Here is a 56,088-nt window from a genome sequence, read left to right as displayed (position 1 = left end):
AGGCCCATGGCGCGCGCGGTGCGCTCGTGCGTCAGCAGCGGCGGGCTGCCGCTGCTGGTGGCCTGCAGGAAGGTGCGCGAGGGCGACTGCACCTGGCAGTCCAGCGAATCGCCGAACACCAGGTGTCCGCCCGGGGCGATGCGGTCCACGGTCTCGTGCAGGGGCCGGCTCATGTCCACCGGCGGCTCCTGGGCCTGGTAGACGATCCGGCCCTGGGCGTCGTGGACCGTGTAGCAGGCCAGGGCCGGGGCGGCCGCCAGCAGCGTGCCGGCCGCGAACAGGGCGGACAGGACCTTCATCGCATCACCTCCCGCGGTGCCGCCACGGGCACCTTGCCGGGGCCATGGTCCAGCCAGCCAAGCGCTTAGCAAGCCGGCCAAGGCGACAACCCGCTGTCAGCCGGGGCTGGCAGCGGGTTGCCAAATGTGAGCCTTGTTGCGGGCTGCACGCGTTTCATGCCGGCGTCACCGGGCGGAAAACGCGCAACGCGCGTATCCAGGCAGCGGGAGATGGATCCCGGCTTGCGCCGGGATGACAAGTGCCGGGGATGCAGCGTCCGAGGGAGGAAGCCGCGGGTTTAGTGCAGCGGGTTCAGTGCAGCAGCTTCACGCCGGTCTTGGCCTGCACCTGCTCGAAGCTGACGCCGGGCGCGAGCTCGACCACCTTCAGGCCTTGCGGGGTGACGTCGATCACCGCCAGGTCGGTGATGATGCGGTCGACCACGCCCACCCCGGTCAGCGGCAGGGTGCAGCTCGGCAGGATCTTCAGGTCTTCGGTGCCGTCCTTCTTCTTCGCGACGTGCTCCATCAGCACGATCACGCGCTTGACGCCGGCCACCAGGTCCATCGCGCCGCCCATGCCCTTGACCATCTTGCCCGGGATCATCCAGTTGGCCAGGTCGCCCTTCTCGCTGACCTGCATGGCGCCCAGGATCGACAGGTTGATCTTGCCGCCGCGGATCATGGCAAAGCTGTCGTGGCTGCCGAAGATCGACGAGCCCTTGAGCGTGGTGACGGTCTGCTTGCCGGCGTTGATCAGGTCGGCGTCGACCTCGTCCTCGGTCGGGAACGGGCCGATGCCCAGCATGCCGTTCTCGGACTGCAGCCACACTTCCTTGTCGCCGGTGAAGTTGGCCACCAGGGTCGGGATGCCGATGCCGAGGTTGACGTAGAAGCCGTCCTCGAGTTCCTGCGCCGCACGCGCGGCCATCTGGTCTTGGGTCCAGGGCATTGAAATCTCCTAAGTTCCGTTGCCGGTGTCCTTGCCGGCCCGACCCGCGATCCATCTCCGGGAGATGGATCCCGGCTTTCGCCGGGACGACAGGGCGGGTGGGGCGCCGCGCCTCGACGTCAATTCGGGCGGGTGGTCCTCTTCTCGATGCGCTTCTCGGGATTCGGGTTGTGCACGATGCGGTGCACGTAGATGCCGGGCAGGTGCACGTCGTCGGGGGCCAGTTCGCCCGCCTCGACGACCTTTTCCACCTCCACGATGCAGACCTTGCCGGCCATGGCGGCGGCCGGGTTGAAGTTGCGCGCGGTCAGGCGGAAGCGCAGGTTGCCGCTCGTGTCGGCCACGTCGGCCTTGACCAGCGCGACATCGGGCACCAGCGAGCGCTCCATCACGTAGGTCTCGCCGTCGAACTCGCGCAGCTCCTTGCCTTCGGCCACGATGGTGCCGACGCCGGTCTTGGTGAAGAAGGCCGGGATGCCGGCGCCCCCGGCGCGCAGCTTCTCGGCCAGCGTGCCCTGCGGCGTGAACTCCAGCTCGAGCTCGCCGGCCAGGTACTGGCGCTCGAATTCCTTGTTCTCGCCCACGTAGCTGGAGATCATCTTGCGGATCTGCCGCGTCTCCAGCAGCTTGCCCAGGCCGAAGCCGTCGACGCCGGCGTTGTTGGAAATGACGGTGAGGTCCTTCACGCCGGTGTCGCGCAGCGCTTCGATCAGCGCTTCCGGGATGCCGCACAGGCCGAAGCCGCCAACGGCCAGCAGCTGGCCGCTGCGCACGACGCCGTCCAGGGCCGCGGCGGCGTTGGGGTAAAGCTTGTTCACGAGGTTCTCCTGCTGCAGGAATGGCCCGGCTGAGCTGCGGGCGAACCGGGTTACGATACTACTTAGCGTGCTACGTAGTATCTCGTAAAGGTTTGCCCCGGTATGGACGTCGATTATCGGCTTGCGTTCGACATGGCCCCGGTAGGGTTGTGCCTGTCGCGCAACCGTGCCATCGTCGACTGCAACCGCCACCTGTGCGAGATGTTCGGCTACTCGCGCGAGGTGCTGATCGGCCAGTCGTTCCTGACGCTGTACCCCAGCGCGGACGAATACGAGCGGCTGGGCGCGCGCATGACCCCGATCCTGAACGCCAAGGGGCACTACTCGGACGACCGCATCATGAAGCGCGCCAGCGGCGAGGTGTTCTGGTGCCACGTCACCGGCCGGGCGCTCAACCGCCAGGCGCCGCACGAAGCCGGCATCTGGTCGTTCGAGGACCTGAGCGCGCAGCGGCCGGTCAAGGCCGAGCTCACGGCACGCGAGCGCGAGGTGGCGGCCCGGCTGCTCGACGGAATGACGTCCAAGGAGATCGGCAAGGCCCTGGCCATCAGCCACCGCACGGTGGAGATCTACCGGGCGCGGCTGATGCGGAAGTACAAGGCCAACACGACGGCCGACCTGGTGTACAAGCTGACGGCGGGGCATTAGGGATTCACACGCAAGACGCTGCGCGTTTCGCGTGTGCTCTGGTCAGTTGAGCGGGGCCCGGCAAAGCCGGATCCTCGCTCAAAGGGTGTTCGCGCTGCATGCTATTCCGCGCGAACTGAACACCCCTGCGGGGTGCATCAAGGCGCTACGCCACCGCCGCCCGCTTCGCGCGCCAGGCCCCGGCGATGACGATCACGCCCGGGACCAGGATCATCGCCCAGATGATCTTGTCCAGGTGGGCCTTCACCCACGGCAAGCCGCCCAGGAAGTAGCCGGCGGTGACGATGCCGATCACCCAGAGCACCGCGCCGATCACGTTGTACGAGGTGAACTTGGTGCGCGTCATCGCCGCCACCCCCGCCACGAAGGGCGCGAAGGTGCGCAGGAAGGGCGCGAAGCGGGCCACGATGATGGTGATGCCGCCGTACTTCTCGTAGAAGGCGTGGGCCTGGTCGAACGCGGCCTTGTTGAACCAGCGCGAGTGCTCCCAGCGGAACACCTTGGGCCCGAAGTAGCGCCCGATGGTGTAGTTGGACTGGTCGCCCAGGATGGCCGCGGCCAGCATCACGGCGCAGGTCGCCGTGTAGTCCATGAAGCCCAGGCCGCACAGCGCGCCGGCCACGAACAGCAGCGAGTCGCCGGGCAGGAAGGGCATGACCACCACCCCGGTCTCGACGAAGATGATCAGGAACAGCAGCGCATAGACCCACAGGCCGTAGGCGCGCACGAAGGCTTCGAGGTGCACGTCGACGTGCAGGATGAAGTCGACCAGGAAGGCCACGTATTCCATGGGCGCGATTATCCGCCGCGCACCTAGAATGCCCGCCGTGAACGCCGTGCTCCATTCGGACCATCGCCGGCCCATTCGGGAGCTCCCCGACGAGCTGGTCAGCCAGATCGCCGCCGGCGAAGTGGTGGAGCGGCCCGCCTCGGTGGTGCGGGAACTGGTCGACAACGCACTGGACGCCGGCGCCACGCAGGTCACCGTGCGGCTGCTCGCCGGCGGCGTGCGCCTGGTGGGCGTGGAAGACGACGGCGGCGGCATTCCGAGGGAAGAATTGCCGGTCGCGTTGCGCCGGCACGCCACCAGCAAGATCGGCAGCCTGGCCGACCTGGAGTCGGTGGGCACCATGGGCTTTCGCGGCGAGGCCCTGGCGGCGATCGCCTCCGTTTCCGAATTGAGCCTGCTCTCGCGCTGCGCGGGGCAGGCCAGCGCCTGGCTGCTGGATGCGCGCAGCGGCGAACTGCGGCCGGCCGCGCGCGCCACCGGCACCACGGTGGAGGTCAAGGAGCTGTTCTTCAGCACGCCGGCGCGCCGCAAGTTCCTCAAGACCGACGCCACCGAGCTGGCGCACTGCGTCGAGGCCGTGCGACGGCATGCGCTGGCGCGGCCCGACGTCGGCTTCGCCGTGTGGCACGAAGGCCGCCTGGTCGAACAGTGGCGGCCGGGCACGCGCGAGCAGCGCCTGGCCGACGTGCTGGGCGAGGACTTCCTCGAGCGCAGCGTGGCGGTGGCCTACGCCGCCGGCCCCATCCGCATCGGCGGCCGCGCCGGCATTCCCGACGCCGCCCGTTCGCGTGCCGACCAGCAGTTCGCCTATGTCAACGGCCGCTTCGTGCGCGACAAGGTGCTCGCGCACGCGGCCCGCAGCGCCTACGAGGACGTGTTGCACGGCCAGCGGCAGCCGGTCTATGCGCTGTACGTGGAGATCGACCCGGCGCGCGTCGATGTCAACGTGCACCCGACCAAGATCGAGGTGCGCTTCCGCGACGGCCGCGAGGTGCACCAGGCGGTGCGGCGCGCGCTGGAAGCGGCACTGGCGGCGCCGCGGGCAGGCCAGGCTGCCGCCGGCGTCGTCGATGCAGCGCAGCCCGCCCGCGCGGCCGCCCTGCCGCGCGAGGGCCAGGGCGCCGACGGCGCGCCCGGGTGGGTCCAGCCGCGGTTCGATTTCAGTCCGGCCGCCGGCCACCGCGTCTCGGACCTGTCGGCGCTGTGGGGCCCAGCCGCCGCGCCTGGGCCCATCCCGCTGCAGCCGGCGGACCCGACTCCGGTCGCCACCACGGCCATGGCTGCAGACGCACCGACCGGCGCCGCCGCCGACTGGCCGCTGGGCCGCGCCCTCGCGCAGCTGCAGGGCGTCTACATCCTGGCCGAGAACCGCGACGGCCTGGTGATCGTCGACATGCACGCGGCCCACGAGCGCATCGTCTACGAGCGGCTCAAGGCGCAACTCGGCGAAGGCGACGGCCGCACGGCCCTGGCCAGCCAGCCGCTGCTGATCCCCGCCACCTTCGCGGCCACGCCGCAGGAGGTCGCCACCGCGGAGTCCGCGGCGCCGGCGCTGCAGGTCCTGGGGCTGGAGGTCACGCCCTTTTCCGCGAAGACGCTGGCCGTGCGCGCGGTGCCGACCACCCTCGCCCACGGCGACCCGGTCGAACTGGCCCGCAGCGTGCTCGCGGAGCTCGCCCAGCACGACTCCAGCACGGTGGTGCAGCGTGCGCGCAACGAGCTGCTGGCTACCATGGCGTGCCACGGTGCAGTGCGTGCCAACCGGAAGCTCACGCTGGAAGAAATGAACGCGCTGCTGCGACAGATGGAGGCCACCGAGCGCTCGGACCAGTGCAACCATGGCCGTCCGACCTGGCGCCAGCTGTCGCTGCGGGAGCTCGATTCGCTGTTCCTGCGCGGACGCTGAAGGGAACTTCCACTGCGCCGGCTGGGTCCTGTCCATTCCCGATGACGCGCCGACTCTCCGCCTTCTTCTCCGTCCTGATGGCCATCGTGCTGTCGGTGGGCTGCGCCACCCTGGATGAAAAGCAGCGCGAATGGATCTTCCAGCCCAGTGACCGCGCCTGGGGCGGCAGCGCCAGCTACGCCGAGGGCATGGACCACGTCTGGATCGAGTTCCCCTCCCATGTCACCGGGGAGAACGCGAAGCTCCACGCCCTGTGGATCGAGGCCGAGGACGCGCAGGCGGACACCCCCGTGCTGCTGTACCTGCACGGCGCGCGCTGGAACGTGGCGGGCTCGGCCGGCCGCATGCGGCGCATGCGCGACATGGGCTTCGCCGTGCTGGCCATCGACTACCGCGGCTTCGGCAAGAGCACCAGCGGCCTGCCCTCGGAGGAGAAGGCCTACGAGGACGCACGGGCCGCCTGGGAATGGCTGGCCACCCGCTACCCCGGCCGGCCACGCTACGTGTTCGGCCACTCGCTGGGCGGCGCCATCGCCATCGACCTCGCGGCGCGCGTGGGCGACGAGAAGGGCACCATCGTCGAGGGCACCTTCACCTCGATCCCGGACGTGGCCAGCACCTTCAAGTGGGGGTGGCTGCCGATCGGCCCGCTGATCACCCAGCGCTTCGAGTCGATCGACAAGGTCGGACGGATCGGCTCGCCCCTGCTGGTCGTGCACGGCGACCACGACACGCTGATCCGCACCGAGCTGGGCCAGCGGCTCTACGAAGCCGCCAAGGGCAGGAAGCACTTCCTGCTGGTCGAGGGCGGCTCGCACCACAGCTCCATGGTCGTGGGCCAGGCCCGCTACCGCGAGGCCATCCGCCAGCTGTTCGACTGGCACTGAGCGCGCGGCTGGCCAGGGGGGCGCCCGCTGGCAGGGCTTCCCATCTGCTAGTCTCGCCGCCGATGCCCACCGCCCCACGCCTGCTGGCCCTTGCCGGCCCCACCGCTGCGGGCAAGACGGATGCCGCCCTGGCGCTGGCCGCGGCCTTTCCCTGCGAGATCGTCAGCGTCGATTCCGCACTGGTGTACCGCGGCATGGACATCGGCACGGCCAAGCCCAGCCGCGAGCAGCGCGAGGCCGTGCCGCACCACCTGGTCGACATCCGCGATCCGGCACAGCCGTACAGCGCCGCGGAGTTCGCCGCCGACGCCAGGCGGCTGGTCGCCGACATCCACGCACGCGGCCGCGTCGCGCTGCTGGTGGGCGGCACCATGCTGTACTTCAAGGCGCTGTTCGAAGGCCTGGACGCGATGCCGCCGGCCGACGCGGCCGTGCGGGCCGCGATCGAAGCCGAAGCGGCCGAGCGCGGCTGGCCGGCCCTGCACGCGGAGCTGGCGCAGGTCGATCCACGCACCGCGGCGCGGCTGGCGCCCAACGATGCGCAGCGCATCCAGCGCGCCCTGGAGGTGTACCGCAGCTCGGGGCGGCCGCTGGGCGATTTCCACGGCGGCCGGCGCAGCGGCGGCCTGCAGCCGCTGGCGCTGGTCTCGCTCGAGCCGCGCGAGCGCGGCTGGCTGCACGAGCGCATCGCGCGGCGCTTCGACCAGATGCTGGCCCAGGGGTTCCTCGACGAGGTGCGCGCCTTGCGCGCCCGCGGCGACCTGCACGCCGGCCTGCCCAGCATGCGCGCGGTGGGCTACCGGCAAGCCTGGCAGGCGCTGGACGAGGGCTGGCCCCCGGCCGAATTGCGTGACCGCGGCATCTTTGCCACGCGCCAGCTGGCCAAGCGGCAACTCACCTGGCTGCGCGCGATGCAGCGCCGCGTCGTCGCCTGCGACGCACCCGACGCGCAAGCGCAGGTGCTGCAGGCGGCCCGGGAGGCCCTGGCTTGACCGCGCCCGGTCCGCTGGTGGCCGTTCACGACCTGGGCAAGCGCTACGGCAGCGTCGACGTGTTCCGGCACGTCTCGCTGCAGGTGGCGCGCGGCGAGTTCGTCGCCATCGTGGGCGAGTCGGGCGTGGGCAAGTCCACGCTGCTCAATTGCCTGGCGGGGCTGGACCACTGGGACGAGGGGCGCATCACGCTGGACGGCCGCGACCTGGGCACGCTGGACGAATCGCAGCGAGCGCTGCTGCGGCGCAGCCACGTGGGCTTCGTGTTCCAGGCCTTCCACGTGCTGCCGCACCTGGACGTCGCGCAGAACGTGGCGCTGCCGCTGATGCTGCTGGGCCGCCCGGACGCCGGGCGCGTGCAGGCCATGCTGCAGGCCGTGGGCCTGCACGGGCTGGGCGCGCGGCTGCCGCAACAACTCAGTGGCGGGCAGCTGCAGCGCGTGGCGATCGCGCGTGCCCTGGTGCATTCGCCGCCGCTGCTGCTGGCCGACGAGCCCACCGGCAACCTGGACCCGCGCACCGCCGAACAGGTGATGGACCTGCTGGTGGCGCAGACGCGCAGCGCGCATGCGGCGCTGGTGCTGGTGACGCATTCGGCCGCCGCCGCCGCGCGCGCCGACCGCGTGCTGCACCTGCGGGCGGACGGCGTGGGGTGAGCGGGATTCGCCGCCGGCGCGGCGGCGGGGGCCGTCTCAGCGCTTGCGCGCCGCGGACTTGCGAGTGGCCGCGGGGACCGCTGCCGGGGCGTGCTGCTCCATGAACTCCCGCACCAGCCGGCGCATGACCTGGGAGGGGGTCATGTCCTGCGAATAGCACAGCTTCTCGAACGCGGCCTTCCGGGCGGGATCGATGAGGACGGTGAGCCGGGCGGTCTTGTTCTCCAGGGGAGCACGGGACGGCATGGGCTGGAATTGTAAGCACGCGCCCGGTGTTCCCGGAGGCCGTTCCCGGAGGCGGCACCTTCGTCGCACGGGTCTTGTCGCGCCCAGGCATTCCGGATCCCTGCGGCTTCGGCTGGCCTGGCAGGCGCAGCCCGCGCGCGCGCGGCCGAGGTGCGCGCGCCGCCCGTCATGACGGGGCTGTCGCGCCGTTTTCCTACAGGCCGCTCCTTCGGTGGCTTCCAAGATCGTGCATCGCCCAACCAGGAGACCTCCCATGCCCAGCACCCGTGCCGGAAAAGACGCCTGCGACCTGCTCGATGCGGACCACCGGGCCGTCAAGAAGATGTTCAAGGAGTACGAAGAGCTCACCGGCTCGCGCGGCCGCGGCGCCGCCCAGAAGAAGCTCGAGCTGGCCCGGCACATCTGCATGGAGGTGACCGTGCACGCGCAGATCGAGGAAGAGATCTTCTACCCGGCCGTGCGCGCGGCGGTCAAGGAGACCGACATGCTGGACGAGGCCGAAGTCGAGCACCAGAGCGCCAAGGACCTGATCGAGCAGATCCAGCAGATGATGGACGCGGACGACAAGTTCGATGCCACCGTCAAGGTGCTGGGCGAGTACATCGACCACCACGTCAAGGAAGAGCGCAACCAGATCTTCCCGAAGGCCCGGTCGGCCCGCAAGCTGGACCTGGTGGCCATGCGCGACGAGCTCGAGGCGCGCAAGGAAGAACTGATGTCGGAGATGGCCGCGACGGCGTAGCAAGGACGCCATCCTGGCGAATGCCGGATCCGACGGCAAGCGTGTCATCCTGGCGAAAGCCAGGATCCATCTCCGGAAAGCCGCAATCCGCAGCGGATGTTCAGGCGCCCGGGTGATGGGTTGCGGGTCAAGCCCGCAATGACACTCCGGATGACAATCGGCCCATGTGGGCCCTGCTGCGCACCTACTCCTGGCAGGAACTGCGCCACCATCCCGGGCGCAGCCTCACCGCCGCCGGCGCCGTGATGCTGGGCGTGGCACTGGCGCTGTCGGTGCACCTGATCAACGCCTCCGCGCTGAGCGAGTTCTCGGCCGCGGTGCGTTCGGTCAACGGCCAGCCGGACCTGGAGCTGCGCGGGGCGCGCGGCAGCTTCGACGAATCCCTGTTCGCGCGGGTGGCCACCGACGCGCAGGTGGAGCTCGCCAGCCCGGTGCTGGAACTGGCCACCAATGCCATCGGAGCAGGCGGCCGGCGCGTGCCGCTGCGCATCGTCGGCGCCGACGCGCTGGTCGCGGCCACGCTCGCGCCCGCACTGGTGCCCAGGCCGGCGCCGGGCGCCGATCGCCTGGCACCGTTCGCGCCCGCCACCGTGTTCCTCAATCCCGCCGCGCGCGAACAGCTGGGCAGCGGCCCGCTGCAACTGCAGGCGGGGCTGCAACTGCGCGCGGTGCAGATCGCCGGCAGCGTCGGCGCCGCCGGCCCGCCCTTGGCCGTCATGGACATAGGCGCAGCGCAGGACCTGTTCGGCCGCACCGGCGAACTGTCGCGCATCGACGTGCAGTTGCGCCCCGGCGTGGATCGCTCCGCCTGGCTCCGGCGCATGGCCTTGCCGGCCGGGATGGTTGCCGCCGAGCCCGGCGACGCGACCCAGCGCGTGAGCAACCTGTCGCGCGCCTACCGCGTCAACCTGACGGTGCTGGCGCTGGTGGCGCTGTTCACCGGCGCCTTCCTGGTGTTCTCGGTGCTGTCGCTCAGCGTGGCGCGACGCTCGCCGCAGTTCGCGCTGCTCGGCGTGCTGGGACTGGATGCGGGCCAGCGGCAGCGGCTGGTGCTGGCCGAATCGGCCCTGCTGGGCATGGTCGGCAGCGCCGCCGGGGTCGCGCTCGGCGCCGCGCTCGCCGCACTGGCCTTGCGCGTGCTGGGCGGCGACCTGGGCGGCGGCTACTTCGAGGGCGTGGCGCCGCGCCTGCAATGGAGCGCAGCGGCGGCGATCGGCTACGGCCTGCTCGGCGTGCTGGCCGCCATGGCGGGGGGCTGGTTCCCGGCACGCAGCGCGCAGCGCCTGCCGCTCGCGCAGGCGCTCAAGGGCTTGCGGGCCGACGCGCACGGGGCCAGCCGCCGCTGGGTGGGCCCGGCGCTGCTCGCGGCCGCGCTGGCCCTGGCCTTGCTGCCGCCCGTGGGCGGCCTGCCGCTCGCGGCCTATTTCTCGGTCGGACTGCTGCTGGTGGGCGGGATCGCCGCCCTGCCCCCGCTGGTCGGCGTGCTGTACGACCGGCTGGCTCCGCGCGTGGCGCACCGCGTGCTGCCACTGCTCGCCGTCGAGCGCGCCCGCCGCGTGCGCGAGACCGCCGCCGTGGCCGTCAGCGGCGTGGTGGCGGCGCTCAGCCTGGCCGTGGCGCTGACGGTGATGGTGGCGAGCTTCCGCGACTCGGTCGCGCGCTGGCTGGACGTGCTGCTGCCGGCCGACCTGTACGTGCGCACCGCCGGCAGCCCTTCGGCCGGCGATACCGCCTTCATCGACCCCGCGCTGGTCGAAGCCGCCGTCCGCGTCCCCGGCGTGGAGCGCGTCGCCACGCAGCGGGTGCGCCCGCTGCTGCCGGATCCGGCGCGCCCGCCCATTGCCCTGCTGGCGCGGCCCATCGAAGACCCGGCCAGCGACCTTCCGCTGGTGGGCGCCCCGACCGCCGTGCCACCGGGCCAGCTGCCGGTGTACGTGAGCGAAGCCATGCTGGACCTGCATGGCGCCCGGGTGGGCCAGCCCCTGCCGCTGCTGGACCGCGCACTCGGCCTGTCGCCCGCCGGTGCGGCCAGCCGCTTCACCGTCGCCGGGGTCTGGCGCGACTACGTGCGCCAGAACGGCGCCGTGCTGCTGCACCAGCCCGACTACCGGCAGCTCACCGGCGACCGGCGCGTGAACGACCTGCAGGTCTGGCTCGCCCCCGGCGCCGATCCGGCCGCGGTGCAGCAGGCCCTGCGTGAACGGGCGGGCGCGGCGGGCACGCTGCTGGAGTTCGCGTCGGCGCGCGAGATCCGCGCCACGTCGCTGCGCATCTTCGACCGCAGCTTCGCCGTCACCTACTGGCTGCAGGCGGTGGCGATCGGCATCGGGCTGTTCGGCGTGGCGGCCAGCTTCAGCGCCCAGGTGCTGGCGCGCCGCAAGGAGTTCGGATTGCTCGCCCACCTGGGCCTGACGCGCCGCCAGGTGCTGGCGGTGGTGGCCGGCGAAGGCGCGGCCTGGACGCTGATCGGCTCCGCCGCCGGCCTCGCGCTGGGGCTTGCCGTCTCGGTCGTGCTGGTGCACGTGGTCAACCCGCAGAGCTTCCACTGGACCATGGACCTGCTCGTGCCCTGGATCCGGCTGATCGCGCTGTGCGCCGCGGTGGTCGCCGCCGGCACGCTGACGGCATGGGCAGCCGGGCGCGCCGCCGCCGGCCGCGACGCGGTGCTGGCCGTGAAGGAGGACTGGTGATGCGGCGGCGCGACCTGCTGGCCGCGGCGCCCGCGCTGCTGGCACGGCCCGCACAGGCGCTGCCCGAGCGCGCGCTGCACTTCCCGCGCGACCACGGCGCGCATCCCGACCTGCGCACCGAGTGGTGGTACATCACCGGCGCGGTCGACGCCGCCGGGCGCCCGTTCGGCTTCCAGCTAACCTTCTTCCGCACGCGCGTGGACGCGACCCAGGCGATGGCCTCGGACTTCGCGGCCAGGCAGCTGGTCTTCGCGCACGCGGCGGTCACGGACGTGCAGGGGCGCCGCCTGCACCACGACCAGAGGATCGCGCGCGCGGGCTTCGGCGTCGCCCTGGCCGATACCGGCGACACCCGGGTGCAACTGCGCGACTGGCAGCTGGCGCGCGCCGACGACGGCGCCTACGTGGCGCGGCTGCCGGCCCGCGACTTCGCGCTGGAGCTGCGCTGCACGCCCACGCAGCCGCTGCTGCTGCAGGGGATCGCCGGGCTGTCCCGCAAGGGTCCGGACCCCTCGCAGGCCAGCTACTACTACAGCGTGCCGCAGCTGGCCGCCGCCGGCACGATCACGCTGGAAGGCCGCCGCTTCGAGGTGCAGGGCAAGGCCTGGCTGGACCACGAGTGGAGCGAGGCGCTGATGCACCCGCAGGCGGTCGGCTGGGACTGGATCGGCATGAACCTGGACGACGGTAGTGCCCTCACCGCCTTCCAGTTGCGACGCGAGGACGGCTCGCCGTTGTGGGATGGCGGCTCTTTCCGCACGGCCGCCGGCTCCACGGCCATCACGGGCTCGGGCCAGACCCGCTTCAACCCGCAACGGCGCTGGACCAGCCCGCTGACCGGCGCCTCGTACCCGGTCGAGTGGAAGGTGCAGACGCCGGCCGGCACCCACACGGTGCGGGCCGTGCTGGACGACCAGGAACTGGACAGCCGCGCATCGACCGGCGCGGTGTACTGGGAAGGCCTCTCGGACCTGATCGACGGCCAGGGCCGCCGCGTGGGCCGCGGCTACCTGGAGATGACCGGGTACGCGCAGCGGCTGAAGATCTAGCCCGGATATTCCACGAGTCAGGGCCGGCTGCCCCCTGCCGCGGGACGCCTTGTCGCGCGGCCTCATATATCCAGTTCCCTATACCTAAATGGATTTATTTTCGTTTTGTATATGCCCAATGCTCTTTAGGATCGCCGCCAACATGACTTTAATCAAAGAGCAATGAGCCGGCTGACCATCCAAACCCTCGAAGGCGCCCCCGAGCAAGCCCGCGAACGTCTGCAAAGCGCACAAGCCGCCAACGGCTTCCTGCCCAATCTGCTGGGCGTGCTGGCCAACGCGCCGACCGCGCTGGAAACCTACCAGGTGGTCAGCGGCATCAACGCCCGCAACGGTCTTTCGGCGGCCGAGCGCGAAGTGATCCAGATCACCGCCGCGGCCCGCAACGGCTGCGGCTTCTGCCTGGCCGGCCACACCAAGCTCGCGCGCAAGAGGCTCCAGATGCCCGAGGAAGTGATCCAGGCCCTGCGCACGACGCAGGCGCTCACCGATCCGAAACTCAACGCACTGGCGCTGTTCACGCTGGCCGTGATCGACAAGAAGGGCCAGCTCGCCGACGCCGAATTGCAGGACTTTCTCGCGGCAGGCTACAGCCAGGCCAACGTGCTCGAAGTCGTGCTCGGCGTCAGCCTGGCGACCCTGTGCAACTACGCCAACAACGTGGCGCAGACCCCCATCAACCCGGAACTCCAGCCGTTCGCCTGAGCGCCGAACGCAAGCATCCGTTGCCGCGCCGGGCAGGCAGCCCGCTCGGCCAGCCGGCCCGGCGACGGGCCTCGCCGTACCCGGTACGGCGCACTCGGAAAGAAACGACGCCGTGAGCGAGCACCAAACAACCCATGTCCTGTCGCCAGCGATCAGCGCGCTGGCCCGGGCCGAGCTGGCGCCGCTGGCCGGCGCCATCGACCAGCAAGGGCTCTATCCGCAAGCGTTCCTGCGCAAGCTGGGCGAGCTCGGAGGCTTCGGCGCCAGCATCCCGCGCGAGTCGGGTGGCCTCGGCCTGGATCTGGCGGACCAGATCGACATCACGACCCGCATCGGCGCCGAATGCGGCTCGACGGCGTTCCTGGTCTGGTGCCAGTCGACCTGCGCCTGGTACCTGCAGCATGCGCCCAACGAAGCGCCCCGCACGCGCTATCTGCGCCGGGTGGCAAGAGGCGAACTGCTCGCGGGCACCGGCATGTCCAACCCGGTCAAGCATCTGGCCGGCATCGAGCGGATCCATCTGACGGCGGCTCGCGCCGGCGACGGCTACATCGTCAACGGCGCGCTTCCGTGGGTCTCCAACGTCGGCCCGGACCATCTGGCCATCGTGGCCGCCGCGGTGGGAAACGAGGGCTTCGTGATGTTCGCCGTGCACGGCAGCGCCGCCGGCCTGGAACTGCACCCTTGCCCCGAGTTTTGCGGCATGGAGGGCACGCGCACGCTCAATCTCCGGTTCAAGGACCTGCACCTGGACGCCCAGGACGTGCTCGCCCACCCGCACCAGTTCGCGCGGTTCATCGAGCGCATCAAGCCGGGATTCATCCTGGGGCAAGCCGGCATGGGCTTCGGCGTGGTCGAGGGCAGCCTCAAGACCATCCGCGAGAGCAACGCCAGCCACGCGCACGTCAACGTCTTTCTCGACGACCAGGGCAGCGAGCTGGCCGCGGAGCTCGCCGAGCTCAAGGCCGAGGCCGCTGGGCTGGCCAGGCAGGCGCAGGCCGGTCCGGCGCCCTTGCTGCCCGTGCTGAAGGTGCGCGCCCGCGCCTCGGAACTGGCGCTGAGGGCCGCCAATTCCGCCGTGCTGCACGCGGGCGCCAAGGGCTACCTGATGCGCCACCCGGCGCAACGCCGCCTGCGCGAGGCGGTGTTCGTCGCCATCGTGACGCCGGCGCTCAAGCACCTGCGCAAGGAAATCGACGATCTCGAACGCACCCAACGGCAGGCGGCCTGATGGCGCAGTGGATGTGCGGCCCGTGCGGCTTCATCTACGACGAGGCGGCCGGCCTGCCCGAGGAGGGCATCGCGCCCGGGACGCCGTTCGAGGCCATCCCGGATGGCTGGGTCTGCCCGGACTGTGGCGTGTCCAAGGCCGACTTCTATCTCGTCCCGGATTGACGCCATGACGCAAATCGCAAGCCGGCCGGCGGTGCTGAGCGCACACGACATCGAGCTGGGCTACCAGCGTCCGAAACAGTCGCCCAACATCGTCCTGCGCGATTTCTCGATGCAGGTGGCCGCGGGCGAAATCGTGGCCCTGCTCGGCCCCAGCGGGGTGGGCAAGTCGTCGCTGCTGCGGGTGCTGGCCGGCTTGCAGAGCCCTACCCGGGGCGAGGTCCGCATCAACGGCGAGCTGGTCAATGGACCGCATCCGCGCCTGGGCTTCGTTTTCCAGAGTCCCTGCCTGCTGCCGTGGCTGACGCTGGAGCAGAACGTCGCTTTCGGGCTGGACTTCAGGCACCAGCCGCAGATCACGCGGGCCGAGCAGCAGCAGCGCGTGCACGCGGCGATTGCCGAAGTGGACCTGCTGCGTGCCAGGGAGCGCTACCCCGCCGAATTGTCCGGGGGCATGGCGCAGCGCACCTCGCTGGCGCGCAGCCTGGCGCGCCAGCCCGAAATCCTGCTGCTGGACGAGCCGTTCAGCGCCCTGGACGAGATCACGCGCAGCGAAATGCAGGCGCTGCTGCAGCAGATCACGACGCGACGCCAGACGTCGGCGGTGCTGGTCACGCACGACATCGACGAAGCGCTGATCGTGGCCGATCGCATCCTGCTGATCGGCGGCGCGCCGGGCCGGCTGATCGGCCAATGGCGCATCGACCTGCCGCGTCCGCGCGACGAGGTGATTTCCGATCTCACCCAGATGCGGGTGGAAATCCTTCAAACCTTGCGCGACACGCGCCGAGCCACGCGCCAACCCGTCCAAATGGAGAATTGATCGATGAAAGAATACGAAGAAGCCACGGTTCCGCAGGCCACGCTGGAGGCCCGTCGCCAGTTCCTCAAGCTGTCGACGATGTTCACCGCCGCCGGTGCGCTGCCGCTGCTGCAACGTCACGGCAGCGCGATGGCCGCCGAGCCGGACGCGCCGCTGCGCATCGGCTACCTGCCGATCACCGACGCCACGGCGCTGCTGGTGGCGCATCACAACGAGCTGTTCCAGAAACAGGGCCTCGAAGTCGAGAAGCCGCGCCTGTTTCGCAGTTGGGCGCAGCTGGTCGAGGCCTTCCTCAGCGGCCAGGTGAACGCCGTGCACCTGCTCTCGCCCATGACCGTGTGGGCGCGCTACGGCAGCCAGTCGCGGGCCAAGGTCGTGGCGTGGAACCACATGGCCGGCTCCAGCCTCACGGTGCTGCCCGGGATCAACGGCCTGCGCGACCTGGGCGGCACGACGGTCGCCATTCCGTTCTGGTACTCCATCCACAACGTGGTGCTGCAGCACATCCTGAAAAGCGAAGGCATCGAAGGCATCGGCGAGGGCACGCCCGGCCCGAAGCAGGTCCGGCTGGTCGTCATGGCCCCCTCCGACATGCTGCCCGCCCTGGCGAGCAAGCAGATCAGCGGCTACATCGTGGCCGAGCCGTTCAACGCCGCGGCCGAAGTGCTCAAGGTCGGCAAGATCCTGCGTTTCACCGCCGACGTCTGGAAGGATCACGCGTGCTGCGTCGTGCTGATGCACGAAGACGACCTGAACAAGCGCCCGGAATGGTCGCAAAAAGTGGTGAACGGCGTCGTGCAGGCGCAAGCCTGGATCCAGGGTCACCGCCAGGAGACGGCCCGTATCCTGTCCAAGGAAAACGCGCACCACTACACGCCGCACACCTACGAGGCGCTGGCCCGCGTGCTGGCGCCCGCGCCCAAGCAGGATGCGGCGTACGTCGCCTCCGGCGCCATCAGGCACCCCGACTGGAAGGAAAAGCGCATCGACTTCCAGCCCTATCCGTTCCCGAGCTATACGGAATCGCTGATCAAGATGCTCCAGGCGACCCTGGTCTCCGGCCGCAACGACTTCCTGCAGAAGCTGGATCCGGCCTTCGTCGCGCGCGACCTGGTGGACGACCGCTTCGTCAGGAAAGCCATCGCCGCCATCGGCGGCATGTCGGCCTTCGGCCTGCCCGACACCTTCACCCGCAAGGAAATCATCACGACCTGACGCGCGGGCGCAACCCCGGCACCGCGCGGTGCCGCGGGGGCGCCTGCGCGGGCTGCTGGCATCTTCGATCGGCGCAACCATGATCAAAAGCCTTCTCCTCAACCGTTCGGACAGGCGGCTCGAACTGGGCCTCATCGGACTGGTCACGCTGGTCTTGCTATGGGCGCTCGGCACGTACTGGCTCAAGGCAACCGTGCCGATGGCCGATCTGCTCAGCCCCGGCGTCACCTTCGAAAGCCTGTACGAGCTGCTGGTGCAGAACCAGCTGACGGTTCACACGCTGACCAGCATGAAGCGCGTGCTGGTCGGCCTTTCGCTCGCGCTCGTCCTGGGCATCCCCATCGGCCTGGCGGTGGGCACTTCGCGCGCGCTGGAAAACAGCACGGGCAGCGCGTTCCAGTTCCTGCGCATGATTTCGCCGTTGTCGTGGATGCCGATCGCCGTCATGGTGTTCGGCATCGGCGATGCGCCGATCTATTTCCTGCTGACCTTCGCCGCCGTCTGGCCGATCATCCTGAACACCACCGCGGGCGTGCGCAGCCTCGATCCGAAATGGCTGCTGCTGGCCCGCAGCCTGAGCGCGACGCGGCGCGAAGTCCTGTTCAGGATCATCCTGCCGGGCATCCTCGGCCACATCCTGACCGGCGCCCGCGTGGCCATCGGCATCATCTGGATCGTGCTCGTTCCCTGCGAAATGCTCGGCGTCAGTTCCGGCCTGGGCTATTTCATCCTGGATACGCGCGATCGGCTCGCCTATTCCGAACTCATGGCCGTCATCGTGCTGATCGGCGCGCTCGGGTTCCTGCTGGACGGCATCGCGCAGCAGCTGCACCGGCGCTGGACCCACGCGGCCCGAAGGCCAACGGGCAGCCGCTAGGGTCCGGCCCGAACCAGCTCGTCGTCGTTCTGCGCCAGCACCGTCTCGCGCAGCGCCTGCGCCTTGGCGGGATCGAACGGCCCCTGCGCGCGCGCCAGCACATTGCCCTCCCGATCGAGCACCAGCACGCCGGCATGGTCGGGATCGGACAAGCCGGCCTCTCGCACGAAGGCCGCACGGTCGATGAACAAGGGCACCAGCCGGGAGCGCTCGGCCAGGCGCGGCCAGCGCTCGCGCAGGCGGCGCTCGATGTCGCGCCGCGACGCCTCGTCGCCAGGGTCCTGCACCACCGGCAGCTTGACCCAGGCAATGCGGTACTCGCGCTGCAGCTGCAGGCCGTCGATCCAGCCCTGGACTTCCTCGCGCGGGCTGCCCTCGAACGCGACCAGCGCGAGCACCCGGCGGGGAGGCAATTCGGGCGGCGACACTCGCTGCACCTCGGCCAGCCGCTGGCTGGCGGCACTGGGCAGCCTGCCGAGCACCAGCCGCTCGTAAGGCGAGAAGAACGCCAGCGCCACGGCTGCTCCGGCTGCAGCCATCCACCCGAGCAGCGGCGCCCATCGGGTCGAAGCCATGAGACGCACTCCCGTGAGTGGGGACCAGTTTGCCAGCCGCTGCGGCGCAGGTGTTCTCCAGCTTTGTAAAAGCCATGCCGGGAAGCGACCGGGCGGGCGCCGCTTCGCGCCGCGTGCAGCCCAGCCGCTGACTACACTGCGCGCCATGGCCGACGCCACCCCCGCCCGGGGCTCTCCCCGCTCGCTTTCGGGCCTGCTGCCCTACCTGCGGCCCTACCTCGGCCGCATGGCGCTGGCCGCGCTGTTCCTGGGGCTGGCCGCAGCGGCGACCCTGCTGTTCCCGATCGCGCTGCGCGGCCTGATCGACCAGGGGCTGGTCGACACCGGCCACGGCGAGCGGCTGGTCGCCCTGCGCGGGCATTTCCTGCTGCTGTTTGCCGTGGCGGTCGCCCTGGGCCTGTTCTCGGCGGCGCGCTTCTACATGGTCAGCTGGCTGGGCGAGCGCGTCACCGCCGACCTGCGCAATGCCGTCTACGCGCACGTGCTGCGCCAGAGCCCGGAGTTCTTCGAGCACACGCGCACCGGCGAGGTGCTCTCGCGCCTGACCACCGACACGACGCTGGTGCAGACGGTGGTCGGGTCCTCGTTCTCGCTCGGGCTGCGCAATGCGGTGATGGGACTGGGTGCGCTCGGCATGCTGGTCTACACCCATCCCTACGTGATGTCGCTGGTGTTCGTCGCCGTGCTGCTGGTGGTGCTGCCCGCCATGGCCTTCGGCCGGCGCGTGCGCCGGCTCTCGCGCGCCAGCCAGGACCGGGTGGCCGACTCCAGCGCGATTGCCGCCGAAGTGCTGAACGCGATTCCCGTGGTGCAGAGCTACACCGGCGAGGCGCGCGAATCGGCCCGCTTCACCGAGGCGACCGACAACGCCTTCCACACCGGCGTGCGGCGCACCCGGGCGCGCGCGGCCCTGGTGGCCTTCATCATCATCGCCAATGCGGCGCTGCTGCTGTGGGGGCTGTACCGCGGTGCACAAGCGGTGATGGCCGGCGAGCTCACCGCCGGCCAGCTCGGGCAGGCGGCGCTGTACGTGATCATCTTCGCCGGCGCCGTCGCCGTGCTGGGCGAGGTGTACGGCGACCTGCTGCGGGCTGCCGGCGCCACCGAGCGGCTGATGGAGCTGCTGGCCAGCCGCTCGCCGGTGGCCTCGCCCGAGCGCCCCACCCCGGCACCGCCCTCGTCCGGCGGAGGCCGCGTGTCCTTCGAAGGCGTGTCCTTCCACTACCCTTCGCGGCCGGCCACCGCGGCGCTGCAGGACTTCACGCTCCAGGTCGCGCCGGGCGAGACCGTCGCCCTGGTGGGTCCCAGCGGCGCCGGCAAGAGCACGGTGTTCTCGCTGCTGCTGCGCTTCTACGATCCGGCGCAGGGCCGCATCCTGGTGGATGGCACGGCCATCCGCGAGCTGGCCCTGGAGGACCTGCGCGGCCGCATCGGCCTGGTGGCGCAGGAGCCGGTGGTGTTCTCCACCAGTGCGCTGGAGAACATCCGCTACGGCCGGCCCGGCGCCAGCGACGAAGAGGTGATGGAAGCCGCGCGTGCCGCCTACGCGCACGACTTCATCGTGACGCTGCCCGATGGCTACGCCACCTACCTGGGCGAGCGCGGCGTGCGCCTGTCGGGCGGCCAGCGCCAGCGCATCGCGATCGCCCGCGCCATCCTGAAGAACCCGCCGCTGCTGCTGCTGGACGAGGCCACCAGCGCGCTGGACGCCGAGAGCGAGCGCATGGTGCAGGCCGCGCTCGCACGCGCCATGCGCGACCGCACCACGCTGGTCATCGCACACCGGCTGGCCACCGTGCAGCAGGCCGACCGGATCGTGGTACTGGACCACGGGCGGATCGTCGAGCAGGGGCGGCACGAGGAGCTGGTGGCGGCCGGCGGCGTGTATGCGCGGCTGGCGGCGTTGCAGTTGCTGGATTGAACGGCCGCCGTTGCCCCGGCTGGGCCATCCCGCACCGGCAGCGCAGGCGGGTTGACGTACTGGTGGCCCTTGCTCTGCCAGTGGACGAGTTCGGAGGGGCCTGCGCCAGCGCAAGCGCCGCAACGATCGCTATGTGCCCGATGCCTGGTAGATGGTGGCAACGGATGCGTCCAGCGCCCGGTTGAATTCCGGCTCGCTCTGCTGTGCCGTGAGACCCTCGGTCAACGCCCGCGAGAAGCTGGCGATCACGCCATGGTTGCGCGCCAGCAGGCGGCTCGCCTCCTCGCGCGAATAGCCGCCCGAGAGGGCTGCCACGCGCAGCACCTTCGGATGCCCGATGAGATCCGCATAGAAATCATCGACCGAGGGGAGCGTGAGCTTCAACATGACTTGCTGCTCCTGCCCGAGCGCGTCGAGCTGATCGAGGATGGCGGCCTTGAGCAGCCGCTCGGCGCCGGGCTTGTCCGGAGCGTGGATGTCGACTTCCGGCTCGAGGATGGGCATGAGGCCGGCCGCCAGGATCTGCTTGCCGATCGTGAACTGCTGGTTGACGACGGCCTCGATGCCGCCGGCGTCGGCGTGCTTCACGACCGAGCGCATCTTGGTCCCGAAGACGCCCTTGGCTCTGGCTCGCGCAAGCAAGGAGTCGAGGCCGGGCATCGCCTTCATCATCTGCACGCCGTGCGCCTCGTCGGCGAGGCCCTTGTCGACCTTGAGGAAGGGGACGATCTGCTTGACGGACCACAGGTAGTCGGCGCTCCCCCGTGCCCCGATCTCCCGGTCCATCGTCTGTTCGAACAGGATCACCCCCAAGATGCGGTCCCCATCGAACGCGGGGCTCGTAATGATGCGGGTGCGCATCGCATGCATCAACTCGAACATCTGCCGGTCGCCCGAATAGGCCCCGGGCTGGATCCCGTACAGGCTCAGCGCCTTCGGTGTGCTGCCCCCGCTCTGGTCGAGCGCGGCAATGAAGCCCCTGGCGGACCTGACCTTCTCATGCTGCTTCGGATTCATGGTCGTTCCCGGAGTGAGTGGAGAGCCACGGCCATTTTGCGCACGGGAAAGGTGAAATGCTCGCCATTTTTGTGTCCTGCCGAAGGACTCCGGAGGGTCACCGGCACCCACCATCAGTGGGATCGGCGCGCGCGCCGGGCGGCAAACATCGCCGTTCGTCGGAACGATTCGCGCGAAAGCCCTCAGGTCGCGGCCGGCGCCGCCATCAGCGTGAAACCCCTGCGCGGCAGCTGCAGCGCCACCACGCCTGCCGCAATCAGCAGCAGGCCGGCGGCGCCGAAGGCGATCCAGTGCGTGCCGTAGTGCTCGTAGCCCCACCCGCCCAGCCAGGCGCTGAGCATCCCGCCGACCTGGTGCCCGACGAAGGCCATCCCGTAGAGCACGCCGACCAGCCGCACGCCATAGACGTCGGCGAGGATGGCCGATGAGAGCGCGATGCTGCCCGCCCACACCAGCCCGCCGATGGTGGAGGTGAGGTACAGCTCCCAGTGCGTGCCCACCATGACCAGGGCGAAGAACCCGAGTCCCCGCACGAAGTAGATGGTGGCCAGGATGTGCCGCCGCGGCAGGCGGTCGGCCAGCCGGCCCAGCATCAGCGTGCCGCCGATCGCGACGAAGCCGATCAGTCCGACGCCCATCGAACTGGTGAAGGCGTCGAACCCGTGGTCCATCAGCATGGGCATGCCGTGGGTGCCCATCAGGTTCATGCTGAAGCCGCAGGCGAACAGGCCGAAGAAGATCTTCCAGAACGGCGCCGTGCGCATGGCCTCGCGCAGCTTCAGGCTTTGCATCTGCATGCCCGGACGCGCGCGCCGTGCGGCGAACTCCGCCGGGTCCAGGTCCGAGTGCTCGGGTGCGGCGTCGCGGACCACGAACAGCGCGGCGGGCAGGGTGAACAGCGTGAAGGCCGCCGCGAATCCCAGCAAGCTGGCGCGCCAGCCAACCTGCTCGATCGCCAGGCTGAACACCGGCGTCATCACGGCGATGCCCGCCATCGAGCCGGTCGAGAGGAAGAACAGCGCCATGCCGCGGCGGCGCGTGAACCATTGGCTGATCACCGGCGTCAGCGCCACCGGGCTGGTGAAGGCCAGCCCCACCGACAACAGCAGGCCGAACGCGAGCAGGAAAGCAAGGGTATTGGCGGTGGCCACCGTCCACAGCGCCGCGGCGATGACCAGTGCATTGCCCGTCAGCAGCACCGGGGGCGTGCCGAAGCGCGCGATCAGCAGGCCGGCCAGCGGCATCGCCAGGCCGTAGGCCAGCATGCCGACGGCGACGATGGTCGACAGCAGGCTGCGGCTGAAACCCAGGTCATGGGCCATCGGCAGGAAGAAGGGCCCGAAACTCAGGCGCATGCCCGAGGACAGGAGGGTCAGGAAAGCCGCCGCCGCGACGATGTTCCAGCCGAAGTACCAGCGTGCCGCCATCCGCCCATCATAGGCAGGCGGGGCCGGCAGCCGGGCGCCGCCTCAGCCCCGTCGCGCCGCCTCGACGGCAGCGATGTCGATCTTGCGCATCTGCATCATCGCTTCGAAGGCCCGCTTGGCCGCCGCGCGATCCGGGTCGGCGATCGCTGCGGTGAGCGCCCGCGGCGTGATCTGCCAGGACAGGCCCCACTTGTCCTTGCACCAGCCGCAGTCGCTCTCCTGGCCGCCGTTGCCCACGATCGCGTTCCACAGGCGATCGGTCTCGGCCTGGTCGTCGGTCGCGACCTGGAATGAAAAGGCCTCGCTGTGCCTGAACGCGGGGCCCCCGTTCAGGCCGAGGCAGGGGATGCCCAGGACGGTGAACTCGACGGTCAGCACGTCGCCCTGCCGGCCCTCCGGATAGTCGCCGGGCGCTCGCAGGATGGCACCGACGGCGCTGTCCGGGAAGGTGGCCGCGTAGAACTGCGCGGCCTCCAGCGCAGTGCCGTCGTACCAGAGGCAGATCGTGTTCCTGGCAGTCACTTTCGCTCTCCAACACATGCAGGTATGTGCACGCTAGCGAGGAACGCTGCCTCGCGTCAAGCGGCCGGCACCAACCTTGGCAATTCCTTCCAGCGCCTGGGCTCGGTGGGCGCCGATGCCAGGCTCACGACGGGACAGGCGAGCCTGCCAGCCTTCGGCCGGCCTCAGCCGGCCACGTAAGGCGTTTCGGGCACGGGCATGTGGAAGCTCGCGTTCAGCATGTTCCACGCCCGGATGGCGCCCACCGCGAAGGTCAGCTCGGCCACCTCGGCATCGCTGAAGTGGCGCCGGACGGCCTCGAAGTCCGCATCGCTGGGCGTCCGGTGCGGCACCGCATTCACCGCCTCGGCCCAGTTGAGCGCCGCACGCTCGCCCTCGCTGAAGAAGCGCGTCGCCTCGCGCCAGCCGGCCACCGCGTTGACGTGGCGCGGGTCCATGCCCTGCTTCACCAGGTCGGCCCAGTGCATGTCGATGCAGAAGGCACAACCGTTGATCTGGCTGATGCGCAGGTTCACCAGCTCCTTCAGTCGCTTGTCCAGCGTTGTGCCGGCGGCGAACGAGAGCTGCGCGAGCGCCTTGGCCGCCTTGGGGGCCAGAGCGTGGTAGTCGAGCCTTGGGGTTGTCATCGAGTGCTCCTTTGTTGAAATGGATGGATGCTGGACGGACTCGGGAGGCGATCGGGAGTGATCACCTCTGCAAGTCGCTGCCGTGATGAATGATGAGGCAGATGCGGCGCCCGACGCATTGACTTGATCTCGCGACCTGCCGTCCTATAGTGGATTGCGCCGGGCGGCGGGCTCGTGTTCGTCGTGCACCCGTCATGCAAGCCCGCGGGCAGCCGGCCCGGCAGCGCCGCCGCCAGCGACTGGCGGGATTCCTGCCCACAGGAGGCACACCATGGCCAACCCGGTTTCCATCAGCAAGTTCGAAGTCAAGTCCCACAGCTCGCCCGACGAGGTGCGCTCGCCGCCGAAGACGCGCGTCGAGGTGGTCCAGCTCGGCGGCTACACCATCGGCCGCTTCAACTTCCAGCCCGGCTGGCGCTGGTCCGAATGCGTGAAACCGGTGGTGAAGACCGACCTGTGCCAGCTTTCGCACGTAGGGCACGCCGTGGCCGGGCGCATCCGCGTGCGCATGGGCGACGGCACCGAGAAGACGATCAGCGCGGGCGAGTCGTACACCATTCCGCCGGGTCACGACGCCTGGGTGGAAGGCAATGAAGCCTTCGTCGGCGTCGAGGTGCTGAGCGCCGATACCTACGCGAAGCCTGCCTGAGCTCCGCCATCGCAGCGGGTTCGACTTCGGTTTTCACGGCGCCCCGAGGCGGACCCACGCAGGCCTTGGATCACGCTTTCAAGCCGGCGCTTCAGGACCTGTGTCGGCTCCGACGAGTCGGGGTCGGCAAGGTTCTCCCGTCCAACCCTCCGATTCAGCGCGCTCATGCAAAGCTGCCGTGCAGGGCATGCCCGGACTCCAAAATCGATCGGGTGTACGTCGAGCCGCTACTACTGCCGGGATGCCTCGAGGTTCAACCGCCTGCGGCCTTCCCCAGGCCCTGTGTCATTCGATGCACCGCCTCGACGAAATAGTGGTCGCCCCACATCACGCTTTCATCCACGCCCAGGTTGTTGTTCCGGTGATAGATCGCGTGCTTCAGTATCCCCTCGTAGCCCTGCTCCCAACTGCCCAAGAACTCCGGCGTGCACAGCCGCTCCAGGATACCGGCCGCGTATTCGCGGTAACGGCTGCCCTGGGGCCCCGCCAGGCTGGACAGCTGCAGCATCGCGGCGGCCGCGATGCTGGCCGCCGATGCCTCGTAGGGGAATTCGGGCGCCGGGTCGTTCCAGTCATTGGCCGGGATGCGGCGGCGGCCGGTCTGCTCGATGTAGAAATCGGCGCAGCGGCGCGCCGTATCAAGAAAGCGCTCGTCACGCGTTCGGGCATACACCGACCCAAAACCGTAGATCGCCCACGCCTGTCCCCGCGCCCAGCACGAATCCGAACGAAAGCCCTGGTGCGTGGCGGTCCTGAGGAACTCGCCGCTGTCGGGATCGAACCAGCCCTCATGCGCCGTGCTGCCGTCTCCGCGCACGAGGAAGCGCCGCGTCGTCATGGCGTGTTGTCGCGCGATGTCGGCCAACGCCGCGTCGCCCGACAGTTCGGCCGCCTGGAAGACGATGTCGACGTTCATCATGACATCGATGAAGGTGCTGCCCGGATCGACCCACGTCGGCAGATATTTGCCCGCGCCGTTGAACCGCCTGGCCATCGTCCTGCCGGCCTGAATGATCACGTCGCGGGTGTGGTCGCTGGGATGGAGCCGGTGCCACCTTCCCCAGCTCGGCGTGAAGAGGAAGCCGATGTCGTGGGTCCCCTCGTCCAGCTTGCGGGGCTCGAGCAACTCGCTGTATTTTTGCGCCTGGAGAGTCCACCACGGGTCGTTCGTCCGCTCGGCGAAGATCCAAACCATGCCGGCCAGGAATCCACCGGTCCATGGCGGCGCCCAAGCATCCTCGTCGAAGTGCCAACGTCCTGCGGCCGTGAAGATCGGGATTTGTGCGGGGTGGTCGCAGATCAGGCGCCGGACCTGTTCCTGCGCGGTCTCCAGTGCCCTTTCCAGTTTGTTCTCGGCGCGAGAAAGCGGCCCAGGAGCGTCGGTCGTCATGCTTTTCGTCTCAGGGGTTCAGTCAGAGCGCCCGTTTGCGCAGTCGAAGCTCGGCTCGGGTCGCCCATGACCTCAGGCCTTCGCGAAGCGCCTGCATCCTCGACTCGCCCCTTGGCATCCTTGATGAGGGCGTAAATGCGGCCGCGCAACTGGCCGAATCGCGGGTCCGTGCGGGTATCCAGCTGATTGCGATCGGCGCCAAGATCGATCCGGACGTCTTCCATGACGACCGTCGGAGACGCGGAAAGGACGATGACACGCTCCCCGAGGTAGACCGACTCGTCAATGTCGTGGGTGACGAACACGATGGTCACTCCGAGCCTGGCCCACAGGGACCGGACCAGGTCTTCCAGTTCCGCGCGCGTCTGGGCATCGACGGACGCAAAGGGCTCGTCCATCAGCAGGACTTCGGGCTCATACGCAATCGCACGCGCGATCGCAACCCGCTGTTGCATGCCGCCGGACAGCTGCCAGGGGTATGCGTCGCGTGCATCCTGGAGACCCACGGCCTCGAGGCTCTCGTCGACAAGCTTCCGGCGCTGTGATGCCGGCAGCCCCTTCTCCTTCAGCGGCAGCTCGACGTTCTGCCGAACCCTCATCCAGGGAAAGAGGCTTCTTCCGTACTCCTGGAACACCACGGCCATTCCCGGCGGGGGGCCGGAAACAGTCCTTCCTGCCAGCGTGATGTCTCCACTGGTCGGCTGCAGCAAGCCCGCGATGCAGCGCAACAGCGTGGTCTTGCCCGCGCCCGACGGTCCGACGATGCAAACCAGCTCGCGCTCATCGAGGCTGAAGGTGACGTCCCGAACGGCCTCGACCATCCGCCCCTTCCCTTCGTAGACCTTACGCAGGCGGCTGATCGCGAGCCTGGGGGCGCGCAAACTTTGCCCGTCGACCAGCGGCTCGTTCATCATCATGCCGATGTTCTCCTTGAAGTCGGGCTCAGCTTTGCCGCCGCATGCCCTCATACCAGTGCAACACGATCACCTCGAAGGCGCGCATCAGAAGCGACAGTGCGACGCCCACGATGCCGAGCAGGAGGATGCCGCTCCACATCTCGGGAATCGCGAACGTCCGCTGGAACTGGATGATCGTGAAGCCGATGCCGTTTTCGGAGGCGAACATCTCGCTGATGACCATGAGGATCACGCCGATGGACAGGCCGGTGCGCATTCCGGTGACGATTTGCGGGCTCGCTGCGGGCAGCGTCAGCGTCAGGAGGCGGCGCACGCCGTGGATCCCGTAGACGCTGCACGTGTCCTTCAGCACCGAATCGACCGAGCGAACCCCTTCGATCGTGTTGAGCAGCATGGGCCACAGGCAACCCAGGCCGATGACGATGATCTTGGAGGTGTCGCCAATTCCCGAGATCACCAGCAAGACCGGGATCATGACCGTTGGAGGAATCGCCCGGAAGAACTCGAAAACGGGCTCGGTGTAGTCGCGCGTGACCTTCGAGTAGCCCAGGAGCACGCCGGCTGCCAGCGCAAATGCGAACGCCGCCAGGAAGCCGGCTGCCAGCCTGGACAGGCTTCGGACGATGTCCGTCGCTCCCCTCCCGGACAGCCAAGTGTCCTGGAAGGCAACCAGGCTCTTGAGCAACGGGGGAAAGAAGAAGTTGTCACTGTCCGCGGACAAGTGGAACCACAGCGCGAGCAGCACCACCGGCACCAGCAGTGTGGCGAGGATCCGAGCCAGGATGACTTTCACGGCCGCCCCTATACCTCGGTGCGGGTCGACTGGTGCCAGGCGAGTGCGCGGCGCTCGATGAATCTCGCGAGGATGTTCACCAGCACGCCCATGACCCCGGCGGTAATGACCAGCGAATACATTTCCGGCAGCGCCAGCGCGGATTGGGCGAGTGCGACCTGGTGGCCGATGCCGGGATTTCCGATGACCAGCTCCGCAGTCACGGCGAGCACCAGCGCAACCGACGCTCCCAACCGGAATCCCGTGATCGCGTACGGCAAGGCCGTCGGCCAGGCAACGTAGCGGATCCGGCTCCATCGGCGCAGCCCGTACACGCGCGCCGTGTCCATGGCGACGGGATCGACGGCTTTCACACCATACAGGATCTGGATCAGGACCTGCCAGAAGGTTGCATAAACGATCAGCAGCAGGGCCGACTTGACGTCGATGCCGAACATCAGGACCGCAAGCGGGATCAGTGCCACCGAAGGGATCGGTCGCAGGAATTCGATCGTCGATTCCGTGTACCGCCACAGGATCGGGATCGATCCGAGGATCAAGCCTACGAGCGCTGCAGCGACGAACGCGATGGCGAGACCGACGAACCACGCCTGCAGGGTGCTGAAAACCGCCAGCCAGAATTCATTGCTGACGAGATTGCGCGCCATCGCCATGAAGACCTCGTGGAACGGCGGGAAGTAGCGCGCTGGAAGCACCCCCGACGCCGGCAGGACCTCCCAGACCCCCAGGAACGCGAGGAATCCCGCAATGCCGCGGGACCGCGGATTCCAGGGCCGTCGCTTCGACGGCGGCTCGACGCTGTGCATCGGTCGGTCTGCGAAAGGGAAGAAGCTCAGCGATGGATGACGCTCTCGACCTTGAAGTCTTTCGAGATCATGTTCTGCTTCACCATCTGGGGCAGCATCGCCTTCAGCGAGGCGACATTGACTTCCGCGTCGTAGCGGGGAATGACGAACTCGTTGGCGATCGCGCTGGTGATCTTGGTGAACGTCGGGATGAGGGCCCGGACTTCCTGCGGATGTTCATTGGCGTACGTGCCGGCCTGGACGATCGCCGCCTTCAGCTTCTTCATGAGTTCCGGCTTCTGCTTGATGATCTTGTCGGTGGAGACGAACGAAGCGGCCGTGAGCCCCGGAGCGGTGTCGACATAGTTCGATGCCAGGTCCCTCAGCCCGTGCTTCAGGGCCGTCGTGTGGAAGGGCTCGACCATCCACGCCGCATCGATCTGGCGCTCTTCCAGGGCCTGCTCCATGTTCGAGAACGGCATCTCGACGAACTTGACGCTGGCTGAATCCCCACCGGCCTTCTGGACCGACAGCCGGGCCGTGACCTCACCGATGTTCTTGACGGTATTGACCGCGATGGTTTTTCCGACGAGGTCCTTGGCGGACTTCATCTCGTTGCGCGAGCCCACGACGAGCGCGGAGAAATCCTTGCCTTGCACGCCGGTCGACGTCGAAGCTGCCGCCAGGATCACCAGCGGCAAGCCCTTGTCGCGCCCTTGCATCACCGATACCGTGTTCGAGAACACCACGTCGAACTGTCCGGCGATCAACGCGGTCAGGGAAGCGGCGCCGCTGCTGGTGTCGACGATCTGCAGGTCGATGCCCTTGGCGGCAAAGAATCCCTTGTCCTTGCCAAGGCGCATGGCGGCTGTCTCGGCGTTCGGCAGCAGGCCCGCACGCACGACCTCCAGCTTGGCCGGGGCTGCCGCCTTGGCCGTGTTATCGGCTGCGGCGGCCTGTCCGGTGAACCAGCAACCCAGCGCCACAGCCAGTGAACTGACGACGATTCGCGATCTCATGTCCGTCTCCTCGTTGATGAAAGTCCGAACTCGCGGCGCTACCGGCGCAGCGGGTCGCGGGGCCACGAGCGGCCTCCGCCGCGATCCCCGCTTCGGCAACCCCAGTTGACAAGGGCAGCCGGTGTACGAGGACGATCCCCGCTGACTTGAGCATATGGAGGCGACTTCGGCATGACAATAGCGAGAGGCAAATAAGGTTTAGCGATTCGCTAACAACCATCTTGGGCCGCGGGTCTCGCCTTTTTGGCGGAATGCCGATCGCAATGCAAAAGCAAGCCCGCCGACGGCGAGCAAGGCTGCTGGTGTCCGGCGGGGCACCGGGCACCCGTGGGATGAACGCGTAGAGGCGTACGACCTCTGCGCCCCCGGAGCTATCCGACCACTCTCGTGAACACCGCAGGGGCGCCGAGTTCGGCCGAGATGGCAGCGGCGGTCGGCAGCAGCTGCTTGAGCACCCCGGGCAAGGACGCCGGCGTGATGCGTTCCGAGGAGCCGGCGATCGCAAGTGCGGCGATGGCGGAACCGGTGTAGTCGATGACCGGTGCAGCAACGCTCGACAGCGCGTTGTCGAACTCCTGCCAGCAGGTGGCGTATCCGTTCGCGCGGATCCGCGCCAGTTCCGTCTTCAGCGTCTCGCCATCGCAGATGGTTGCACGGGTGCGGCCCGGCAACCCGGCCTCGATGGTCGCCTGGACAAAGCGCTCCCGCTGATGCGCCAGCAGCAGCTTGCCCGAAGCCGTGGCATGCAAGGCCGTTCGACGGCCTGCACTTGCCAGCATGTCGGTCGCCCCGGCAGACGCTACCCTGTCCACATAAAGGACGGAACCCTCGTCGACGATGCCGAGGAGGACCACTTCCCCGATGTCGGTGGCCAGCTTGTCCACGTACACCCTGGCCACGCGGGTCAGTTCGACCGGTCGTATGACCGAACTTCCCAGCTCGTACACGCCCCAGCTGAGCCGGTACCGGGCTGCAGAGTCTTTCGCGACGAACTTCTCCAGCTCCAGGGTCTTGAGAAGATGGTAGGTGGCCGTCTTGCTCAGATTGACGCGCCGCGCCACGTCGCTCATCGACATGGGATCGATGGCGCCACCGAGGATTCGCAGGATGCGCGCGGCGTGCCGCACCGAGCTGACGACCCGAAGTGACTTGGGGGAGGGTTCGGCCACGGCAACTCCCGGATCAGATCAGCGGCCTGCGTGTCCTGGGGCCTCTCGCAGGAAGAGCGGCCGGGTTCCTGACCACAGACCGGCCGCGTCCATTTCGGCCGCGGTCGGCAGGCCTTCGGTGTCGCCGAGCACCTGGACCGCCCGCGCGCCGATCCACGTGCCCGCGCGCACTGCATCTGCCACGCTGCGGCCTTGCAGCAAGGCGATGATGACACCAACGGCGAAGCCATCGCCCGCACCGACCGTATCCATCACTTCCTTCACCGGAAACGGGGGCACGCGGCCGGTGCCCTGGTCCGAGTCGAAGTAGGCGCCTTCGGGGCCGAGCTTCACCGCGACGATGCTCGCGCCACGGTCCCGATAGAAGCGCGCGATGGCCTCGGGTGAGTCCGCTCCGGTGAGGAAGCGGCCCTCCTCCAACCCGGGCAGCACCCAGTCGGCCTGGAATGCCAGCGCATTGATCTCGCGCCGCATGTCCTCGGGGGTGGCCCAGAGCGTCGGACGAAGGTTGGGATCGAACGAAATGGTCCGCCCGGCTGCGCGCATCACTTCCAGCGCCCGCCAGGCGACGGCGCGCGCTGTGGTGGAGATTGCGGCGAACACGCCGGTGGCATGCAGGTGGCGCGCCGACCGCAGCCAGCCGTCGTCGACGTCGGCAGGCGTCATCCGGCTCGCCGCCGAATCCTTGCGGTGGTATTCGGTGGGAGGATCGCTGCCGTCCGTGGTGCGTCCCTTGAACATGAAGCCGGTACGCTGGTCGGGGTCGACGACGACCCTGCTGCAGTCCACGTTCTCGCGCTGCATCTCGGCCAGCAGGTACCGGCCCATGGAGTCGCCCCCAAGGCGGCTGGCCCAGCCCACACGCAGCCCCAACCGGGCAAGCCCGATGGCCACGTTGGTTTCGGCCCCGGCGGTCCGCTTGTGGAAGGCACGGACATCCTCCAGCGGGCCGGGCCCCTCGGCGACGAACAACTGCAGCATCTCGCCGAACGTGACGACGTCGTAGCGGGAACTCATGCGAATTCATCTCCGGAACGGGCAGGCGCTATTTGCGCATCTGGCGACGACCTGTCCCTGGTCGCGGCAAGACCTGCGCTAGCATGCCCTGTCACGCGCTGCCATCCGGAGCCTTTCCTCGCATTCAGAGTAGCACACCGACTGCATCGACCGGGTGCAGCTGTCGCTCTGGTCTAGACGATGCCTCTGCTCGCTCAAACCGCTTCATGGGCGCCCAAGACGCCGGTCAGCGCGCTGAAGAAATGCTCGGCGATTTCGGATGCGGGCGAGTACCGGCCATAGGCGACATACGTCGCCACCGGGATCGTGGGCGTGAACTTCCGAATGCAGACCTTGTCGTTGAAAACAGAAGCCATATAAGGGTTGATGATCCCCACACCAAGCCCCCGCGCCGCCAGGGTACAGATCGTCGACGAGTAGATCGTCTCGATGGCTCGCGAAGGCGACAGCTTCCTGCTCGCGAAGATCCGCTGGAGCTCGATTTCGATCTCATCGTTGCTCGGAAGGCTGATGAGCACTTCGCCCCGGAGGTCCGTCGCCTTGACCTCCCGCATCCTCGAGAAACGGTGACCCGGGGCGCTGACGCACACAGCACCGGTGTGATGGATCGCCTCGACGCGGAATGCCGCCCCTTCGAACCTCCTCTGGGCGATCGCGATGTCGTATTGGCCGTGGCGCAGGCCTTCGTCGATCTGGCGGCTGCCCAGCGTCTGCACATTGAAGTGGACGTGCGGGTACGACTTCACGAACGCCTCGATGGCTGGTGGAAGGATGCTCAACCCCAGCGAAGGCGTGCATGCGATGCGGAAGACACCCGCACCCGATTCTTTCAGGGCGGCAACGGCCTGTTCGATCCGCTCGAAACCCTGGAAGTTGAGCTGCACGGTCTCGAACAGGTGGCGGCCCTCGCGCGTCAACTGAAGGCGTCCCCGGTCGTTCACGAACAACCTGAGTCCGGTCGCACTCTGCGCCTGCCCGATCAAGCGGCTGATGGTCGGCTGCGTCGTGTGCAGCATGTCGGCGGCAGCAACGGTCGTACCCGCCAGGACGACCGCCCGAAACGCCTCGATCTGCTGGAACGTCAAGGGGCGCGACATGCGGTCAAGTATATCAACACTGCATAGGTCTCCCAAGAAATAGCATTTGTCCAAATAGCCGGCCATTCCTAGACTGCGCTGATCTCAACCCGTTCAGGAACGTGCCATGCCCATCACCCGTCGCGCCGTGTGCGCCTCCATCCTTCCCGTCGGCGCTGCGCTCGCGGCACCTTCCCTGTTTGCGGCGCCCAACATTCCCGTGGGCACGATCAAGATCGAAGCACCGTTCACTGCGGGAGGCACGGCGGACGTGCTGGCGCGCACCATCGCCCAGCGACTGAACACGATGTACGGGCAGTCGGTGATCGTCGAGAACCACCCGGGGATGGGTGGCAACCTGGGTGCAAGCCTGGTCGCCAAGGGCCCGGCGGACGGCTCCTTGCTGCTCCTGGGCACCATCGGGATCCACTCGGCCTACGCGGTCTACCAGCAACTGCCGTACAAGCCGAGCCGGGACATCCAGCCCATCGTCATCCTGGGCGGCGTGCCGTGCGTGGTCGCCGTGAACAACGACCGCCCCTTCCGCACGCTTCAGGAACTGCTCACGTATGCAAAGGCGAACCCCGGCAAGCTGAACTTCGGCTCGGCGGGCACCGGTTCGTCCACGCACATGGTGGGCGAGCTGTTCCAGCAGGCCACTGGCGTGAAGCTCACGCACGTGCCGTATCGCGGCAGCTCCGCCGCGATGAACGACCTGATGGGCGGACAGATCGACATGATGTTCGAACTGCTCACGACGGCCGGGCCGATCATTCAGGCGGGCCGCATCCGCCCCCTCGCCGTCACCAGCGAGAAACGCAGCCCCGTAGTGCCCGAGGTGCCGACCGTCTCCGAACTCGTCGTGCCGGGCTTCGATGGCACGGGCTGGTTCACGGTCGCAGCCGCGGCCGGCGTTCCGAAGGCGACGGTCGCCCAGTTCAACAAGGACATCAACGAAATCCTGCGCTCCGCGGACCTGCAGGAGACCTGGAGGAAGCTCGCGCTGAACATCATGGGCGGCTCGCCCGAGGAAGCCCGCTCCTTCGTCTCCTCCGAGACGGCGAAATGGAACAAGGTGATCCAGGCGGCTGGCATCAAGGCAGGCTGACCCCATGCTCAACGGAATCACCCTCGAGCTGCTCTGGCGGCGGCTCATCTCCATGGTCGACGAGGCAGCGGCCTCACTGGTGCGGACCTCGTTCTCGTCGATCGTGCGCGAGTCCAATGACTTCGCCTGCGTGGTCACGGACGCACGCGGCCACTCGATTGCCCAGGCTTCCAACAGCATCCCCTCGTTCATCGGTACCGCACCGCGGACGATCCGCGCTTTCCTGGAGGCCTATCCGGAGTCGCAGCTGCAGGAAGGCGACGTCCTGATCACCAACGACGTCTGGCTGGGCACCGGCCACCTGCCGGACATCACCGTGGGCAAGCCCATCTTCAAGGACGGAAAGCTGGTTGCCTGGGCAGGCTCCGTGGCACACGCGCCGGACATCGGTGGGCGAGTTCGCTCGGCGGACGCGACGTCCGTGTTCGAAGAGGGGCTGCAGATTCCGGTCATGAAGGTGCTGCGCGCCGGCGTCATGGACGAAACGCTCGAGCGCATCATCCGCAAGAACGTGCGCGTTCCCGACCAAGTGATGGGAGACCTCTACGCCCAGTTCACCGGCCTGGCGCTGATGGAGCGACAGACCCTCTCGCTGATGCAGGAATACGGACTCGAGGACCTGCAGGAACTCTCGCTGGAACTGCGAAGCCGCAGCGAGACGGCCATGCGCAACGCCATCAGGGCCCTGCCCGACGGCACCTACCATGCCGAAGCCATCAGCGACGGCATCGACGCGCCGATCCGCCTGAAAATGGCCTTGACCGTCAAGGGCGACGAGATCCTGATCGACTACGCGGGTTCGGACGCGCAGGTCCAGAAGTCGATCAACGTCTGTCTCGCCTACACGACCGCGTATACCTCGTACGGCGTCAAGGCGGTGCTCTGCCCGGACGTGCCCAACAACGACGGCGCGCTCGCACCGCTGACCGTCGCCGCGCCGCTCGGCTCCATCCTGAACTCGATGCCGCCGGCCGCCGGCGGCGCGCGAGCATTGATCGGCCACTTCCTGCCCGCGATGGTGGTCAACGCACTCGCGCAAGTCGTGCCGGACAAGGTCATCGCCGGTGTCGGTTCGCCCCTGTGGTGCATCAACATGGCGGGCACCCGCGCCGATGGTCGCGGCTTCGCCAACCTGTTCTTCCTGAACGGCGGCTATGGGGCGAGCGCCAAGGCCGACGGCATCGACGTCCTGTCGTGGCCCAGCAACATTTCGTCCACCCCCGTGGAGATCATCGAGCAGGTCGCTCCCCTGAAGGTGCACTACCGCCGTTTCCGCGACATCGGGAAGCCGAACGGTTTGCATCGAGGTGGCACCGGCCAGGAGCTGATGCTGGAGAGCCTGTCCGAGAACCCCGCCACGATGTCCTTCATGGCGGAGCGGACCCGGCCGGAATCGGCCAGCCCCGGACTGGCCGGCGGCGAGTCCGGGGCGCCCGGCGAGATCCTCATCGATGGCAAGAAGATCAGCCCCAAGGCCCAGCAGCTCGTCAAGCTCGGGACCCGGGTGCTGCTTCGCACCCCCGGTGGGGGCGGCTATGGCGCCCCCGGTGCGCGCTCCAGGGAGCTGCTTGAACAGGACCGCGTGCGCGGCTACTCGAAATGACAACGGACAGTTATTCCCTCGGAATCGACATCGGCGGCACCTTCACGGACATCGTGCTCTACAACCATGCCGATGCGCGCGTGTTCAGCCACAAGGAGCTGACGACGCCCGAAGAGCCGACCGTCGGCGCGATCCGCGGTGTGAAGACCCTGCTCGAGCGCGAGCAGGTGAAAGGCGCCCAGGTTTCCCGCATCGTGCATGCGACGACGCTGTTTACGAACGCGTTGATCGAGCGCCGGGGCGTCAAGGCGGGCCTCATCACCACCCAGGGATTCCGCGACACACTGGAGATGCGGCGCGAGTTCAAGTTCGACCTGTACGACCTGTTCATCGAGATGCCGGCCACGCTGGTGCCGCGCGAAGCACGGATGGAAGCCGTCGAGCGCGTGCGCGCCGATGGAGCCGTGGACACGCCGCTCGACGAAGCCAGCGTGGTCGAGGCGGGCCGCCGGCTGGTCGCGCAAGGTGTCGAATCGGTCGCCATCACCTTCCTGCACGCCTACGCCAACCCTCGGCACGAGCGCCGTGCGCGCGAGGTGCTCAAGGCCGAGTTCCCGCAGCTGTACGTGTGCATCTCCAGCGAGGTCGCACCGCAGATCCGCGAGTACGAGCGCACCTCGACGACGACGGCAAACGCCTATGTGCTGCCGATCGCCGACAAGTACCTGCAGCGGCTGGAGCAGCAGCTCAAGGAGCTGGGCATCGGATGCCCGCTCCTGATGATGCTGTCCAACGGTGGCCTGACCCACGTGGACGAAGCGCGCCGGTTCCCGGTGCAGCTGCTCGAATCCGGGCCGGCCGCGGGCGCCATCGCGGCGGCGTACTTCAGCAAGCGCTCAGGCATCGGCGACGTCCTTGCGTTCGACATGGGCGGCACGACCGCGAAGCTCGCCATCGTCGAGGACAACAAGCCGCTTCTCGCGCACAGCTTCGAAGCCGCGCGCGAAAAGCGCTTCGCCACCGGCAGCGGCCTGCCGATCAACATCGCCACCGTCGAACTCATCGAGATCGGCGCGGGTGGCGGCAGCATCGCCCATCTCGACAGCATGAACCTGTTGAAGGTCGGGCCGAAGAGCGCCAGTTCGCGGCCGGGGCCCGCCTGCTTCGGCCGGGGCGGCACCCAGCCCACGGTGACCGACGCCAACTTGCTGCTGGGCCACCTCAACGCCGACACGTTCGCCGGCGGCACCATGAAGCTGTCGATCGAGGCGGCGAGCGAGGCCGTGTCCCCGATCGCGCAAAGCCTGGAGACCGACACGCAGGAAACGGCCGACGGCGTCCTGGCGATCGTCAATGAGAACATGGCTGCGGCTGCGCGAGTGCACGTGGCCGAACGCGGGTTCGATGCCCCCAAGTTCACGCTGCTCCTGACCGGCGGCGGTGGCCCGCTCCATGGCTGCGACGTCGCGCGCCGCCTGGGCATCAAGCGCGTGCTGTGCCCTCCGGGCGCAGGGGTCGCATCGGCATTGGGACTGCTCATTGCCCCCGCCCGGGTCGATCGATCGACGACGCTGGCGCGGCGCTTGTCCGACCTGACACCCCAGGCCCTGGAAACCCTGTTCGCCAAGCTCGAGGCGGACGCCGCCACGGTGATGAAGGACACGCTGGTCGAAGGCGCGGTCTATCGGTGCGAACGCAGTGCCGACATCCGCTTCGCCGGCCAGGGCTTCGAATTGACCACGCGCCTGCCCGAGGGTTCATTCGGCCCGGAGACACCCGCGAAGATCATGGAGTCGTTCCGCCAAGCCTACGCGCGCGTCTTTGGCCAGGTCCCGCCCGTGCAGGAAATCGAACTGATGAATCTTCGCGTCGCGGCGATCGAAACCGGTGTCGACCGCCCGTTGAACCTGGCGGCGAGCGGCCGCGAGCAGTGGAAGCACGGCGCAGCAAGCCGTAGTGTCTGGCTCGCCACCCACAAGGATTGGAAGACGGCGCGCGCCGTTGCCCGGGAGAGCCTGGGCCAAGGCGACCGCCTCGACGGCCCTGCCATCGTGGAGGACGCTTCCTCGACCCTGGTCATCCCCCCGGGCGCAAGCGCGGCCGTCGACGCGGCCGGCAACCTGATCGTGGAGTTCGCATGACGCGCAAGGCAGTGTTCCCGTGCAAGCGCGTAGGCCGCAACGGGGCGCACCATTTCTTCGGCTACTACAACAAGTCCAACTGGGATCCGAGCGGACGCTACCTGCTCGCGCAGGAGGTGCCATGGCGCGACCAGCGCCTGACAGCGGATCTGGTGGCGAAGGTCGGCTACTTCGACACGCACGAGGACGACGGGCGGTTCCACGCGGTCGGCGAAACGCGCACCTGGAACTGGCAGATGGGCTCGCAGCTCCAGTGGCTGGGTGGCAGCGACGGTCAGGAGGTGCTCTACAACACCCGCACGACCAACGGCATGTCGCGCTATCCGTACTTCGGCGCCGAGATCTGCGACGTTCGCACGCTTGAAAAACGCTCGCTCCCGATGCCCGTCTATGTCGCGGCCCCCAACGGACGATGGGCACTGAGCGTCGATTACCGGCGCCTGTACGTCACCCACGAAACCATCGGCTACCCCAGCGACACCGTGCAACCGGAACTGCCGCTGTGTCCGGTGGACGATGGCATCTGGGCGCTCGACCTTGCCAGCGGGGATGCGCGCCTCGCGGTGAGCTATGCGCAGCTGGCGGCATTCCATCCTCGCGACTCGATGAAGCGGGCGATCCACTGGGTCAGCCACATCGAAGTCAACCCTTCCTCCAGCCGTGTGCTCTTCCTGCATCGCTGGACGGAACGCGTCAAGGACGAGACCTGTTTCCTGCACCGCCTGATCACGATGGCGCCCGACGGGTCGGACCTGCGCCTGCTGGAGTGCTCCGACCATCCGCTGCCGCAACTCGCCGAGGACTTCGACCCGACCGCGGTCGGCACGTTCGACTACGAGAAGTCGGAGTGGCAGATCTCGCACCCCCTCTGGCGCCAGGATGGCGAGATCATCGTCTGGGGACCGCACGACGGCAGCATCCATTACCACCTCTACGAAGACCGGGAGGGCGGTGCAGTGACCGTGGTGGGCGCCGGCGTCTTGACCGAGAACGGACACATGACGTTCTCGCCGCTGAACCCACGCTGGCTGCTGAGCGACACCTACCCGGACAAGGAGACGAACGAGCGGCTCCTGTTCCTGTACGACATGGAAACGGGCCTGCGTCACGAACTGGGCCGCTTCTACGCAGATCCCAAGCTGTCCAAGGAGAACCGCTGCGACCTGCACCCCCGGTGGTCCCCGGATAGCCGAAGCGTGTGCATCGACTCCGTGCACGAGCACGACCGGGAGATGTACGTGATCGACGTGTCTGCGTTGGTGGGCGGCTAGGTGTTGAGTTGCAATAGGTTCTTACCGCCGAGGCGGGAAGCTGGAGGCTTGTGGCCCAAGGCGGAGTGAGGCCGGCGGGCGTTGTAGTAGGCCAGGAACGCGGGCAGCCAATCAGCGCGCTCGGCGCTGTTGTTCCAGATGCGGCCGTAGGCCCATTCGCGCAGGCAGGTCTGGATGAACCGTTCGGCCTTGCCGTTGGTTTGCGGCCGGTACGGCTTGGTGAACGTGTGCTTGATGCCCAACGCCTGGCAGGTCTTGGCGAACAGCCTGGATCGGTACGCACTGCCGTTGTTGGTCAGCAGCCTCTTCACCGTCACACCCAGCGCCCTGTAGTGCGCCACCGTGGCTTTCAGGAAGTCGACGGCGGACTCCTTGCGCTCGTCGCTGTGCATCTGGACGAATCCAGCCCGGGAATGGTCGTCGATGGCCACGTGCGCGAACTCCCAGCCAGCGCCTTCGACGGAGTCACGCCGGTTGCCGGTGACGCGGTGGCTCGGGCGCACGATGCGGCCGAGCTTCTTGGTGTCCATGTGCAGCAGTTCGCCAGGCGCCTGACGCTCGTAGCGCACTATGGGCTCCAAGGGATCCAGTGCCTTTAGGCTGGACAGCCCCAGGCCGGCCAGGAAGCGGCTGACCGTGGCGACGCTGCGCCCGACCACCGCGGCGATCCTGCGCATGGGCATGCGGGCACGCCGCAGTTGCTCGATGCGCTGGGCAAGAGCAGCATCGACCGTGCTGCGCGTTTCGATCGGGCCGGGAGCTGCGATCGCGCAAAGCATCCTGCCCACCCTCTTCGAAGCGCCGCTGCCACTTGCGCACCGTCTGGCGGCTGATTCCTGCGGCCGAGGCCGCAGGAATCAGCCCCATGAGAGCCATGCGTTCAATGAGCAACTCGCGCCTTTCGAAGGTCAATCTGGCATTCTTGTGGCTGTTCATCCGGGGGAATTCCTCTGAGAGTTCTGAAGCGTCGTAACTCCAGTCTCCCAGACTCTTCCGGGTGAACAACCTATTGAAACGCCACAGCTAGGCCGATCGCCGGTGCACGCGGTCTGCGGCCTCAGCGCCCAGCGGGTGCGCTACTGCACCGGCCCCTTCAGCGCCTTCGGGATCGGCAGCGGCAGGACCCCGATGCCCTCCTCCAGCAGCGCCTGGGTTTCCTCGCGCGAAGCCTGGCCGCGGATGCCACGCTCCTCGGTCTCGCCGTAGTGGATGCGGCGGGCCTCCTCGGCGAAGCGCTCGCCGACGTCCTCGGTGTTGGCCATGACGTGGCGAACCATCTTCAGCCACGCTTTCTGCAGGTCGGCGTCGGGGACGGTGGCCACGTCCCTGCGGGCCGACGGTTCCGGCGGCGCGCCCAGGTTCAGGCGAGGCGCGCTGAGCATCTTGGTGATGGCCGTGTCGCCGCACATTGGGCATTCGACCAGGCCGCGCTCGAGCTGGCCCCGGAAATCATCTTCCGAGCCGAACCAGCCCTCGAAGGCGTGCTGGTGCGAGCACTGGAGGTTCAGGACCTTCACGGCGTCGACGGGCCGCCCCTAGGCGCCGAGCCCCCTCCGGGGGCAGCGGAACCACGGAGTGGTGAAGCGTGGGGGTTCATGATTTCTCAATTATGGGCGCCAGTCGAGTTGCCAAGCCCCCGCCAGGACGTTCTGCAGCCAGAGGACGCCGACCAGGGTCTTGGCGTCCGTCACGCTGCCGTCGCGGCTCCACGCCAGCAGTTGCTGCGGCGTGGCGGTGAACACGTCGAGGAACTCCTCCTCGTCCAGCCGGCGCTCGCCGGCGGCGAGGCCGCGCGCGAACCAGACGTCGATGAACTCGGTGGAATACGAGATCACCGGGTGCAGCTGGCCGGCGAAGGCCCACTCGCGCGCGGTGTAGCCGGTCTCCTCCTGCAGCTCGCGCCGGGCGCAGGCCAGCCGGTCCTCGCCGGCGTCGAGCTTGCCGGCCGGGAACTCGACCATCACCCGCCCGACCGGATGCCGGTACTGGCGCTCCAGCACCAGCCGGCCGTCGTCCAGCATCGGGATCACCATCACGGCCCCGGGATGGATGACGAACTCGCGGGTGGCCGGCGCACCGCTGGGCAGCACCACCCGCTCGCGCACCACGTGCAGGAAGTTCCCGCGCAGCAACTCCTCGCGCGAGAGGGTCTTTTCGACCAGGTGCGGGTCGGCTCCGTCAGCCACGGCGCCTCTTGCCGAGGTAGCGCCAGACGAAGCCGGGGAAGGAAAAGGTCAGGAACAGCGCGCCGGTGACGGCGTAGAACTCCCAGCCCTGCGGCGCGACCTGGCCGGCGCGGCTCTCCAGCGCCAGGCCGAGCGCACCGACCAGCAGGTAGAACACCAGCAGCTCGGCCAGGCGGACCGCGAAGGGCTTGGGCGCCTTCAGCGGCCACACGCCCAGCAGGTGGCGATCGACCAGGAACGGCAGGTTGGCGGCGACGAACGCCACTCCGATCACCAGCCAGACAGAGGCCGTCAGCGACACGATGGGGGCGCGGGGCTCAGGACGCCAGCGTCTTGAGCACGGCGTCGGTGCACAGCGCCATCAGCCCGCCCGGCACGATGCCCAGCACCAGCACCAGCGCGCCGTTGACCGCCAGCACCGCGCGCACTTCGCCCGGAGCCGACACGGTGCTGGCCGTGACCGGCGAGTCGAAGTACATGACCTTGACCACGCGGATGTAGTAGAAGGCCGCCACCAGCGAGGTCATGACGGCGAACACCGCCAGGCCGATGTGCAGCGCGGTGCCGCCGGCCACCAGCGCCTGCAGCACCGCCAGCTTGGCGTAGAAGCCCACCAGGGGCGGAATGCCCGCCAGCGAGAACATGCACAGCGCCATCACGCCGGCGTACAGCGGGCTGCGCTGGTTCAGGCCGGCCAGGTCGACGATCTCCTCGCTCTCGAAGCCCTCGCGCGCCAGCAGCAGGATGATGCCGAAGGCGCCCAGGAAGGTCAGCACGTAGGTGACGATGTAGAACATCGCCGAGCTGTAGGCGGCCTGCGCGTTGGCGGTGTTGCCGTTGACCACGCCGGCGGCCAGGCCCAGCAGCACGAAGCCCATCTGGCCGATGGTGGAGTAGGCCAGCATGCGCTTGAGGTTGCTCTGCGCGATGGCCGCCAGGTTGCCCACCAGCAGCGAGGCCACGGCCAGCACCATCAGCATCTGCTGCCAGTCGATGGCCAGCGGGATCAGCCCCTCCACCAGCAGGCGCATGGCGATGCCGAACGCGGCCAGTTCCGGCGCCGAGCCGATCAGCAGCGTGATCGCCGTCGGCGCGCCGTGGTACACGTCGGGGATCCACATGTGGAACGGCGCGGCGCCCAGCTTGAAGCCCAGCCCGGCGACGATGAACACCAGCCCGAACACCAGCACCTGGTGGTTGATGCGGCCGCTGGCGATGCTGCGGAACACCTCGTTGATGTCCAGCGAGCCGGTGGCGCCGTACAGCATGGACATGCCGTACAGCAGGAAGCCGCTGGCCATGGCGCCCAGCACGAAGTACTTCATGGCGGCCTCGGTGGCGTCCCCGTGGTCGCGCCGCAGCGCCACCAGCGCGTAGCTGGACAGGGTCAGCACCTCCAGGCCCAGGTACAGCACCAGGAAGTTGCTGCCGGAGATCATGACGAACATGCCCAGCAGGGCGAACAGCGACAGCGTGAACAGCTCGCCGCCGCGCATCATGCCGCGGTCGGCCGCGTACGGCCGGCTGTAGACCAGGGTCACCATCAGGGCGATGGCCGAGAAGCACTTCAGCCAGTTGCCCATGGGGTCGCTCACGGTCATCTTGCCGAAGGCGTAGAAGGTGCGGCCGTCGAGCGCGAAATCGGCCGTCATCCAGGCCACGGCGGCAAGCGTCGCCAGGGTCAGCCAGTGCGTCAGCCCGCGCAGGCGCGAGGTGACGCCCAGGTCCACGATGGCGATCACGCAGGCCATCACCAGCAGCAGCAGCTCCGGCAGGACGACGATGAAGCTCAGGGAGTCGATCATGGCGGCGGTCGATCAGTTCAGTTTGGAGGCCGCCACGTGCTGAAGGAAGCTGGCGACCGACGCGTCCATCACGTCGGTGAAGGGCTTGGGATGGATGCCCATGTAGAGCACCGCGACGGCGAGCAGGCCCAGCATCAGGAACTCGCGGCTGTTGATGTCGGCCATCTGGCGGACCTTGTCGTTGGCCACCTGGCCGAGGTACACGCGCTTGTACATCCACAGGGTGTAGGCGGCGCCCCAGATCAGCGCGCTGGCCGCCGCCAGGCCGAGCCAGAAGTTGGCCTTCACGGTGCCCAGGATCACCATCCACTCGCCGACGAAGCCTGCGGTGGCCGGCAGGCCGCAGTTGGCCATGGCGAACAGCAGCGCGAAGGCGGCGAAGTTGGGCATGGTGTTGACCACCCCGCCGTAGCTGGCGATCTCGCGCGAGTGCAGCCGGTCGTACAGCACGCCGATGCACAGGAACATGGCGGCCGACACGAAGCCGTGCGCGATCATCTGGACCAGCCCGCCGGCCACGCCGAGCGGGTTGAAGATGAAGAAGCCCAGCGTGACGAAACCCATGTGGGCCACCGACGAATAGGCCACCAGCTTCTTCATGTCCTGCTGCACCAGCGCCACCAGGCCGACGTAGATCACCGCGATCAGGGACAGCGCGATCATGAACCAGTCCCACTCGCGCGAGGCGTCGGGCGCGATCGGCATCGAGAAGCGCAGGAAGCCGTAGGCGCCCAGCTTCAGCATGATGGCCGCCAGCACCGCCGAGCCGCCGGTGGGCGCCTCCACGTGCACGTCGGGCAGCCAGGTGTGCACCGGCCACATCGGCACCTTGACCGCGAAGGCCGCGAAGAAGGCGAAGAACAGCAGGGTCTGCGCCGTCATCGGCAGCGGCAGCTTGTGCCAGGTGGCGATGTCGAAGCTGCCGCCGGATGCGCCATACAGGTAGATCAGCGCGATCAGCATCAGCAGCGAGCCGAGCAGCGTGTACAGGAAGAACTTGAAGGCCGCGTAGATCTTCCGGGGCCCGCCCCACACGCCGATGATCAGGTACATCGGGATCAGGGTGGCCTCGAAGAACACGTAGAACAGCATCGCGTCCATCGCGCAGAACACGCCGATCATCAGCCCCGACAGGATCAGGAACGCACCCATGTACTGGTTGACGCGCTCGGTGATCGCCTCCCAGGCCGAGATCACCACGATGACGGTGATGAACGCCGTCAGCAGCACGAACCAGAAGGAAAGCCCGTCCAGCCCCAGGTGGTAGTTGATGTTGAAGGTTTCGATCCAGGGCGCCTTCTCGACGAACTGCATCTCCGCGGTGCCGAGCCGGAAGCCGCCGTACAGCGGCAGCGTGACCAGGAAGCTGACGATGGCGCCGACCAGGGCGATCCAGCGCACCGCGCGCGCCTGCTCGTCCCTGCCCAGGGCCAGCAGCACGGCGCCGAACACGATCGGCGTCCAGATGGCGAGGCTCAAAAGACCCACTTTCTCGTTCTCCTTAGCGGCCCAGCCAGACGAACCAGGTCATGAGGACGAAGATCCCCAGGAGCATGGCGAGCGCGTAGTGATACAGGTAGCCGGACTGCGCGCGCCGCACCACGCCGGCGAACCAGCCCACCAGTTGCGCGCTGCCGTTGACCACCGCCCCGTCGATCACGGCCTGGTCGCCGCCCTTCCACAGCCCGATGCCGATGCCGCGCGTCAGGCGCGCGATCACGTTCTCGTTGAACCAGTCCATGTAGTACTTGTTGTCCAGGATCGTGTACAGCGGCCGGAACGCCCGGGCGATCTTCGCCGGCAGCGCGGTATTGACCATGTACAGGTAGTACGCCAGTGCGACGCCGGCAGCCGCCAGCCAGAACACCGGCGTGCTCAGGCCATGCAGGGCCATCTGCACCGGGCCGTGCCAGGCCTTGGCCAACTCGGCCATCGCCGGGTGGCGCGCGGCGTCGACCAGGATCGAGTCCTTGAAGAAGTCGCCGAACAGCATCGGGCCGATGGTGAGGAAGCCGATCACCACCGACGGGAAGGCCAGCATCAGCAGCGGCACCGTCACCACCCAGGGCGATTCGTGCGGCTTGCCGTGGTGGCTGTGGTCGTCGTGGTGCGAGGCGTCCGCCTCCTCGTCACCGTGGTGCGCGTGGTGTGCATCCGGGTTCTGGTCGTAGCGCTCCGGCCCGTGGAACACCAGGAAGTACATCCGGAACGAGTAGAAGGCGGTGACGAACACGCCCGCCATGACGGCGAAGTACGCGAAGCCGGCGCCCGGCAGCGTGCTGTGGTGCACCGCCTCGATGATGCTGTCCTTGGAATAGAAGCCGGCGAACAGCGGCGTGCCGATCAGGGCCAGCGAGCCCAGCAGCGCCGTGATCCAGGTGATCGGCATGTACTTGCGCAGCCCGCCCATCCAGCGGATGTCCTGGTTGTGGTGCACGCCGATGATCACCGAGCCGGCCGCCAGGAACAGCAGCGCCTTGAAGAAGGCGTGCGTCATCAGGTGGAACACCGCCACCGAGTAGGCCGAGGCGCCCAGGGCCACCGTCATGTAGCCCAGCTGCGACAGCGTGGAGTACGCCACCACCCGCTTGATGTCGTTCTGGATCACGCCCAGGAAACCCATGAACAGCGCGGTGATGGCGCCGATCACCAGGATGATGGACAACGCCGTGTCCGACAGCTCGAACAGCGGCGACATGCGCGCCACCATGAAGATGCCGGCGGTCACCATGGTGGCCGCGTGGATCAGCGCCGAGATCGGGGTCGGGCCTTCCATCGAGTCGGGCAGCCACACGTGCAGCGGGAACTGCGCGCTCTTGCCCATCGCCCCGATGAACAGGCAGATGCAGATCACCGTCATCAGCATCCACTCGGTGCCGGGGAACGTCAGCGCCGCCAGCTCGCCGGCCTTGGCGAAGGCCTCGGCGTAGCCCAGGGTGCCGGCGAAGGCGGCGATCAGCGCGATGCCCAGGATGAAGCCGAAGTCGCCGACCCGGTTGACCAGGAAGGCCTTCAGGTTGGCGAAGATGGCGGTCGGCCTGTTGTACCAGAAGCCGATCAGCAGGTAGGACACCAGGCCCACCGCCTCCCAGCCGAAGAACAGCTGCAGGAAGTTGTTGCTCATGACCAGCATGAGCATGGAGAAGGTGAACAGCGAGATGTAGGCGAAGAAGCGGTTGTAGCCCTCGTCTTCCTCCATGTAGCCGATGGTGTAGATGTGGACCATCAGCGACACGAAGGTCACCACGCACATCATCATGGCCGACAGGCCGTCGACCAGGAAGCCAACCTCCATCTTCAGGCCGCCCACCACCATCCACTCGTAGATGGTCTCGTTGAAGCGTGCGCCGTCCAGGGCCACGCTCTTGAGCGTCAGGGCCGACAGGACGAAGGACACCAGCACGCCCAGGATGGTGGCGGTGTGCGACAGGCGCCGCCCGATCCGGTTGCCGCCGAAGGTGGTGCCGAAGATGCCGGCGATCGCGGAGCCGGCCAGCGGCGCCAGCGCGACCGCGAGCAGTGTCGATGCGTGGAGGGTTGTAGCCATCGTTTCTTTTTTCGGGCGGCGCTGGCGCTCAGCCCTTCAGCTCGTTGAGCTCTTCGACCGAGATGTTCGACTTGTTGCGGAACAGCAGCACCAGGATGGCCAGGCCGATCGCGGACTCGGCCGCCGCCACCGTGAGGATGAAGAACACGAACACCTGGCCGTGCATGTCGCCCAGGTAGTAGGAGAACGCCACGAAGTTCATGTTGACGGCCAGCAGCATCAGCTCGATGGCCATCAGCAGCACGATCAGGTTGCGGCGGTTCAGGAAGATGCCGACGACCGACAGCGCGAACAGGATCGCGCCCAGCGACAGGTAGTGGCCCAGCGTGACGCTCATGGCTGGCCCCCTTCGCCGCCGGCCGCGGCCGCGGGCTGCGGCGGCGGCGCCACCACCGGCGGCATCTTGATCACCTGCAGGCGGTCGCTGGCGCGCACGCGCACCTGCAGCGACGGGTCGACCTTGCGGCTGTCCTTGCGCTGCCGCAGCGTCAGCGCGATGGCCGCCACGATGGCCACCAGCAGCAGCACCGCCGCCAGCTCCAGCGGGTACAGGTACTGCGTGTAGACCAGCTTGCCCAGCTCCCGGGTGTTGGACACCTCCAGCGGCGCCTGGGCGCCGGCCTGGGCGGCGGCCTGCACGGCGGCGGCGCCGGCGCGCGGCTCTTCGGCCAGCCGGAAGCCTCCCATCAGCACCGCGGCCATCTCCAGCGCGATGACCACGCCGACCACGGCGGCCACCGGGAAGTGCTTCCAGAAGCCGGCCCGCAGGCTGTCGGTGTTGATGTCCAGCATCATCACGACGAACAGGAACAGCACCATCACGGCGCCGACGTAGACCAGCACCAGCGCGATGGCCAGGAATTCGGCCTTGAGCAGCAGCCAGATGGCGGCGGCCTGGGCGAAGGCGAGCACCAGGTACAGCGCGGCATACACCGGGTTGCGCGCGGTGATCACCCGGAAGGCCGCGAACAGCAGCACCGCCGAGAACAGGTAGAAGAAGCCGGTCGTGAAGTCCATTTCAGTTGCCCACGCCTTCCAACAGGCGATACGCCGCTCCCAAGCACGGCCATTCGAGCGGCCACCGCGGAACCGGCTTTGCCGGGCCGCTGGTGGCGCCCCTTGAGGGGAGGCGCCGAAGGCGCTTCGGGGTGGTCATATTCAGCGGTACTTGGCGTCCGCTGCGCGCCGGGCGGCGATCTCGGCCTCGTAGCGGTCGCCCACGGCCAGCAGCATCTCCTTGGTGTAGTACAGGTCGCCGCGCTTCTCGCCGTGGTATTCGAGGATGTGGGTCTCGACGATCGAGTCGGTCGGGCAGCTCTCCTCGCAGAAGCCGCAGAAGATGCACTTGGTCAGGTCGATGTCGTAGCGCGTGGTGCGGCGGGTGCCGTCGGCCCGCTGGTCGCTCTCGATGGTGATCGCCAGGGCCGGGCACACCGCCTCGCACAGCTTGCACGCGATGCAGCGCTCCTCGCCGTTCTCGTAGCGGCGCAGCGCGTGCAGGCCGCGGAAGCGCGGCGACAGCGGCGTCTTCTCCTCCGGGAACTGCACCGTGATCTTGCGCGCCCAGAAGTACTTGCCCGTGATGCGCAGGCCCTTGAACAACTCCACCAGCATGAAGCTGGAGAGGAAGTCCTTGAGCGAGAACGCCGAAGGTTGTCGTTGCAGGGTATCGGTGGACATCCGTCTTACTTCCAGATGTTGTAGGGTGTCTGCATCCACAGCCCGACCACCACCAGCCAGACCAGCGTGACCGGAATGAAGATCTTCCAGCCCAGGCGCATGATCTGGTCGTAGCGGTAGCGCGGGAACGTGGAGCGCACCCACAGGAACATGGTCACGACCACGAAGGTCTTCAGGCCCAGCCAGATCCAGCCGGGAATCCAGGACAGCACGGCCGAGTCGATCGGGGGCAGCCAGCCGCCCAGGAACATGGTCACCGCCAGGATGGAGACCAGCCACATGTTGGCGTACTCGGCCAGGAAGAACATGGCGAAGCTCATGCCCGAGTACTCGATCATGTGGCCGGCCACGATCTCCGACTCGCCCTCCACCACGTCGAACGGGTGGCGGTTGGTCTCGGCCAGGCCGGAGATGAAGTACACGAGGAAGATCGGCAGCAGCGGCAGCCAGTTCCAGGACAGGAAGTTCAGGCCCAGGCCGGCGAAGTAGCCGCGGTCCTGGCTGAGCACGATCTCGGTCATGTTCAGGCTGCCCGTGACCATCAGCACCACCACGAAGGCGAAGCCCATCGCGATCTCGTAGCTGACCATCTGGGCCGACGCGCGCAGCGCGCCCAGGAAGGCGTACTTGGAGTTGGACGCCCAGCCCGCGATGATGACCCCGTACACCTCCATCGAGGTGATCGCCATCAGGAACAGCAGGCCGGCGTTGATGTTGGACAGCGCCATCTCGGGCCCGAACGGGATCACCGCCCAGGCCGCCAGCGCCGGCATGATGGTCATGATCGGGCCGAGCAGGAACAGGCCCTTGTTGGCGGCCGACGGCAGGATGATTTCCTTGGTCAGCAGCTTCAGGGCGTCGGCGATCGGGGTCAGCAGCCCCAGCGGCCCGATGCGGTTGGGACCGGGGCGCAGCTGGGTGAAGCCGATGCCCTTGCGCTCCCACAGCGTCAGGTAGGCCACGGCGCCCATCAGCGGCGCGACCACCAGCACGATCTTGATCAGGTTCCAGACCACCGGCCAGCCGGCGGCGGACCACCAGGGGGCGGCGATCAGGCCGTTGCCGTAGCCGTAGAGGGCGTCGATCATGCGACGGCCTCCTCGCCACGGTCGAGCACGACGCGATGCGAAGCCGCCTGCGCCGCCTGGCCATCGGCCGTGAGCTGCAACGCCTCGGCGCGGCGCACGATGCCGTCGAGCTGGTAGATGGCGGCGCTGGCCGGCGTTTGCGCCGGCAGCGACACGTCGATCGCGGCGCTCGTGCGGTTGGACAGCACGCCGCCCTGCACCATGGCCTGGCCGGCATCGGCCTCGCCGCGGGCCGCCGCCAGCACTTCCAGTGCCGAGTCGAACTCGAAGCCTTCCAGCCCCATCAGGTTGCCCAGCACGCGCAGCACCTTCCAGCCCGGGCGCGTTTCGCCCAGCGGCTTGACCACCGCAGTGAAGGACTGCACCCGGCCTTCGGCGTTGACGAAGGTGCCCGGCGTCTCGGTCCAGGGCGCGATCGGCAGCAGGACGTCGCTGAAGGCCATGTTGGCCATGAAGGGGCTGAGCGTGACTACCATCTCGGCCTGGCCCAGCGCCTCGGCGGCACGCTCGCCGGCGGCGGAATCGGACACCGGTTCGGTGTTCAGCAGCAGGGCCGCCTTCAGGCCGCCGGGAGCCAGCATCTGGCCGGCATTCAGGCCGCCCGCGCCCGGCAGCGCGCCCGCGAGCTGCGCGCCGACGGTGTTGGCCGCCTCGGTCAGGTAGCCGACGGCGGCACCGGTCGCTTCGCCGAGCCACTGCGCCAGCGCCAGCAGCGTGGATGCATTGGCGTGGTGCGCGGCGGCATTGCCCAGCAGGATGGCCTTGCGCTCGCCCGACAGCAGCGAGGCGGCGATGGCCCTGGCGGCATCGGTGGCGCTGCCCTTCGCGGGCGCGGACACGCCCTTTTCGGCAGCGACCGCCGCGGCCACGTCGGCCAACGCCTGGGCCCATTGGCCCGCCGGCGCCGTGACCGTGGTGGCCATCGCCATCGCCCAGTCGTGCGCCACGTCGTTGATGCGCGAGACCTGCGCGCCCTGGCGCGCGGCGAAACGCACGCGCATGGCGAACAGCGGGTGGTCCTTGCGCAGGTTGGAGCCGACCACCAGCACGCGCTGCAGTTCGGACAGCGAAGCGATGGAGGTGCCCAGCCAGCGCGCGCCCTCGGCCGGCGCGAACTGCGCGTTGCGCAGGCGGTAGTCGATGTTCTCGCTGCCCAGCGCGCGCACCAGCCGGCCGGCGAGGAAGAGCTCCTCCACCGTGCTGTGCGGGCTGGCCAGCAGGCCGATGGCCCCGGCGCCATGGTCGGCGGCGACGTGCTTCAGGCCGTTGGCCACGTACTCCAGCGCGGTCTGCCAGTCGACCTGCTGCCACTCGCCGCCCTGCTTAATCATGGGCGAAGTCAGCCGGTCTTCGCCGTTGAGCGCTTCGTAGGAGAAGCGGTCGCGATCGGCCAGCCAGCACTCGTTGACCGCCTCGTTCTCCAGCGGCAGCACGCGCATCACGCGGTTGTTCTTCACCTGCACGATCAGGTTGGCGCCAGTGGAGTCGTGCGGACTGACCGACTTGCGGCGCGACAGCTCCCAGTTGCGCGCGGTGTAGCGGAACGGCTTGCTGGTGAGCGCGCCGACCGGACACAGGTCGATCATGTTGCCCGACACCTCGGAGTCGACGGTGTCGCCCAGCACGGTGGTGATCTCCGAGTACTCGCCCCGGTTGACCATCCCCAGCTCCATCACGCCGCCCAGCTCCTGGCCGAAGCGCACGCAGCGGGTGCAGTGGATGCAGCGGGTCATCTCCTCCATGGAGATCAGCGGGCCCACATCCTTGTGCAGCACCACGCGCTTTTCTTCCTCGTAGCGCGAAGCGGAGGCGCCATAGCCGACGGCCAGGTCCTGCAACTGGCACTCGCCGCCCTGGTCGCAGATCGGGCAGTCGAGCGGATGGTTGATCAGCAGGAACTCCATCACCCCCTGCTGGGCCTTGATCGCCTTCTCGCTGCGGGTGTGCACCACCATGCCGTTGGTCACCGGGGTGGCGCAGGCCGGCATCGGCTTGGGCGCCTTCTCCACCTCGACCAGGCACATGCGGCAGTTGGCCGCGATGGAAAGCTTCTTGTGGTAGCAGAAGTGCGGGATGTAGGTGCCCGCCTTTTCGGCCGCATGCATCACCATGCTGCCGTCGGGCACCTCGACCTTCTGTCCGTCCAGTGTGATTTCAGCCATGTTTGCTGGGCGCGCCGTGCGCGCCTTTCTCGACGCCCGTGCCCGTCATGCGGGCCTCGAACTCATGCCGGAAGTGCTTGATCATGGCGCGCACCGGCATCGCGGCGGCGTCGCCGAGCGCGCAGATGGTGCGGCCCTGGATGTTGTCGGCCACCGAATTGAGCAGGTCCAGGTCGGCCGGCTTGCCGTGGCCGTTGAGGATGCGGTCCTCCACGCGCCACATCCAGCCCGTGCCTTCGCGGCAGGGCGTGCACTGGCCGCAGGACTCGTGCATGTAGAAGTACGACAGGCGCAGCAGGCTCTCGACCATGTCGCGCGTCTCGTCCATCACGATGACGGCGCCCGAGCCCAGCATGGATCCGGCCTTGGCGATGGAGTCGTAGTCCATCGTGCACTGCATCATGATGTCGGCCGGCAGCACCGGCGCCGAGGAGCCGCCGGGGATCACCGCCTTGAGCTTCTTGCCGCCGCGCATGCCGCCGGCCAGCTCGAGCAGCTTGGTGAACGGCGTGCCGAGCGGGACCTCGTAGTTGCCGGGCAGCTCCACGTCGCCCGAGACCGAGAAGATCTTGGTGCCGCCGTTGTTCGGCTTGCCGCATTCCAGGTAGGCCTGGCCGCCGTTGCGGATGATCCAGGGCACCGCGGCGAAGGTCTCGGTGTTGTTGATCGTGGTGGGCTTGCCGTACAGGCCGAAGCTGGCCGGGAACGGCGGCTTGAAGCGCGGCTGGCCCTTCTTGCCTTCCAGCGATTCGAGCAGCGCGGTCTCCTCGCCGCAGATGTAGGCGCCGAAGCCGTGGTGCGCCTGCAGCTGGAAGCTGAAGCCGCTGCCCAGGATGTTGTCGCCCAGGTAGCCGGCAGCCCGGGCCTCTTCCAGCGCTTCCTCGAAGCGCTCGTAGATCTGGAAGATCTCGCCGTGGATGTAGTTGTAGCCCGCCGAGATGCCCATGGCGTAGGCCGCGATGGCCATGCCCTCGATCACGATGTGCGGGTTGTAGGCCAGGATGTCGCGGTCCTTGCAGGTGCCCGGCTCGCCCTCGTCGGAGTTGCACACCAGGTACTTCTGGCCCGGGAACTGGCGCGGCATGAAGCTCCACTTCAGGCCGGTGGGGAAACCGGCGCCGCCGCGGCCGCGCAGCGCCGACTCCTTCACGGTGGCGATCACCTGGTCGGGCGTCAGGCCCTCCTTGAGGATCTTGCGCAGCGCCTGGTACCCGTCGCGCGCCTCGTAGTCCTTCAGGCGCCAGTTGGTGCCGTCCAGGCCGGCGTAGATCTGCGGGTCGATGTGGCGGCCATGGAAGCAGGTCTGCACGCCGGTGGCCTGGAACTGTGCCAGCACTTGCTGGGGAGTCATGCAACGCCCTCCGCCTTGCGCAGCCCGTCGATCAGTTCGTCGAGCTTGTCCGCGCTCATGAAGCTGCACATGGTGCGGTCGTTGACCAGCATCACGGGCGAGTCGGCGCAGGCGCCCAGGCACTCGCTCTGCTGCAGCGTGAACAGGCCGTCGGGCGTGGTCTCGCCCATCTTGATGCCCAGCCGCTGCTCCAGGTGGCGCAGCGCATTGGCGCCGTCGCGCAGCTGGCACGGCAGGTTGGTGCAGACGTTGAGCTTGTACTTGCCCACCGGCCGCTGGTTGTACATGTTGTAGAAGGTCGTGACCTCGTGCACCGCGATCGGCGGCATGCCCAGGTAGGCCGCGATCTCGTTCTCGGCCTGCTGGGTGATGTGCCCCTGCTCCTGCTGCACGATGGCCAGGCAGGCCATCACCGCCGACTGCTTCTGGTCGGCCGGGTACTTGGCCACTTCGCGCTCGAAGCGGCCCTTCATGCTGTCCGTGATCATCTGTCGATTTCTCCGAACACGATGTCCATGGTGCCGATGATCGCGACGGCGTCGGCGATCATGTGGCCCCGGCTCATCTCGTCCATCGCGGCCAGGTGCGGGAAACCCGGCGGGCGGATCTTCATGCGGTACGGCTTGTTGGCGCCGTCGCTGAGGATGTAGATGCCGAACTCGCCCTTGGGATGCTCCACCGCCGCGTAGGCCTCGCCCTCGGGCACGCGCATGCCCTCGGAGAAGAGCTTGAAGTGGTGGATCAGCTCCTCCATGTTGGTCTTCATGCTCTCGCGGTTGGGCGGCGCGACCTTGTAGTTGTCGACGATCACCGGGCCCGGGTTGGCGCGCAGCCAGTCGACGCACTGCCCGATGATGCGGTTGGCCTCGCGCATCTCCCGCATGCGCACCAGGTAGCGGTCGTAGCAGTCGCCGGTGCGGCCCAGCGGGATGTCGAAATCCATCCGGTCGTAGACCTCGTAGGGCTGGGTCTTGCGCAGGTCCCAGGCGACGCCGGAGCCCCGCAGCATCGGGCCGGTGAAGCCGAGGTTCAGGGCCCGCTCGGGCGTGACCACGCCGATGCCCACCGTGCGCTGCTTCCAGATCCGGTTGTCGGTCAGCAGCGTCTCGTATTCGTCGACGTAGCCCGGGAAGCGGCGGGTGAAGGCTTCGATGAAGTCCAGCAGCGTGCCCTGCCGGTCCTCGTTCATGCGGTCGATCTCGCGCTGGTTGCGGATCTTGCTGGCCTTGTACTGCGGCATGCTGTCGGGCAGGTCGCGATAGACCCCGCCCGGGCGGAAGTAGGCCGCGTGCATGCGCGCGCCCGAGACCGCCTCGTACATGTCGAAGATGTCTTCCCGCTCGCGGAAGCAGTAGATCAGCATGTTCATCGCGCCGCAGTCCAGCCCGTGCGCGCCCAGCCACAGCAGGTGGTTGAGCAGCCGGGTGAGCTCGGAGAACATGACGCGGATGTACTTCGCGCGGATCGGCACCTCGATGCCCAGCAGCTTCTCCACCGCCAGGCAGTAGGCGTGCTCGTTGCACATCATCGAGACGTAGTCGAGCCGGTCCATGTACGGCAGCGTCTGGATGTAGGTGCGCGTCTCGGCCAGCTTCTCGGTGGCGCGGTGCAGCAGCCCGATGTGCGGGTCGGCGCGCTGGATCACCTCGCCATCGAGTTCCAGCACCAGGCGCAGCACGCCGTGCGCGGCCGGGTGCTGCGGGCCGAAGTTGAGCGTGTAGTTCTTGATCTCAGCCATGGTGGTCCAGGCCCCGGGGCTGCAGCCCCGCGTAGTTCTCTTCCCGGATGATGCGCGGCGTGATCTCGCGCGGCTCGATGCTCACCGGCTGGTAGATCACGCGTTGGCGCTCGGGGTCGTAGCGCATCTCGACGTGGCCGGAGATCGGGAAGTCCTTGCGGAACGGATGGCCGATGAAGCCGTAGTCGGTGAGGATGCGGCGCAGGTCGACGTGGCCCTCGAAGACGATCCCGTACAGGTCGAAGGCCTCGCGCTCGAACCAGTTGGCCGACGCCCACAGCCCGGTCACCGAGTCGACCACCGGCAGCTCGTCGTCGGCGCAGAACACGCGCAGGCGCACGCGCTGGTTGAGGCTGACCGACAGCAGGTGCGACACCACCGCGTAGCGCGCGCCGTCCCAGGCGCCGTTGCCGTAGTCGGAGTAGTCGACGCCGCACAGGTCCAGCAGCTGCTCGAAGCGGCAGCGCGGATCGTCGCGCAGCACCTGCGCGGCCGCCAGGTAGTTGTCCGGCGCGACGGTGGCCGTCACCTCGCCGAGCTTGAGCACCACCCGCTTGGCGAGCGGGCCCAGGGCTTCGGTGATCGTGGCTTGCAGCGCGGCGGGGTCGACCGCGAAAGGCGTGTTGACGGTCATCGGTTCAGGCCCGCGCAATCGTCTGGGTGCGGCGGATCTTCTGCTGCAGCTGGATGATCCCGTACAGCAGCGCCTCGGCGGTGGGCGGGCAGCCGGGCACGTACACGTCGACCGGCACGATGCGGTCGCAGCCGCGCACCACCGAGTAGCTGTAGTGGTAGTAGCCGCCGCCGTTGGCGCAGGTGCCCATGGACAGCACCCAGCGCGGCTCGGGCATCTGGTCGTACACCTTGCGCAGCGCCGGCGCCATCTTGTTGCACAGCGTGCCGGCCACGATCATCAGGTCGGACTGGCGCGGGCTGGGGCGGAACAGCATGCCGAAGCGGTCGATGTCGTAGCGGGCCGCGCCCGCGTGCATCATCTCCACCGCGCAGCAGGCCAGCCCGAACGTCATCGGCCACAGCGAGCCGGTCTTGGCCCAGTTGATGACGCTGTCCACGGTCGTCGTGACGACGCCCTTGTCGAGGATGCCTTCTTTAGCCATTGCTTGAGAGTCCGTTGCGGGCGCGGTGGGGCGTTCACTCCCAGTCGAGCGCGCCCTTCTTCCACTCGTAGATGAAGCCGACCACCAGGATCGCCAGGAAAACCATCATGGCCCAGAAGCCGGCGGGCCCGATCTCCTTGAGTGCCACGGCCCACGGGAAGAGGAACGCGATCTCCAGGTCGAACAGGATGAACAGGATGGCCACGAGGTAGTAGCGCACGTCGAACTTCATGCGCGCGTCCTCGAAGGCCTCGAAGCCGCATTCGTAGGGGGAGTTCTTGGCCGCGTCGGGCTTGTTGAAGCCGGCGGCGCCGGCAAAGGCCCAGCCCAGCACCTGCGGCAGCACCCCTACCGCAATGCCCACCAGGATGAACAGGAGGACAGGCAGGTACTGGTCAAGATTCATCGCGGACTCTGGTCGGCTGCCGGGCCGCGGTGCGGCAGGCAGCCCTTGGTTCTGGTGCCGTCGGCGAGACTCGAACTCGCACAGCTTTCGCCACTACCCCCTCAAGATAGCGTGTCTACCAATTTCACCACGACGGCGTGTGTGGTTGCCCGGGCGCGTGAGGCTTTGTTGTCGGCTTCCGGGCAGCCTTGGAGTTTACCCTGAATCCCTCGCCCTTCCCGCCGGGACAAGGGTGATTCGGCAGAGCTTCTTGCGCAGGATCAGGCCGGCCTACCGGCCGGGAATCTGGGCGGCGCCGCCGGCCCCGCTTTGCGGCCCGGGGGCAGCCGGCGCCGCGGGCACCACCGGGGCGGGCGCCGCGGGAGCGGCCGTGCC

55 protein-coding genes, 1 tRNA gene and 1 pseudogene (1 of these 57 only partly in view) are annotated in these 56,088 nt (G+C 68.2%); 20 read left to right on the top strand and 37 right to left on the bottom strand.

From position 1 onward, the window contains the following. The 3 genes from V6M57_RS14385 to V6M57_RS14375 all read right to left on the bottom strand — a co-directional run. Positions 1-299: the 5' portion of a hypothetical protein gene (locus V6M57_RS14385; RefSeq protein ID WP_332815683.1), read on the bottom strand. It extends 256 nt beyond the left edge of the window; the window shows 299 of its 555 coding nt (coding positions 1-299); the start codon lies at positions 297-299; its stop codon lies off the left edge, out of view. 292 nt (positions 300-591) lie between these two features. Then, on the bottom strand, positions 592-1,230 hold the full coding sequence (locus V6M57_RS14380) for a 3-oxoacid CoA-transferase subunit B (protein WP_332815682.1): 639 nt from the start codon (positions 1,228-1,230) through the stop codon (positions 592-594). 119 nt (positions 1,231-1,349) lie between these two features. Further along, positions 1,350-2,048, bottom strand: a complete 699-nt coding sequence (locus V6M57_RS14375; RefSeq protein WP_332815681.1) for a CoA transferase subunit A — start codon at positions 2,046-2,048, stop codon at positions 1,350-1,352. Positions 2,049-2,150: 102 nt separating this feature from the next. Between V6M57_RS14375 and V6M57_RS14370 the strand changes: the two genes are divergently transcribed. Further along, positions 2,151-2,696, top strand: a complete 546-nt coding sequence (locus tag V6M57_RS14370; RefSeq protein ID WP_332815680.1) for a PAS and helix-turn-helix domain-containing protein — start codon at positions 2,151-2,153, stop codon at positions 2,694-2,696. 145 nt (positions 2,697-2,841) lie between these two features. Here the strand turns inward: V6M57_RS14370 and V6M57_RS14365 are convergent, their stop codons facing one another. Further along, positions 2,842-3,486: a DedA family protein gene (locus V6M57_RS14365; RefSeq protein WP_332815679.1), complete on the bottom strand. Its 645-nt coding sequence runs from the start codon at positions 3,484-3,486 to the stop codon at positions 2,842-2,844. Positions 3,487-3,514: 28 nt separating this feature from the next. On the opposite strand from V6M57_RS14365, the gene mutL reads away from it, so the two are divergent. From mutL to V6M57_RS14345, 4 genes are all read left to right on the top strand, one after another. Next, positions 3,515-5,392: a DNA mismatch repair endonuclease MutL gene (mutL, locus tag V6M57_RS14360; RefSeq protein ID WP_332815678.1), complete on the top strand. Its 1,878-nt coding sequence runs from the start codon at positions 3,515-3,517 to the stop codon at positions 5,390-5,392. A gap of 41 nt (positions 5,393-5,433) precedes the next feature. Further along, a complete protein-coding gene (locus tag V6M57_RS14355; RefSeq protein ID WP_332815677.1) occupies positions 5,434-6,279 on the top strand; it encodes an alpha/beta hydrolase in 846 nt (281 codons plus the stop codon). 62 nt (positions 6,280-6,341) lie between these two features. Next, positions 6,342-7,271: a tRNA (adenosine(37)-N6)-dimethylallyltransferase MiaA gene (miaA, locus tag V6M57_RS14350; RefSeq protein WP_332815676.1), complete on the top strand. Its 930-nt coding sequence runs from the start codon at positions 6,342-6,344 to the stop codon at positions 7,269-7,271. After that, positions 7,268-7,927 (top strand): ABC transporter ATP-binding protein, encoded by a 660-nt coding sequence (locus V6M57_RS14345; RefSeq protein WP_332815675.1) that lies wholly within the window; start codon positions 7,268-7,270, stop codon positions 7,925-7,927. Before miaA ends, V6M57_RS14345 begins: the two co-directional genes overlap by 4 nt. Positions 7,928-7,963: 36 nt before the next feature. Here V6M57_RS14345 and V6M57_RS14340 read toward each other — a convergent pair whose 3' ends face one another. Then, positions 7,964-8,155, bottom strand: coding sequence for a CopG family transcriptional regulator (locus tag V6M57_RS14340; protein WP_332815707.1), 192 nt, complete (start codon positions 8,153-8,155; stop codon positions 7,964-7,966). Between the two features lie 271 nt (positions 8,156-8,426). Here V6M57_RS14340 and V6M57_RS14335 point away from each other — a divergent pair, with 271 nt between their 5' ends. The 9 genes from V6M57_RS14335 (at position 8,427) to V6M57_RS14295 (ending at position 17,666) form a co-directional block, all read left to right on the top strand. Beyond that, positions 8,427-8,915: a hemerythrin domain-containing protein gene (locus tag V6M57_RS14335; protein ID WP_332815674.1), complete on the top strand. Its 489-nt coding sequence runs from the start codon at positions 8,427-8,429 to the stop codon at positions 8,913-8,915. A gap of 164 nt (positions 8,916-9,079) precedes the next feature. Beyond that, positions 9,080-11,605: an ABC transporter permease gene (locus V6M57_RS14330; protein WP_332815673.1), complete on the top strand. Its 2,526-nt coding sequence runs from the start codon at positions 9,080-9,082 to the stop codon at positions 11,603-11,605. Beyond that, positions 11,605-12,654, top strand: a complete 1,050-nt coding sequence (locus tag V6M57_RS14325; protein ID WP_332815672.1) for a lipocalin-like domain-containing protein — start codon at positions 11,605-11,607, stop codon at positions 12,652-12,654. Before V6M57_RS14330 ends, V6M57_RS14325 begins: the two co-directional genes overlap by 1 nt. A 162-nt stretch (positions 12,655-12,816) precedes the next feature. Further along, positions 12,817-13,359 (top strand): carboxymuconolactone decarboxylase family protein, encoded by a 543-nt coding sequence (locus V6M57_RS14320; protein WP_332815671.1) that lies wholly within the window; start codon positions 12,817-12,819, stop codon positions 13,357-13,359. Between the two features lie 112 nt (positions 13,360-13,471). Further along, positions 13,472-14,590: an acyl-CoA dehydrogenase family protein gene (locus V6M57_RS14315; RefSeq protein WP_332815670.1), complete on the top strand. Its 1,119-nt coding sequence runs from the start codon at positions 13,472-13,474 to the stop codon at positions 14,588-14,590. Beyond that, on the top strand, positions 14,590-14,754 hold the full coding sequence (locus tag V6M57_RS14310; RefSeq protein ID WP_332815669.1) for a rubredoxin: 165 nt from the start codon (positions 14,590-14,592) through the stop codon (positions 14,752-14,754). Before V6M57_RS14315 ends, V6M57_RS14310 begins: the two co-directional genes overlap by 1 nt. A gap of 4 nt (positions 14,755-14,758) precedes the next feature. Then, the gene (locus V6M57_RS14305; RefSeq protein ID WP_332815668.1) at positions 14,759-15,574 is read left to right on the top strand and encodes an ABC transporter ATP-binding protein; all 816 of its coding nucleotides are present in this window, start codon (positions 14,759-14,761) and stop codon (positions 15,572-15,574) included. A gap of 3 nt (positions 15,575-15,577) precedes the next feature. After that, positions 15,578-16,789, top strand: coding sequence for an ABC transporter substrate-binding protein (locus V6M57_RS14300; protein ID WP_332815667.1), 1,212 nt, complete (start codon positions 15,578-15,580; stop codon positions 16,787-16,789). Between the two features lie 79 nt (positions 16,790-16,868). Further along, the gene (locus tag V6M57_RS14295) at positions 16,869-17,666 is read left to right on the top strand and encodes an ABC transporter permease (RefSeq protein ID WP_332815706.1); all 798 of its coding nucleotides are present in this window, start codon (positions 16,869-16,871) and stop codon (positions 17,664-17,666) included. Here the strand turns inward: V6M57_RS14295 and V6M57_RS14290 are convergent. Then, the gene (locus V6M57_RS14290) at positions 17,663-18,241 is read right to left on the bottom strand and encodes a hypothetical protein (protein WP_332815666.1); all 579 of its coding nucleotides are present in this window, start codon (positions 18,239-18,241) and stop codon (positions 17,663-17,665) included. The two genes, V6M57_RS14295 and V6M57_RS14290, sit on opposite strands and share 4 nt — an antisense overlap. Positions 18,242-18,386: 145 nt before the next feature. Between V6M57_RS14290 and V6M57_RS14285 the strand changes: the two genes are divergently transcribed. After that, positions 18,387-20,162, top strand: a complete 1,776-nt coding sequence (locus V6M57_RS14285; protein WP_332815665.1) for an ABC transporter transmembrane domain-containing protein — start codon at positions 18,387-18,389, stop codon at positions 20,160-20,162. A 129-nt stretch (positions 20,163-20,291) separates the two neighbouring features. Here V6M57_RS14285 and V6M57_RS14280 read toward each other — a convergent pair whose 3' ends face one another. The 4 genes from V6M57_RS14280 to V6M57_RS14265 all read right to left on the bottom strand — a co-directional run bounded on the left by V6M57_RS14280 (position 20,292) and on the right by V6M57_RS14265 (position 23,754). Further along, positions 20,292-21,179 carry a fructose bisphosphate aldolase gene (locus V6M57_RS14280; RefSeq protein WP_332815664.1) on the bottom strand — a complete coding sequence of 296 codons (888 nt, stop codon included), beginning with the start codon at positions 21,177-21,179 and terminating at the stop codon, positions 20,292-20,294. A 182-nt stretch (positions 21,180-21,361) separates the two neighbouring features. Then, on the bottom strand, positions 21,362-22,606 hold the full coding sequence (locus V6M57_RS14275) for an MFS transporter (RefSeq protein WP_332815663.1): 1,245 nt from the start codon (positions 22,604-22,606) through the stop codon (positions 21,362-21,364). 42 nt (positions 22,607-22,648) lie between these two features. Beyond that, positions 22,649-23,128 carry a VOC family protein gene (locus V6M57_RS14270; protein WP_332815662.1) on the bottom strand — a complete coding sequence of 160 codons (480 nt, stop codon included), beginning with the start codon at positions 23,126-23,128 and terminating at the stop codon, positions 22,649-22,651. A gap of 164 nt (positions 23,129-23,292) precedes the next feature. After that, positions 23,293-23,754, bottom strand: coding sequence for a carboxymuconolactone decarboxylase family protein (locus V6M57_RS14265; RefSeq protein WP_332815661.1), 462 nt, complete (start codon positions 23,752-23,754; stop codon positions 23,293-23,295). A gap of 271 nt (positions 23,755-24,025) precedes the next feature. Here V6M57_RS14265 and V6M57_RS14260 point away from each other — a divergent pair, with 271 nt between their 5' ends. After that, positions 24,026-24,403 (top strand): cupin domain-containing protein, encoded by a 378-nt coding sequence (locus V6M57_RS14260; RefSeq protein ID WP_332815660.1) that lies wholly within the window; start codon positions 24,026-24,028, stop codon positions 24,401-24,403. Between the two features lie 253 nt (positions 24,404-24,656). Here the strand turns inward: V6M57_RS14260 and V6M57_RS14255 are convergent, their stop codons facing one another. From V6M57_RS14255 to V6M57_RS14220, 8 genes are all read right to left on the bottom strand, one after another. Then, positions 24,657-25,793, bottom strand: coding sequence for a glycoside hydrolase family 88 protein (locus V6M57_RS14255; protein ID WP_332815659.1), 1,137 nt, complete (start codon positions 25,791-25,793; stop codon positions 24,657-24,659). After that, on the bottom strand, positions 25,790-26,710 hold the full coding sequence (locus V6M57_RS14250; protein WP_332815658.1) for an ABC transporter ATP-binding protein: 921 nt from the start codon (positions 26,708-26,710) through the stop codon (positions 25,790-25,792). Before V6M57_RS14250 ends, V6M57_RS14255 begins: the two co-directional genes overlap by 4 nt. 25 nt (positions 26,711-26,735) lie before the next feature. Further along, positions 26,736-27,503 (bottom strand): ABC transporter permease, encoded by a 768-nt coding sequence (locus V6M57_RS14245; RefSeq protein ID WP_332815657.1) that lies wholly within the window; start codon positions 27,501-27,503, stop codon positions 26,736-26,738. An 8-nt stretch (positions 27,504-27,511) separates the two neighbouring features. Then, positions 27,512-28,309 carry an ABC transporter permease gene (locus tag V6M57_RS14240; protein ID WP_332815656.1) on the bottom strand — a complete coding sequence of 266 codons (798 nt, stop codon included), beginning with the start codon at positions 28,307-28,309 and terminating at the stop codon, positions 27,512-27,514. 26 nt (positions 28,310-28,335) lie between these two features. Then, the gene (locus tag V6M57_RS14235; RefSeq protein ID WP_332815655.1) at positions 28,336-29,307 is read right to left on the bottom strand and encodes an ABC transporter substrate-binding protein; all 972 of its coding nucleotides are present in this window, start codon (positions 29,305-29,307) and stop codon (positions 28,336-28,338) included. A gap of 371 nt (positions 29,308-29,678) precedes the next feature. After that, the gene (locus V6M57_RS14230; protein WP_332815654.1) at positions 29,679-30,476 is read right to left on the bottom strand and encodes an IclR family transcriptional regulator; all 798 of its coding nucleotides are present in this window, start codon (positions 30,474-30,476) and stop codon (positions 29,679-29,681) included. Positions 30,477-30,494: 18 nt separating this feature from the next. Continuing rightward, positions 30,495-31,493, bottom strand: a complete 999-nt coding sequence (locus tag V6M57_RS14225) for a sugar kinase (RefSeq protein ID WP_332815653.1) — start codon at positions 31,491-31,493, stop codon at positions 30,495-30,497. Positions 31,494-31,687: 194 nt separating this feature from the next. Beyond that, complete coding sequence (locus tag V6M57_RS14220) at positions 31,688-32,590, bottom strand: LysR family transcriptional regulator (protein ID WP_332815652.1); 903 nt, start codon at positions 32,588-32,590, stop codon at positions 31,688-31,690. A 106-nt stretch (positions 32,591-32,696) separates the two neighbouring features. On the opposite strand from V6M57_RS14220, the gene V6M57_RS14215 reads away from it, so the two are divergent. The 4 genes from V6M57_RS14215 to V6M57_RS14200 are packed head-to-tail and all read left to right on the top strand — an operon-like array spanning position 32,697 to position 38,632. Continuing rightward, positions 32,697-33,677 (top strand): Bug family tripartite tricarboxylate transporter substrate binding protein, encoded by a 981-nt coding sequence (locus V6M57_RS14215; protein WP_332815651.1) that lies wholly within the window; start codon positions 32,697-32,699, stop codon positions 33,675-33,677. A 4-nt stretch (positions 33,678-33,681) separates the two neighbouring features. Further along, the gene (locus V6M57_RS14210) at positions 33,682-35,280 is read left to right on the top strand and encodes a hydantoinase B/oxoprolinase family protein (RefSeq protein WP_332815650.1); all 1,599 of its coding nucleotides are present in this window, start codon (positions 33,682-33,684) and stop codon (positions 35,278-35,280) included. After that, positions 35,277-37,361, top strand: coding sequence for a hydantoinase/oxoprolinase family protein (locus V6M57_RS14205; protein WP_332815649.1), 2,085 nt, complete (start codon positions 35,277-35,279; stop codon positions 37,359-37,361). The genes V6M57_RS14210 and V6M57_RS14205 overlap by 4 nt, the downstream gene beginning before the upstream one ends. Then, a complete protein-coding gene (locus V6M57_RS14200) occupies positions 37,358-38,632 on the top strand; it encodes a hypothetical protein (protein ID WP_332815648.1) in 1,275 nt (424 codons plus the stop codon). Before V6M57_RS14205 ends, V6M57_RS14200 begins: the two co-directional genes overlap by 4 nt. Here the strand turns inward: V6M57_RS14200 and V6M57_RS14195 are convergent. The 19 genes and pseudogenes from V6M57_RS14195 to V6M57_RS14105 all read right to left on the bottom strand — a co-directional run bounded on the left by V6M57_RS14195 (position 38,629) and on the right by V6M57_RS14105 (position 55,850). Further along, positions 38,629-39,568: pseudogene (locus V6M57_RS14195) on the bottom strand (IS481 family transposase). The gene V6M57_RS14200 and the pseudogene V6M57_RS14195 overlap by 4 nt on opposite strands. Positions 39,569-39,708: 140 nt before the next feature. After that, positions 39,709-40,149, bottom strand: coding sequence for a DUF1178 family protein (locus V6M57_RS14190; RefSeq protein ID WP_332815647.1), 441 nt, complete (start codon positions 40,147-40,149; stop codon positions 39,709-39,711). A gap of 90 nt (positions 40,150-40,239) precedes the next feature. After that, a complete protein-coding gene (locus V6M57_RS14185) occupies positions 40,240-40,818 on the bottom strand; it encodes an NUDIX hydrolase (RefSeq protein WP_332815646.1) in 579 nt (192 codons plus the stop codon). Further along, positions 40,811-41,119, bottom strand: coding sequence for a DUF2818 family protein (locus tag V6M57_RS14180; RefSeq protein ID WP_332815645.1), 309 nt, complete (start codon positions 41,117-41,119; stop codon positions 40,811-40,813). The genes V6M57_RS14185 and V6M57_RS14180 overlap by 8 nt, the downstream gene beginning before the upstream one ends. A 16-nt stretch (positions 41,120-41,135) precedes the next feature. After that, entirely contained in the window at positions 41,136-42,623 is a 1,488-nt protein-coding gene (gene nuoN / locus V6M57_RS14175) for an NADH-quinone oxidoreductase subunit NuoN (protein WP_332815644.1), read from the bottom strand. A gap of 12 nt (positions 42,624-42,635) precedes the next feature. After that, positions 42,636-44,111 carry an NADH-quinone oxidoreductase subunit M gene (locus V6M57_RS14170; RefSeq protein ID WP_332815643.1) on the bottom strand — a complete coding sequence of 492 codons (1,476 nt, stop codon included), beginning with the start codon at positions 44,109-44,111 and terminating at the stop codon, positions 42,636-42,638. A 13-nt stretch (positions 44,112-44,124) separates the two neighbouring features. Then, positions 44,125-46,170 (bottom strand): NADH-quinone oxidoreductase subunit L, encoded by a 2,046-nt coding sequence (nuoL, locus tag V6M57_RS14165; RefSeq protein WP_332815642.1) that lies wholly within the window; start codon positions 46,168-46,170, stop codon positions 44,125-44,127. 28 nt (positions 46,171-46,198) lie between these two features. Beyond that, on the bottom strand, positions 46,199-46,507 hold the full coding sequence (nuoK, locus tag V6M57_RS14160; protein ID WP_332815641.1) for an NADH-quinone oxidoreductase subunit NuoK: 309 nt from the start codon (positions 46,505-46,507) through the stop codon (positions 46,199-46,201). Then, on the bottom strand, positions 46,504-47,187 hold the full coding sequence (locus V6M57_RS14155) for an NADH-quinone oxidoreductase subunit J (RefSeq protein ID WP_332815640.1): 684 nt from the start codon (positions 47,185-47,187) through the stop codon (positions 46,504-46,506). The genes nuoK and V6M57_RS14155 overlap by 4 nt, the downstream gene beginning before the upstream one ends. Before the next feature lie 141 nt (positions 47,188-47,328). Continuing rightward, positions 47,329-47,850: an NADH-quinone oxidoreductase subunit NuoI gene (gene nuoI / locus V6M57_RS14150; RefSeq protein WP_332815639.1), complete on the bottom strand. Its 522-nt coding sequence runs from the start codon at positions 47,848-47,850 to the stop codon at positions 47,329-47,331. A 5-nt stretch (positions 47,851-47,855) separates the two neighbouring features. Continuing rightward, positions 47,856-48,938 (bottom strand): NADH-quinone oxidoreductase subunit NuoH, encoded by a 1,083-nt coding sequence (nuoH, locus tag V6M57_RS14145; RefSeq protein ID WP_332815638.1) that lies wholly within the window; start codon positions 48,936-48,938, stop codon positions 47,856-47,858. Further along, positions 48,935-51,100: an NADH-quinone oxidoreductase subunit NuoG gene (gene nuoG, locus V6M57_RS14140; RefSeq protein ID WP_332815637.1), complete on the bottom strand. Its 2,166-nt coding sequence runs from the start codon at positions 51,098-51,100 to the stop codon at positions 48,935-48,937. The genes nuoH and nuoG overlap by 4 nt, the downstream gene beginning before the upstream one ends. After that, positions 51,093-52,451 (bottom strand): NADH-quinone oxidoreductase subunit NuoF, encoded by a 1,359-nt coding sequence (nuoF, locus tag V6M57_RS14135; RefSeq protein ID WP_332815636.1) that lies wholly within the window; start codon positions 52,449-52,451, stop codon positions 51,093-51,095. Before nuoF ends, nuoG begins: the two co-directional genes overlap by 8 nt. Further along, a complete protein-coding gene (gene nuoE, locus V6M57_RS14130; protein WP_332815635.1) occupies positions 52,448-52,939 on the bottom strand; it encodes an NADH-quinone oxidoreductase subunit NuoE in 492 nt (163 codons plus the stop codon). The genes nuoF and nuoE overlap by 4 nt, the downstream gene beginning before the upstream one ends. Further along, positions 52,936-54,189, bottom strand: coding sequence for an NADH-quinone oxidoreductase subunit D (locus V6M57_RS14125; RefSeq protein ID WP_332815634.1), 1,254 nt, complete (start codon positions 54,187-54,189; stop codon positions 52,936-52,938). The genes nuoE and V6M57_RS14125 overlap by 4 nt, the downstream gene beginning before the upstream one ends. Continuing rightward, positions 54,182-54,823 carry an NADH-quinone oxidoreductase subunit C gene (locus V6M57_RS14120; RefSeq protein WP_332815633.1) on the bottom strand — a complete coding sequence of 214 codons (642 nt, stop codon included), beginning with the start codon at positions 54,821-54,823 and terminating at the stop codon, positions 54,182-54,184. The genes V6M57_RS14125 and V6M57_RS14120 overlap by 8 nt, the downstream gene beginning before the upstream one ends. Positions 54,824-54,827: 4 nt before the next feature. Further along, a complete protein-coding gene (locus tag V6M57_RS14115) occupies positions 54,828-55,307 on the bottom strand; it encodes a NuoB/complex I 20 kDa subunit family protein (RefSeq protein ID WP_135263744.1) in 480 nt (159 codons plus the stop codon). Positions 55,308-55,341: 34 nt separating this feature from the next. Next, entirely contained in the window at positions 55,342-55,713 is a 372-nt protein-coding gene (locus V6M57_RS14110) for an NADH-quinone oxidoreductase subunit A (RefSeq protein ID WP_332815632.1), read from the bottom strand. A 52-nt stretch (positions 55,714-55,765) separates the two neighbouring features. Then, positions 55,766-55,850, bottom strand: a tRNA-Leu gene (locus V6M57_RS14105). Positions 55,851-56,088 lie beyond the last annotated feature (238 nt).

Source organism: Ramlibacter sp. (assembly GCF_036676645.1).
Classification (GTDB): domain Bacteria; phylum Pseudomonadota; class Gammaproteobacteria; order Burkholderiales; family Burkholderiaceae_C; genus Ramlibacter.
The sequence above is the reverse complement of the archived record's forward strand: the minus strand, read 5'-3'. Positions and strand labels throughout refer to the sequence as shown.

Coding starts and splice junctions, on each gene's coding strand:
- V6M57_RS14260 (WP_332815660.1), top strand. CDS start 24,026: ATGGCCAACCCGGTTTCCATCAGCAAGTTCGAAGTCAAGTCCCACAGC.
- V6M57_RS14255 (WP_332815659.1), bottom strand. CDS start 25,793: ATGACGACCGACGCTCCTGGGCCGCTTTCTCGCGCCGAGAACAAACTG.
- V6M57_RS14295 (WP_332815706.1), top strand. CDS start 16,869: ATGATCAAAAGCCTTCTCCTCAACCGTTCGGACAGGCGGCTCGAACTG.
- V6M57_RS14320 (WP_332815671.1), top strand. CDS start 12,817: ATGAGCCGGCTGACCATCCAAACCCTCGAAGGCGCCCCCGAGCAAGCC.
- V6M57_RS14280 (WP_332815664.1), bottom strand. CDS start 21,179: ATGAATCCGAAGCAGCATGAGAAGGTCAGGTCCGCCAGGGGCTTCATT.
- V6M57_RS14335 (WP_332815674.1), top strand. CDS start 8,427: ATGCCCAGCACCCGTGCCGGAAAAGACGCCTGCGACCTGCTCGATGCG.
- V6M57_RS14235 (WP_332815655.1), bottom strand. CDS start 29,307: ATGAGATCGCGAATCGTCGTCAGTTCACTGGCTGTGGCGCTGGGTTGC.
- V6M57_RS14240 (WP_332815656.1), bottom strand. CDS start 28,309: ATGCACAGCGTCGAGCCGCCGTCGAAGCGACGGCCCTGGAATCCGCGG.
- V6M57_RS14310 (WP_332815669.1), top strand. CDS start 14,590: ATGGCGCAGTGGATGTGCGGCCCGTGCGGCTTCATCTACGACGAGGCG.
- V6M57_RS14120 (WP_332815633.1), bottom strand. CDS start 54,823: ATGACCGTCAACACGCCTTTCGCGGTCGACCCCGCCGCGCTGCAAGCC.
- nuoH (WP_332815638.1), bottom strand. CDS start 48,938: ATGATCGACGCCCTCTACGGCTACGGCAACGGCCTGATCGCCGCCCCC.
- V6M57_RS14290 (WP_332815666.1), bottom strand. CDS start 18,241: ATGGCTTCGACCCGATGGGCGCCGCTGCTCGGGTGGATGGCTGCAGCC.
- V6M57_RS14155 (WP_332815640.1), bottom strand. CDS start 47,187: ATGGACTTCACGACCGGCTTCTTCTACCTGTTCTCGGCGGTGCTGCTG.
- V6M57_RS14355 (WP_332815677.1), top strand. CDS start 5,434: ATGACGCGCCGACTCTCCGCCTTCTTCTCCGTCCTGATGGCCATCGTG.
- V6M57_RS14285 (WP_332815665.1), top strand. CDS start 18,387: ATGGCCGACGCCACCCCCGCCCGGGGCTCTCCCCGCTCGCTTTCGGGC.
- V6M57_RS14200 (WP_332815648.1), top strand. CDS start 37,358: ATGACGCGCAAGGCAGTGTTCCCGTGCAAGCGCGTAGGCCGCAACGGG.
- nuoN (WP_332815644.1), bottom strand. CDS start 42,623: ATGATCGACTCCCTGAGCTTCATCGTCGTCCTGCCGGAGCTGCTGCTG.
- V6M57_RS14365 (WP_332815679.1), bottom strand. CDS start 3,486: ATGGAATACGTGGCCTTCCTGGTCGACTTCATCCTGCACGTCGACGTG.
- V6M57_RS14380 (WP_332815682.1), bottom strand. CDS start 1,230: ATGCCCTGGACCCAAGACCAGATGGCCGCGCGTGCGGCGCAGGAACTC.
- V6M57_RS14220 (WP_332815652.1), bottom strand. CDS start 32,590: ATGTCGCGCCCCTTGACGTTCCAGCAGATCGAGGCGTTTCGGGCGGTC.
- V6M57_RS14300 (WP_332815667.1), top strand. CDS start 15,578: ATGAAAGAATACGAAGAAGCCACGGTTCCGCAGGCCACGCTGGAGGCC.
- nuoG (WP_332815637.1), bottom strand. CDS start 51,100: ATGGCTGAAATCACACTGGACGGACAGAAGGTCGAGGTGCCCGACGGC.
- V6M57_RS14225 (WP_332815653.1), bottom strand. CDS start 31,493: ATGAGTTCCCGCTACGACGTCGTCACGTTCGGCGAGATGCTGCAGTTG.
- V6M57_RS14305 (WP_332815668.1), top strand. CDS start 14,759: ATGACGCAAATCGCAAGCCGGCCGGCGGTGCTGAGCGCACACGACATC.
- V6M57_RS14210 (WP_332815650.1), top strand. CDS start 33,682: ATGCTCAACGGAATCACCCTCGAGCTGCTCTGGCGGCGGCTCATCTCC.
- nuoE (WP_332815635.1), bottom strand. CDS start 52,939: ATGATCACGGACAGCATGAAGGGCCGCTTCGAGCGCGAAGTGGCCAAG.
- V6M57_RS14125 (WP_332815634.1), bottom strand. CDS start 54,189: ATGGCTGAGATCAAGAACTACACGCTCAACTTCGGCCCGCAGCACCCG.
- nuoL (WP_332815642.1), bottom strand. CDS start 46,170: ATGGCTACAACCCTCCACGCATCGACACTGCTCGCGGTCGCGCTGGCG.
- V6M57_RS14370 (WP_332815680.1), top strand. CDS start 2,151: ATGGACGTCGATTATCGGCTTGCGTTCGACATGGCCCCGGTAGGGTTG.
- V6M57_RS14110 (WP_332815632.1), bottom strand. CDS start 55,713: ATGAATCTTGACCAGTACCTGCCTGTCCTCCTGTTCATCCTGGTGGGC.
- V6M57_RS14275 (WP_332815663.1), bottom strand. CDS start 22,606: ATGGCGGCACGCTGGTACTTCGGCTGGAACATCGTCGCGGCGGCGGCT.
- V6M57_RS14215 (WP_332815651.1), top strand. CDS start 32,697: ATGCCCATCACCCGTCGCGCCGTGTGCGCCTCCATCCTTCCCGTCGGC.
- V6M57_RS14250 (WP_332815658.1), bottom strand. CDS start 26,710: ATGATGATGAACGAGCCGCTGGTCGACGGGCAAAGTTTGCGCGCCCCC.
- V6M57_RS14325 (WP_332815672.1), top strand. CDS start 11,605: ATGCGGCGGCGCGACCTGCTGGCCGCGGCGCCCGCGCTGCTGGCACGG.
- V6M57_RS14265 (WP_332815661.1), bottom strand. CDS start 23,754: ATGACAACCCCAAGGCTCGACTACCACGCTCTGGCCCCCAAGGCGGCC.
- miaA (WP_332815676.1), top strand. CDS start 6,342: ATGCCCACCGCCCCACGCCTGCTGGCCCTTGCCGGCCCCACCGCTGCG.
- nuoI (WP_332815639.1), bottom strand. CDS start 47,850: ATGTCCACCGATACCCTGCAACGACAACCTTCGGCGTTCTCGCTCAAG.
- mutL (WP_332815678.1), top strand. CDS start 3,515: ATGCCCGCCGTGAACGCCGTGCTCCATTCGGACCATCGCCGGCCCATT.
- V6M57_RS14205 (WP_332815649.1), top strand. CDS start 35,277: ATGACAACGGACAGTTATTCCCTCGGAATCGACATCGGCGGCACCTTC.
- V6M57_RS14115 (WP_135263744.1), bottom strand. CDS start 55,307: ATGGCTAAAGAAGGCATCCTCGACAAGGGCGTCGTCACGACGACCGTG.
- nuoF (WP_332815636.1), bottom strand. CDS start 52,451: ATGACTCCCCAGCAAGTGCTGGCACAGTTCCAGGCCACCGGCGTGCAG.
- nuoK (WP_332815641.1), bottom strand. CDS start 46,507: ATGAGCGTCACGCTGGGCCACTACCTGTCGCTGGGCGCGATCCTGTTC.
- V6M57_RS14330 (WP_332815673.1), top strand. CDS start 9,080: ATGTGGGCCCTGCTGCGCACCTACTCCTGGCAGGAACTGCGCCACCAT.